The organism is Alkalihalobacillus pseudalcaliphilus, from assembly GCF_028610675.1.
GTDB lineage: Bacteria > Bacillota > Bacilli > Bacillales > Bacillaceae_D > Alkalihalobacillus > Alkalihalobacillus pseudalcaliphilus.
The window spans coordinates 108,908-166,578 of the sequence record NZ_JAQQWS010000005.1 but is presented as its reverse complement, the minus strand read 5'-3'; the positions used below and the strand labels follow the sequence as shown (position 1 = coordinate 166,578).

Annotated in this window: 52 protein-coding genes and 1 tRNA gene (1 of these 53 cut by a window edge); 13 read left to right on the top strand and 40 right to left on the bottom strand. The window is 37.2% G+C overall.

All coding sequences use genetic code 11. The annotated features are described in order from the left end of the window. Positions 1-316, bottom strand: the 5' end (the start) of a protein-coding gene (locus tag PQ479_RS12635; RefSeq protein ID WP_047987727.1) for a polysaccharide deacetylase family protein. 533 nt of this gene lie to the left of the window's left edge; only the first 316 of its 849 coding nucleotides appear in the window; it begins with the start codon at positions 314-316; the stop codon falls past the left edge of the window. Between the two features lie 257 nt (positions 317-573). Between PQ479_RS12635 and PQ479_RS12630 the strand changes: the two genes are divergently transcribed. Beyond that, the gene (locus tag PQ479_RS12630) at positions 574-978 is read left to right on the top strand and encodes a thioredoxin domain-containing protein (RefSeq protein ID WP_047987726.1); all 405 of its coding nucleotides are present in this window, start codon (positions 574-576) and stop codon (positions 976-978) included. A 48-nt stretch (positions 979-1,026) separates the two neighbouring features. Here PQ479_RS12630 and lpdA read toward each other — a convergent pair whose 3' ends face one another. The 5 genes from lpdA to PQ479_RS12605 all read right to left on the bottom strand — a co-directional run bounded on the left by lpdA (position 1,027) and on the right by PQ479_RS12605 (position 7,057). After that, the gene (lpdA, locus tag PQ479_RS12625) at positions 1,027-2,436 is read right to left on the bottom strand and encodes a dihydrolipoyl dehydrogenase (protein WP_047987725.1); all 1,410 of its coding nucleotides are present in this window, start codon (positions 2,434-2,436) and stop codon (positions 1,027-1,029) included. Between the two features lie 3 nt (positions 2,437-2,439). Continuing rightward, complete coding sequence (locus tag PQ479_RS12620; RefSeq protein WP_047987724.1) at positions 2,440-3,714, bottom strand: dihydrolipoamide acetyltransferase family protein; 1,275 nt, start codon at positions 3,712-3,714, stop codon at positions 2,440-2,442. A gap of 83 nt (positions 3,715-3,797) precedes the next feature. Next, positions 3,798-4,775: an alpha-ketoacid dehydrogenase subunit beta gene (locus PQ479_RS12615; RefSeq protein ID WP_047987723.1), complete on the bottom strand. Its 978-nt coding sequence runs from the start codon at positions 4,773-4,775 to the stop codon at positions 3,798-3,800. A gap of 3 nt (positions 4,776-4,778) precedes the next feature. Continuing rightward, positions 4,779-5,864: a pyruvate dehydrogenase (acetyl-transferring) E1 component subunit alpha gene (gene pdhA / locus PQ479_RS12610; protein ID WP_047987722.1), complete on the bottom strand. Its 1,086-nt coding sequence runs from the start codon at positions 5,862-5,864 to the stop codon at positions 4,779-4,781. Positions 5,865-6,385: 521 nt separating this feature from the next. Next, a complete protein-coding gene (locus PQ479_RS12605; protein ID WP_053070320.1) occupies positions 6,386-7,057 on the bottom strand; it encodes a YkyA family protein in 672 nt (223 codons plus the stop codon). Between the two features lie 257 nt (positions 7,058-7,314). On the opposite strand from PQ479_RS12605, the gene PQ479_RS12600 reads away from it, so the two are divergent. The 8 genes from PQ479_RS12600 to PQ479_RS12565 all read left to right on the top strand — a co-directional run bounded on the left by PQ479_RS12600 (position 7,315) and on the right by PQ479_RS12565 (position 15,518). Then, positions 7,315-7,506 carry a YjcZ family sporulation protein gene (locus PQ479_RS12600; protein WP_047987721.1) on the top strand — a complete coding sequence of 64 codons (192 nt, stop codon included), beginning with the start codon at positions 7,315-7,317 and terminating at the stop codon, positions 7,504-7,506. Positions 7,507-7,665: 159 nt separating this feature from the next. Further along, the gene (gene def / locus PQ479_RS12595) at positions 7,666-8,202 is read left to right on the top strand and encodes a peptide deformylase (RefSeq protein WP_047987720.1); all 537 of its coding nucleotides are present in this window, start codon (positions 7,666-7,668) and stop codon (positions 8,200-8,202) included. 816 nt (positions 8,203-9,018) lie between these two features. After that, entirely contained in the window at positions 9,019-9,228 is a 210-nt protein-coding gene (locus tag PQ479_RS12590; RefSeq protein ID WP_047987719.1) for a DNA-dependent RNA polymerase subunit epsilon, read from the top strand. Beyond that, positions 9,228-10,895: a ribonuclease J1 gene (gene rnjA, locus PQ479_RS12585; protein WP_047987718.1), complete on the top strand. Its 1,668-nt coding sequence runs from the start codon at positions 9,228-9,230 to the stop codon at positions 10,893-10,895. The genes PQ479_RS12590 and rnjA overlap by 1 nt, the downstream gene beginning before the upstream one ends. A gap of 540 nt (positions 10,896-11,435) precedes the next feature. Next, on the top strand, positions 11,436-12,476 hold the full coding sequence (locus PQ479_RS12580) for a LacI family DNA-binding transcriptional regulator (RefSeq protein ID WP_047987717.1): 1,041 nt from the start codon (positions 11,436-11,438) through the stop codon (positions 12,474-12,476). Then, positions 12,476-13,636, top strand: coding sequence for a Gfo/Idh/MocA family protein (locus tag PQ479_RS12575; RefSeq protein ID WP_273717020.1), 1,161 nt, complete (start codon positions 12,476-12,478; stop codon positions 13,634-13,636). Before PQ479_RS12580 ends, PQ479_RS12575 begins: the two co-directional genes overlap by 1 nt. A gap of 32 nt (positions 13,637-13,668) precedes the next feature. After that, positions 13,669-14,394 (top strand): ThuA domain-containing protein, encoded by a 726-nt coding sequence (locus PQ479_RS12570; RefSeq protein WP_047987715.1) that lies wholly within the window; start codon positions 13,669-13,671, stop codon positions 14,392-14,394. 14 nt (positions 14,395-14,408) lie between these two features. Then, positions 14,409-15,518 carry a Gfo/Idh/MocA family protein gene (locus tag PQ479_RS12565; RefSeq protein WP_047987714.1) on the top strand — a complete coding sequence of 370 codons (1,110 nt, stop codon included), beginning with the start codon at positions 14,409-14,411 and terminating at the stop codon, positions 15,516-15,518. Between the two features lie 111 nt (positions 15,519-15,629). Here PQ479_RS12565 and PQ479_RS12560 read toward each other — a convergent pair whose 3' ends face one another. From PQ479_RS12560 to PQ479_RS12455, 22 genes are all read right to left on the bottom strand, one after another. Further along, positions 15,630-16,013 (bottom strand): VOC family protein, encoded by a 384-nt coding sequence (locus PQ479_RS12560; protein WP_047987713.1) that lies wholly within the window; start codon positions 16,011-16,013, stop codon positions 15,630-15,632. An 83-nt stretch (positions 16,014-16,096) separates the two neighbouring features. Further along, positions 16,097-16,978 carry a carbohydrate ABC transporter permease gene (locus tag PQ479_RS12555; RefSeq protein ID WP_047987712.1) on the bottom strand — a complete coding sequence of 294 codons (882 nt, stop codon included), beginning with the start codon at positions 16,976-16,978 and terminating at the stop codon, positions 16,097-16,099. Between the two features lie 12 nt (positions 16,979-16,990). Further along, the gene (locus tag PQ479_RS12550) at positions 16,991-17,944 is read right to left on the bottom strand and encodes an ABC transporter permease (RefSeq protein WP_047987711.1); all 954 of its coding nucleotides are present in this window, start codon (positions 17,942-17,944) and stop codon (positions 16,991-16,993) included. A 100-nt stretch (positions 17,945-18,044) separates the two neighbouring features. After that, complete coding sequence (locus PQ479_RS12545; protein WP_047987710.1) at positions 18,045-19,682, bottom strand: extracellular solute-binding protein; 1,638 nt, start codon at positions 19,680-19,682, stop codon at positions 18,045-18,047. 320 nt (positions 19,683-20,002) lie between these two features. Further along, complete coding sequence (locus PQ479_RS12540; protein ID WP_069187710.1) at positions 20,003-21,046, bottom strand: AraC family transcriptional regulator; 1,044 nt, start codon at positions 21,044-21,046, stop codon at positions 20,003-20,005. Positions 21,047-21,115: 69 nt separating this feature from the next. Next, positions 21,116-23,176 (bottom strand): alpha-glucuronidase family glycosyl hydrolase, encoded by a 2,061-nt coding sequence (locus tag PQ479_RS12535; RefSeq protein WP_047987709.1) that lies wholly within the window; start codon positions 23,174-23,176, stop codon positions 21,116-21,118. A 355-nt stretch (positions 23,177-23,531) separates the two neighbouring features. Continuing rightward, complete coding sequence (locus PQ479_RS12530; protein ID WP_047987708.1) at positions 23,532-23,975, bottom strand: TlpA disulfide reductase family protein; 444 nt, start codon at positions 23,973-23,975, stop codon at positions 23,532-23,534. A gap of 72 nt (positions 23,976-24,047) precedes the next feature. After that, a complete protein-coding gene (locus tag PQ479_RS12525) occupies positions 24,048-24,599 on the bottom strand; it encodes a peroxiredoxin (RefSeq protein ID WP_047987707.1) in 552 nt (183 codons plus the stop codon). A 311-nt stretch (positions 24,600-24,910) separates the two neighbouring features. Beyond that, positions 24,911-25,156, bottom strand: a complete 246-nt coding sequence (locus PQ479_RS12520) for a YkuS family protein (protein ID WP_047987706.1) — start codon at positions 25,154-25,156, stop codon at positions 24,911-24,913. 86 nt (positions 25,157-25,242) lie between these two features. After that, the gene (locus PQ479_RS12515) at positions 25,243-26,367 is read right to left on the bottom strand and encodes an N-acetyldiaminopimelate deacetylase (RefSeq protein ID WP_047987705.1); all 1,125 of its coding nucleotides are present in this window, start codon (positions 26,365-26,367) and stop codon (positions 25,243-25,245) included. An 11-nt stretch (positions 26,368-26,378) separates the two neighbouring features. Further along, positions 26,379-27,578 (bottom strand): aspartate aminotransferase family protein, encoded by a 1,200-nt coding sequence (locus PQ479_RS12510; RefSeq protein ID WP_047987704.1) that lies wholly within the window; start codon positions 27,576-27,578, stop codon positions 26,379-26,381. Positions 27,579-27,661: 83 nt separating this feature from the next. Continuing rightward, complete coding sequence (gene dapD / locus PQ479_RS12505) at positions 27,662-28,384, bottom strand: 2,3,4,5-tetrahydropyridine-2,6-dicarboxylate N-acetyltransferase (RefSeq protein ID WP_047987703.1); 723 nt, start codon at positions 28,382-28,384, stop codon at positions 27,662-27,664. 93 nt (positions 28,385-28,477) lie between these two features. Next, on the bottom strand, positions 28,478-29,374 hold the full coding sequence (locus PQ479_RS12500; protein ID WP_047987702.1) for an AEC family transporter: 897 nt from the start codon (positions 29,372-29,374) through the stop codon (positions 28,478-28,480). 153 nt (positions 29,375-29,527) lie between these two features. Continuing rightward, positions 29,528-30,715, bottom strand: a complete 1,188-nt coding sequence (locus PQ479_RS12495; RefSeq protein ID WP_069187709.1) for a mechanosensitive ion channel family protein — start codon at positions 30,713-30,715, stop codon at positions 29,528-29,530. Between the two features lie 127 nt (positions 30,716-30,842). After that, a complete protein-coding gene (locus PQ479_RS12490; protein ID WP_047987701.1) occupies positions 30,843-31,157 on the bottom strand; it encodes a hypothetical protein in 315 nt (104 codons plus the stop codon). Positions 31,158-31,650: 493 nt separating this feature from the next. Then, positions 31,651-34,305, bottom strand: coding sequence for a pyruvate, phosphate dikinase (ppdK, locus tag PQ479_RS12485; protein ID WP_047988002.1), 2,655 nt, complete (start codon positions 34,303-34,305; stop codon positions 31,651-31,653). 3 nt (positions 34,306-34,308) lie between these two features. Further along, positions 34,309-35,121, bottom strand: coding sequence for a pyruvate, water dikinase regulatory protein (locus PQ479_RS12480; protein ID WP_047987700.1), 813 nt, complete (start codon positions 35,119-35,121; stop codon positions 34,309-34,311). Between the two features lie 75 nt (positions 35,122-35,196). Beyond that, complete coding sequence (locus PQ479_RS12475) at positions 35,197-36,000, bottom strand: pyruvate, water dikinase regulatory protein (RefSeq protein ID WP_047987699.1); 804 nt, start codon at positions 35,998-36,000, stop codon at positions 35,197-35,199. A 26-nt stretch (positions 36,001-36,026) separates the two neighbouring features. Next, positions 36,027-36,668 carry a helix-turn-helix transcriptional regulator gene (locus tag PQ479_RS12470; RefSeq protein ID WP_047987698.1) on the bottom strand — a complete coding sequence of 214 codons (642 nt, stop codon included), beginning with the start codon at positions 36,666-36,668 and terminating at the stop codon, positions 36,027-36,029. Positions 36,669-36,780: 112 nt separating this feature from the next. Next, positions 36,781-36,951 carry a GapA-binding peptide SR1P gene (locus PQ479_RS12465; RefSeq protein ID WP_273717019.1) on the bottom strand — a complete coding sequence of 57 codons (171 nt, stop codon included), beginning with the start codon at positions 36,949-36,951 and terminating at the stop codon, positions 36,781-36,783. Then, positions 36,926-37,960: a type I glyceraldehyde-3-phosphate dehydrogenase gene (gene gap, locus PQ479_RS12460; protein ID WP_047987697.1), complete on the bottom strand. Its 1,035-nt coding sequence runs from the start codon at positions 37,958-37,960 to the stop codon at positions 36,926-36,928. Before gap ends, PQ479_RS12465 begins: the two co-directional genes overlap by 26 nt. Before the next feature lie 454 nt (positions 37,961-38,414). After that, entirely contained in the window at positions 38,415-38,888 is a 474-nt protein-coding gene (locus tag PQ479_RS12455; RefSeq protein ID WP_047987696.1) for a hypothetical protein, read from the bottom strand. Between the two features lie 199 nt (positions 38,889-39,087). Between PQ479_RS12455 and PQ479_RS12450 the strand changes: the two genes are divergently transcribed. Continuing rightward, positions 39,088-39,708 (top strand): hypothetical protein, encoded by a 621-nt coding sequence (locus PQ479_RS12450; protein ID WP_047987695.1) that lies wholly within the window; start codon positions 39,088-39,090, stop codon positions 39,706-39,708. Positions 39,709-39,846: 138 nt separating this feature from the next. Here PQ479_RS12450 and PQ479_RS12445 read toward each other — a convergent pair whose 3' ends face one another. From PQ479_RS12445 to PQ479_RS12415, 7 genes are all read right to left on the bottom strand, one after another. Then, the gene (locus tag PQ479_RS12445) at positions 39,847-40,884 is read right to left on the bottom strand and encodes a lactonase family protein (protein ID WP_047987694.1); all 1,038 of its coding nucleotides are present in this window, start codon (positions 40,882-40,884) and stop codon (positions 39,847-39,849) included. Positions 40,885-40,903: 19 nt separating this feature from the next. Further along, positions 40,904-41,788: a carbohydrate ABC transporter permease gene (locus tag PQ479_RS12440; RefSeq protein WP_273717017.1), complete on the bottom strand. Its 885-nt coding sequence runs from the start codon at positions 41,786-41,788 to the stop codon at positions 40,904-40,906. 19 nt (positions 41,789-41,807) lie between these two features. Beyond that, positions 41,808-42,671: a carbohydrate ABC transporter permease gene (locus tag PQ479_RS12435; RefSeq protein WP_047987693.1), complete on the bottom strand. Its 864-nt coding sequence runs from the start codon at positions 42,669-42,671 to the stop codon at positions 41,808-41,810. A gap of 80 nt (positions 42,672-42,751) precedes the next feature. Beyond that, on the bottom strand, positions 42,752-44,041 hold the full coding sequence (locus PQ479_RS12430) for an ABC transporter substrate-binding protein (protein ID WP_047987692.1): 1,290 nt from the start codon (positions 44,039-44,041) through the stop codon (positions 42,752-42,754). A gap of 402 nt (positions 44,042-44,443) precedes the next feature. Then, positions 44,444-46,057 carry a gamma-glutamyltransferase family protein gene (locus tag PQ479_RS12425; RefSeq protein WP_047987691.1) on the bottom strand — a complete coding sequence of 538 codons (1,614 nt, stop codon included), beginning with the start codon at positions 46,055-46,057 and terminating at the stop codon, positions 44,444-44,446. 541 nt (positions 46,058-46,598) lie between these two features. Beyond that, positions 46,599-47,285 (bottom strand): hypothetical protein, encoded by a 687-nt coding sequence (locus PQ479_RS12420; RefSeq protein ID WP_047987689.1) that lies wholly within the window; start codon positions 47,283-47,285, stop codon positions 46,599-46,601. Positions 47,286-48,005: 720 nt separating this feature from the next. Continuing rightward, positions 48,006-50,384: a penicillin acylase family protein gene (locus tag PQ479_RS12415; RefSeq protein ID WP_047987688.1), complete on the bottom strand. Its 2,379-nt coding sequence runs from the start codon at positions 50,382-50,384 to the stop codon at positions 48,006-48,008. A gap of 597 nt (positions 50,385-50,981) precedes the next feature. Here PQ479_RS12415 and spoIIP point away from each other — a divergent pair. From spoIIP to PQ479_RS12400, 3 genes are all read left to right on the top strand, one after another. After that, on the top strand, positions 50,982-52,112 hold the full coding sequence (gene spoIIP, locus PQ479_RS12410; protein WP_047987687.1) for a stage II sporulation protein P: 1,131 nt from the start codon (positions 50,982-50,984) through the stop codon (positions 52,110-52,112). 116 nt (positions 52,113-52,228) lie between these two features. Beyond that, positions 52,229-52,301 (top strand) — tRNA-Val (locus PQ479_RS12405). A gap of 536 nt (positions 52,302-52,837) precedes the next feature. Next, on the top strand, positions 52,838-53,512 hold the full coding sequence (locus PQ479_RS12400; protein WP_047987686.1) for a hypothetical protein: 675 nt from the start codon (positions 52,838-52,840) through the stop codon (positions 53,510-53,512). A 455-nt stretch (positions 53,513-53,967) separates the two neighbouring features. On the opposite strand, the gene PQ479_RS12395 is transcribed toward PQ479_RS12400, so the two are convergent. The 5 genes from PQ479_RS12395 to PQ479_RS12375 all read right to left on the bottom strand — a co-directional run bounded on the left by PQ479_RS12395 (position 53,968) and on the right by PQ479_RS12375 (position 57,141). Beyond that, positions 53,968-54,306 carry a hypothetical protein gene (locus PQ479_RS12395; RefSeq protein ID WP_047987685.1) on the bottom strand — a complete coding sequence of 113 codons (339 nt, stop codon included), beginning with the start codon at positions 54,304-54,306 and terminating at the stop codon, positions 53,968-53,970. A gap of 22 nt (positions 54,307-54,328) precedes the next feature. Next, positions 54,329-54,946 carry an HAD family hydrolase gene (locus tag PQ479_RS12390; protein WP_047987684.1) on the bottom strand — a complete coding sequence of 206 codons (618 nt, stop codon included), beginning with the start codon at positions 54,944-54,946 and terminating at the stop codon, positions 54,329-54,331. A 98-nt stretch (positions 54,947-55,044) separates the two neighbouring features. Beyond that, positions 55,045-55,503, bottom strand: a complete 459-nt coding sequence (locus tag PQ479_RS12385) for an NUDIX hydrolase (RefSeq protein WP_047987683.1) — start codon at positions 55,501-55,503, stop codon at positions 55,045-55,047. Between the two features lie 285 nt (positions 55,504-55,788). Then, a complete protein-coding gene (locus PQ479_RS12380) occupies positions 55,789-56,394 on the bottom strand; it encodes a nucleotidyltransferase family protein (protein ID WP_047987682.1) in 606 nt (201 codons plus the stop codon). 93 nt (positions 56,395-56,487) lie between these two features. Then, on the bottom strand, positions 56,488-57,141 hold the full coding sequence (locus tag PQ479_RS12375; RefSeq protein WP_047987681.1) for an adenine nucleotide alpha hydrolase family protein: 654 nt from the start codon (positions 57,139-57,141) through the stop codon (positions 56,488-56,490). Between the last annotated feature and the right edge of the window lie 530 nt (positions 57,142-57,671).

Below are 57,671 nucleotides of genomic sequence, written 5' to 3'. Positions count from 1 at the left end.
GGGCATCATCAATTGTTAACAAAACAACTTGTTCCTCTACGTCCTCACCTTCAATTGGTTCGACAGCCCAATTCGCTGTATTAATTTCATATACTTGCTCAATCTCTTCCTCTTCATTAGTCATTTCATCTTCCGGATCCGTGCCCTCTATTTCGTCATCTTGTTTAGATAAATGGGAATCCCCTTCTTCGCCTTCATCTACTTCTAATTCCACTTCCTCATCCTCCTTTTCAACTGCATCTGATTGTTCATTTTCAGTTTGGTCGGCGCATGCAATTAACAATAAAGCCATCCCCATAATCCAAAACCTTTTCATATGTCCGCTCCTTTCTCTTTTGCTAGCGACAATCACACTTTCTCTTATACTATACCCTATCAGCTATGCCCTAAATCATAACACAACTTTGTCCAACATTCGGTTCTTATTAAATACTTTACTACTATTTCTCACACTCTACCTTTAGATTTCGATTGCATTACATTTTGATTACTAGAACCAAAAAGTTGTTTGAAACGTGCTAGAATAGGAAACAAATTAGTAAATAAATTTGTTACATATAGGGTGTGAGGTGCTTGAAGAAAGTTTTATTACTATTATTTTTGTCCAGTAAGATTATTCTATTATCTGGATGCTCATTAGCTTTTCTTTATACAACGTCACCCATTGACAACGAAGAAGGAAAAAATATGACCGTTTTATTTTCCGATACAGCTAATATTATGAAAGAAGATAACTATTACGACGCTATCTTAGAGATGCAATCCAAGTTTCCAGATGAACATCAATCATTTATTATAATAGACTCGAATGAAAAAGAAATTGTCCGTCATTATGGTATCACTACTTTTCCCACCATGCTTGTTTTATATGGCGAGAGCGAACAACTTAGAATGGTAGGGCCTCAATCAAAAGAAAATATTATAACAACCCTTGAAAATGCCATACAACTTACAAGTCAAAATGAGCCAGTTAGTTAGTTTATATAAAAAAAGAGCAGCTTAGGAAGCTGCTCTTTTTTTGGTTATTTATTTTACAATATGAATAGGTGTTCCAATAGCTACTTCTGCAGCTTCCATTGTAATTTCACCTAATGAAGGGTGTGCATGGATAGTTAAAGCAATATCTTCTGCAGTCATGCCCGCTTCAATTGCTAATCCAACTTCTGCGATCATATCAGAAGCGTTAGGTCCAGCAATTTGAGCTCCAAGAACTAAACCATCTTCTTTACGAGTGATTAGTTTCATGAAACCATCAGAATCGTTAAGAGATAAGGCACGACCGTTTGCTGCAAATGGGAACTTCGCAACATTTACGTCATAGCCAGCTTCTTTAGCTTCAGCATCCGTATAACCAACAGTCGCTAACTCAGGATCTGAGAATACTACAGCTGGAATCGCTAAATAATCGACCTCTGATTTTTCACCAGCAATCGCTTCTGAAGCGATTTTACCTTCGTACGATGCTTTATGAGCTAAAGCAGGTCCTTCAACAACATCACCAATTGCATAAATATTACTTACATTTGTACGACATTGCTTGTCTACTTTGATTAAACCACGGTCTGTCATTTCAACACCAATTTGCTCAAGACCTAATTCATCCGTGTTTGGTGTACGACCAACTGTTACAAGAACATAATCAGCCTCAAATACTTCTTCCTTACCTTTAACTTCTGCTTTAACTTTAACGCCATCTTTCGTTTCTTCAACACCTTGTGCTAATGCTTCAGTGTGGAAGGAAACGCCATTTTTCTTAAGACGCTTTTCAACTAATTTAGCCATTTGTTTTTCAAAACCAGGTAGGATTTGTTTCCCACCTTCTAATACAACAACTTCAGCACCTAAATTAGAGAACGCACCCGTTAATTCGATACCGATGTAACCTCCACCGATAACGACTAACTTTTTAGGTACTTCTTTAAGAGCAAGAGCACCAGTTGAGTTAATAACTCGGTCTGTGTATTTAAATGATTTTAATTCGATTGGGCGAGAACCAGTCGCAATAATACAATTCTTGAAATTGTATGTTTGTGAGCTTTTTTCGTCCATTACTTTAACAGAGTTTTCAGAAGCAAAGTAAGCTTCACCTTGTACAAGCTCTACTTTATTCCCTTTTAATAAACCTTTAACTCCGCCCGTTAATTTATCAACAACGCTTGCTTTCCATTCTTGAACTTTCTCAAAGTTAACCGATACGTTTTCTGCAACGATACCGATATCTTCAGAATGTTTAGCATCATGATATTTATGTCCAGCGTTAATTAATGCTTTTGAAGGAATACAACCAACGTTTAAACAAACGCCTCCAACCGTACCTTTTTCTACAACTGTTACGGATTGGCCAAGTTGAGCTGCACGAATTGCTGCTACATATCCTCCAGGACCTGATCCAATGACAAGTGTGTCTATCTCTTTTGCGAAATCACCTACAACCATTTCTTACCCCTCCATTAATAATAATTGTGGATCGTTTAACAGACGTTTTACATGGTTTAATGCATTTTGTGCTGTTACGCCATCAATCAAACGGTGGTCATAGCTGATTGAAAGTGCAAGAACTGGGGCCGCTACGATTTCGCCATTTTTAACGATAGCTTTTTCTTCAATACGACCAATTCCTAAAATCGCTACTTCCGGATGATTAATAACAGGAGTGAACCATAAACCACGTGCTGAACCAACGTTAGAAATTGTGGCACTTCCGCCCTTCATTTCTGCACTGCTTAACTTAGCGTCACGTGCTTTACCAGCTAAATCGATGATTTCATCTGCTAATTGGAAAATAGACTTACGATCTGCATCTTTGATAACTGGAACAAATAATCCGTGTTCAGTGTCTGCTGCAATACCGATATTAAAGTATTTTTTGTAAACGATCTCTTCGTTTGCATCATCAATTGAAGCATTTAATACAGGGTATTTACGTAGAGCAGCAGTTAATGCTTTAACTACATATGGTAAGTACGTTAGTTTCGTACCTTGCTCTGCCGCTATTTCCTTGTATTGTTTTCTGTGAGCTACAAGAGCTGAAACTTCCACTTCATCCATATGTGTAACGTGTGGAGCCGTGTGCTTAGAATTAACCATTGCTTTAGCAATCGCCTTACGAATGCCTTTGAAAGGAACCCGCTCTTCTAATTCTCCGACTGGAATAGAAACTGGCTCAGATTTTTTCGTTTCAGCTGAAGCTGCAGGTGCTTCTGATGATGTTTCTTCAGATGCTGATCCAGTGTCGCCACTTAAGAATTTCTCAATATCTTCTTTTACTACGCGACCATTTTTACCAGAACCTGAAACTTCTTTAATGTTGACACCTTTTTCACGAGCATACTTACGTACTGATGGCATCGCAATAATACGTGAGCCGTCATCTTCTGAAGCTGATTCTTCTTGAGAGCTTTGAGTTGCTTCTTGCTTCTCTTCCTTTGGCTCTTCCGTTTTCTCTTCTTCAGCTGGCACTTCTTCTTCCTCATAACCTTCAGCATCAATAGTTAAAAGAACATCTCCTACGATACTTACTGTTCCTTCATCCACCTTTAACTCAAGAACCTTTCCATCTACCGGAGAAGGAATTTCAACAACAGCCTTATCATTTTGCACTTCTAGAAGAATATCATCTTCTTTTACTTCATCACCAGCTTTGACGAACCACTTTACGATTTCACCTTCATGGATACCTTCACCAATATCCGGCAACTTAAATTTATATGCCACAATGAGTGCCTCCCTTATCATACATTATAATTTGGTGCAGAGGAAAGCAAAAATCGACTTTCCTCTGCAAAAAGATCAGTTTATTAGAAATTTACAACTTTATTAACTGCTTCAACGATATCTTTGTGATCTGGCAACCAAGCATCTTCCATTGCAGCGAATGGATACACAGTATCTGGTGCCGTAACACGTAATACAGGCGCTTCAAGACTTAAAATAGCACGCTCTGTGATTTCAGCTACAACATTGGCTGCAATCCCAGCTTGCTTTTGAGCTTCTTGAACAACAATTGCACGATTTGTCTTTTCAACAGACGCGATGATCGTATCAATATCTAATGGACTCACCGTCATTAAATCAATAACTTCAACATCTACACCATCTTTTTCTAACTCTTCTGCTGCTTTTAATGAAGCATGTACCATCGCACCATAAGTAACAATCGTAACATCTTTACCTTCGCGTTTAATATCGGCTTTTCCTAATTCAATTGTATACTCTTCCTCAGGAACTTCCGCACGGAAAGAACGGTATAATTTCATGTGCTCAAGGAAAACAACTGGATCGTTATCACGAATCGCAGAAATTAATAGACCTTTTGCATCGTATGGAGTTGATGGAATAACAACCTTTAACCCTGGAGTTTGAGCCATTAATCCTTCTAAGCTATCTGCGTGCATTTCAGGTGTTTTTACGCCACCACCAAATGGTGAACGGATCGTAATTGGCGTAGTTTGTGAACCACCTGAACGGTAGCGCCAGCGGCTCATTTGACCTGCTACAGAATCCATTACTTCAAATAAGAATCCGAAGAATTGAATTTCCATAACTGGACGGAAGCCTGTAATTCCAAGTCCGATCGCAAGACCACCGATACCAGACTCAGCTAAAGGTGTATCAAATACACGGTCTTCACCAAATTCTTTTTGTAAACCTTCAGTCGCACGGAATACACCACCGTTTTGACCAACATCTTCACCAAAGATTAATACATCTTCATTTGTCTTAAGCTCATTACGCATTGCATCCGTAATCGCTTGAATCATTGTCATTTGCGCCATTGGTTATTTCGACTCCTTTGCTGTGTATTCTTCCATTTGCTCACGAAGATTCACTGGAAGTTCTTCAAACATAACTCCGATAATATCAGTAACTTTTTGTTTAGGAGCATTATCAGCTTCTTTAATCGCAGCTTTAATATCTTCTTTCGCTTTTTCTACAACTTCGTTCTCTTGCTCTTCACTCCATAATTTCTTTCCTTCAAGGAACTTACGGAAACGGATTAGTGGATCTTTTTTCGTCCACTCGTCATCTAAATCAGATGTACGGTAACGTGTTGGATCATCACCAGCCATTGTATGTGGACCATAACGATATGTCATTGTCTCAATTAATGTAGGGCCTTCACCATTTAATGCACGATCACGAGCTTGTTTAGTTACAGCGTAAACAGCTAATACGTCCATACCATCAACTTGAATACCTTCAATACCAGCAGCTGTTGCTTTTTGAGCAATTGTTTTAGCAGCAGATTGCTTTTCAACTGGAACAGAAATAGCAAAGCGGTTATTTTGAACGATAAAGATCGCAGGTACGTTATAAGCACCAGCAAAGTTCATTCCTTCATAGAAATCACCTTGTGATGAACCACCGTCACCCGTATAAGTAATAGCTACATTGTTTTTAGCCTTACGTTTTAATCCTAACGCCACACCAGCCGTTTGGATAATTTGAGCACCAATAATAATTTGAGGGACAACAATGTTTAATCCTTCTGGGAATTGTCCTCCACCCATATGTCCACGTGACCATAAGAATGCTTGATGTAGCGGTAAACCATGAAATACGATTTGTGGAATATCACGGTATCCTGGTAAGATCCAGTCTTCTTTATCTAAAGCGAATTGTGAACCTAACATCGAAGCTTCTTGACCTGCTACAGGTGCATAGAAACCTAAACGACCTTGACGGTTTAATGAAATGGCACGTTGATCCCAAATACGTGTATATACCATTCTTTTCATTAATTCTTGCAATTGTTCATCACTTAATTCAGGCATAGCTGCTTCATTAACAACCTCGCCCTCTTCATTCAAAATTTGAAAAGTCTCAAATTTTTCTTCTACAGACTCTAAAGTTCTTGTAGTCATTACTTTCACCTACCCTTTCTTTTTCGGAAAATATTCATCACTTTTCTGTTCTATGTCTTGTATGCTTGTCATTGTAACCATAGTCAGAAATCACCTTTAGGATAACCTAATGTAAGCCTAAACATTACTTCATAATAAAGAATGTTAAAAATATCCTTCTTAACACTCTTATAAACTGTATTAGTAAACACACAGAAAAAGTAATACAATACACCTTATGAAAAATAGTCTACATCAACTGATCGAAATCCGTCAATCCTTTTGTTTTATCTAGCATTTACAAAATATAACTACTGTAACTTTTACAAGACATTTTTAGACCTGTGTTATAGATCACCCAAACCTAAAATGAAACAGAAAGTTATACAAGCTTTCAAAAGCTCCTGGATTTACACATACTCATTCATATTCCTTTTACTATGTAATTTAAAACTTAATTTTGTTAGACCTCCATTAATTACCACAACAAAAAAGAAGAATCTTATATGAAGATCCTTCTTTATTCTAATTTGATTGATGATTTATTCATTTTCTTCTGCTAATTCCCACGATAAATTAGATTCGGAATAGTAGCTTTGTTTGTCATTATTATATTGGGCTGTGTATTCATTAAATATATCTCTGGCTTCATTAATGACTTGATAAGAAGCATTCACATCCTCAATAAGCTGTTGTAATTCGACAAGGTCAAACTCTTCTTCTTGTTGCAGCAGCTCAAATAAAGCACGATCTAGCTCTAATGAATCCACGTAAGCATTATGTAAGTCTTGATAGCTGTTATACCTAGCATGCATATTTTCAACTAACCCTTGAAAAGGTGGCAATCCTTCATCATCTTTTATTTCACTTTCTAATTCTTCGACTTTTAGAAACTCCTGATAGCCCGCTTCAATACTTTCCTTCTCTACAGCAACTGCTTCTTCCCTTGTTTCAATCGATGCAAGTGCCTCTTCCGTTAGCGATAGAATCTTTTCAAACTCTTCCATACTTAAATCGATAACTTCATCATATAGTTCTTGTTCGTTTTCTTCAGCCTGACTAATTAATTCTTGCTGCTCAGTAAATGGTGCTTCTAATTCCACTGCTTTCTCTAAGTGTTCAAAAACCTTATCTGCAACATCGTTACCACATCCAGTTAGTAAGAATAATGTCATCACGATTAGTAAGTATGACCTACCCTTTTTTCCAAGCACGTAAGTTCCCCCTATTCTAAGTACAAAAATCATTCCTATTAAAAACAGTAAAGGAAAGGATAAAAAATCGCAACATAAAACCATCTACTTTTATATATGAAAAGACAAAACTAGATATGCGCTTGTCCACATATTCACTAAACAAATAACTATTTTTTTTTGAAAAAATGGGCATACATCCAATCGCCATCGAGACAAATGCATATTGTAACTAGTGAGTCGCACCAAGTGTGATGTACCTAAAAGGAGGAATTCAAATGTACGGATACGGTTCAGATTGTTGTAGCGATCCTTGTGGTTACGGTTATGGAGCACCTGTTGCAGGTTATGGCGGTGGCTATGGTGGAGGCGGTAGAGGCTTTGCTTTAATCGTTGTATTATTTATTTTATTAGTTATCGTTGGGGCAGCTTGCTTTAACGGTGGTCCGGGACCTGATTGCAAAAAATAAGTGATGAACATCGGGAGCTAACAAAGGCTTTTTAAGTAACTTTTGTTAGCTTCTTTCCTTTGTTAGTTGGTTTTGATTATTTTTCAACTTGCCATTTACCTATTATGTTCGATAAAGTATAAAAGAAACTGTTAGTTGCTCATAAAAGGAGAGGTACATATGATCACAATGAAAGATATTATCCGTGAAGGCCATCCTGTTTTACGTCAAGTTGCAAAAGAAGTTCAACTTCCTGCATCAATTGAGGACAAAGAAACATTAACCAATATGCTGCAATTTGTCATAAATAGCCAAGACCCCGAAATCGCAGAAAAACACCAACTAAGACCTGGTGTTGGCATTGCCGCTCCCCAAATTGGTATTTCTAAAAGAATGTTTGCCGTTCATGCCTACGATGAAAATGATACCTTATATAGCTATGGTCTATTCAACCCTAAGGTTATTAGTCATTCTGTAGAGGAAAATCATCTTGATGGTGGCGAAGGCTGCTTATCTGTCGATCGCGAAGTCCAAGGGATTGTTCCAAGACACGCTCGAATTACCGTAAAAGGTACAACTATTGAAGGTGAAGAAGTAAAATTAAAGTTGAAAGGGTATATCGCCATCGTATTCCAACATGAACTAGACCATTTAGATGGCATTATGTTTTACGACCGCATCGAAGGTTTCCAAGATCCACTGAAAAAAACACTTTAACAAATAAAAGAGCTAACTTACGTCATCCGTCAAGTTAGCTCTTTTTCAATTCATTTCTATTTTCCACACATTGCCAATCAACAAACACTTCCACTTACACATACTATAAAAAACAAACGAAAACCAAGTATGCTCATTGTTCACGCACTAACAGGGAGCAATGTCCTAATTTAGGTCACCGAACGCAAAGGGATGACCAGCTAACTTCAAAGAGCATCCCTAAGTATTTTCATACAAAACTTTCCTGAAGACTTACCGCAGCAACTCATCAACAATCACGAAAGTGGCGTTTGAATTTAACTAATGGCTTTTTGTTCAACTTGGTTTTGATCTTATTCATTTTAATAATTTTTTGTAAGAATGATTTTGAACTAGAGAGTTAGCAATAATCCAGCGGACGAAAATATGCGGAGACTCCCGTGGGAAATAGTGGCGGGCTGAGATCCAATGGTGGTAGCCAGTAAGCTCAACACCACCCCGCAGGACGCGGAGCATAATTTTCGGTAGCGGCAAGTAGAACACCGCATTCCAGCGTTAGCAACTTTCATAAAAAAGGAGTGAATTCATATGCTAAAGAAGCTAAGAAAAAAACTTTTGGAAGGCTGCAAAAACCTGCTACCTAAAAAAAGATTAATGGAAGTATAGAAACTGTAAAACTGATTAAACTAAACAATTAGTCATCTAAAAAAGTGAAAAATACTGCCATATTATAAGGCAAATACCCCATTTTCAAACGAATAAAAGAAAAAACATGAAAAAGATGGTTATTTGCTTTATAATGAATTTATCATTATCGTTTAAGGAGAGGTATTTTTTATGTTATTTAAAGTGTTTTATCAAAAAAATGCAAGACAAGTTCCTGTTCGTGAACTTACGGATTCAATATATGTGGAAGCTGAGAGTATCTCAGAAGTAAGAAGTAAATTAGCTGACCGCAATTATAATATCGAATTTATTACATCTATCTCTGGTGCGCACCTCGAATATGAACAATCTCGAGAAGACTTTAAGGTGGAATCTATTTAATGAAACAAGTAAAAAACAATCAAACAGCCGTATTTGCTCTTGGTGGACTTGGTGAAATCGGAAAAAATATGTACGCTGTTCAGTTTCAGGATGAAATTATTATAATTGACGCCGGAATTATGTTTCCAGAGGACGAGCTTCTAGGTATTGATTATGTAATCCCTGATTTTACGTATCTAAGTAAAAATATCGATAAGATAAAAGGTTTATTTATCACACATGGTCACGAAGACCATATTGGTGGAATCCCTTATTTCCTAAGAGAAATTAATGTACCTATTTATGGTGGTAAACTTGCCCTAGGTTTGCTAAAAGGAAAACTTGAAGAACACGGTCTATTAAGAAAAGCACAATTTAATGAGATTCATGAAGATCAAGTCATTAAATTTACAAAGACTTCTGTTTCTTTTTTCAGAACAACACATAGTATTCCAGATTCTTACGGTATTGTCGTAAAGACACCTCCAGGAAATGTCGTACATACAGGGGATTTCAAATTTGATTTCACACCGGTTGGAGAGCCTGCAAACTTAACAAAAATGGCAAAAATCGGCGAAGAAGGTGTACTCTGCTTATTATCAGATAGTACAAATAGTGAAATTCCTGAATTTACGATGTCAGAACGTAAGGTTGGAGAAAGTATTGATGCGATTTTTAGAAAAGTGGACGGAAGAATTATTTTCGCTACATTTGCATCTAATATTCATCGCTTACAACAAGTAGTAGAAGCAGCAGTTATCCACGGGCGTAAAGTAGCTGTTTTTGGTAGAAGTATGGAATCAGCGTTAACCATTGGTCAAGAACTTGGTTATATAAAAGCACCTAAAGAAACATTTATTGAACCAAATCAATTAAACAAATTACCTGATAACCAAGTAACGATTCTTTGTACTGGTAGCCAAGGTGAGCCTATGGCTGCACTGTCAAGAATTGCTTATGGTACACACCGTCAGATTCAGATTATTCCTGGCGATACAGTTGTTTTTTCTTCTTCACCTATCCCTGGTAATACAGTAAGTGTCGGAAAAACAATTAACCAATTATATCGTGCCGGTGCTAATGTCATTCACGGTCCACTGAACGATATTCATACTTCTGGACATGGTGGACAAGAAGAACAAAAGCTTATGTTACGTTTAATGAAACCACAATATTTCTTACCTATTCACGGCGAATATCGTATGTTAAAAATGCATATCAAACATGCAATGGATTGTGGTGTTCCAGAAGAAAATTGTTTCATTATGGATAATGGTGATGTGTTAGCCCTTCATCCAGATGAAGCAGGCGTAGTAGGTAAAATCCCTTCCGGTTCCGTATATGTAGATGGAAATGGTATTGGAGATATTGGTAATATTGTCCTTCGCGATCGCCGTATTCTATCGGAGGAAGGCTTAGTCGTTGTTGTGGTGAGCCTTGATATGAAGGAATTTAAAGTGACTGCTGGTCCTGACATTATATCTAGAGGTTTTGTTTATATGCGTGAATCGAGCGATCTGATTCACGAAGCACAAAAATTGCTCGCTAAGCATTTAGATGATGTGATGGAAAAGAAAACGTCACAGTGGTCAGAAATTAAGAATGAGATCTCTGATTTATTAGGTCCATTTTTATATGAGAAAACAAAACGTAAACCGATGATTTTACCAATTATTATGGAAGTATAAACAATATTAATTTGAGAAGTCGTAAGCATATAAATGTTTGCGGCTTTTTTATATAAAAGTTAGTGCGAACATGTAACGTTGCTCATCGCTACCGAAAATTATGCTCCGCTGGGTTACTACTAATTCTTAAGTTCAAAAAAAACAATCCAACACTATTCTTTTAAAATGAAAATGAACAAAACCAAACTGAATGAATGAAAAGCCAACAGTTTGAACAGTCGCCACTACTTTCATCTTTGTTGGTGGTGAAGTGTTTCTCGTATACTCGGGCTCGCTCTCTGTTTACCAACTCTCAACCCTATGTTTCATCACCTCCTCCTCGAAACTAAGTGAGTCAGTACTTGCAAAATCTCATAACCCAGCGATTCAAGCTTCCACTCTGAATGTCCTCTCTTTTCCCCACTACAACAACTTTTTCAAAACCATACAGTTCGTTTGCTTCCTATACTAATTAATTATCTGAATCTCGCTATTGAAATTTTCTGACATATCATATAAAATGAACACGCGTACATTTATATAAATTCGGAGGTGATTTGAATCGCAACAAGGAAAGATGTAGCAAAGTTAGCAGGTGTTTCTGAAGCAACCGTCTCACGAGTGTTTAATAATATCCTACCGCTAAAACAAGAAACCAAAGAAAAAGTCCTTCAAGCTGCTAAGCAATTACATTATTACCCTAACACCTTAGCTCAAAACTTAGCTACCAGTAAAAGCCATACAATTGGAGTTATTGTCCCTTACCTACCTAAAGTACGGCATTTGCTTTCAACCTATTATTTCTCAGAGATTATTAGTGGCATTGGTGACCAATTAGCTTCTGCCAACTATGGATTACAATTAATCTTTCAACCTCAAGATCAGTTTAGAAATTACACACAATTTTTTTCCTCAAAAAAAATAGATGGATGCATTATTTTAGGCTCCCATGATGTTGACGGTGAAAAGTTTGCTATAGAGGAATTGCACCGGCTCGACTTACCATACTGTCTTATCAACCAGACATTTCAAACGAGTCACTTTCATTACATCGATGCCAAACACCAAGAAGGCAGTTATCAAGCTGTATCACACTTATTAGAACAAGGATTTGAACGAATCATTTTCTTAAATGGTCCTAAAACCTATTCCAATAGTTTAGACCGTCTTGTTGGTTATCAAGATGCCTTACATTCAAGAGATTTAAAAATGAATGAACATTCATTATTTTATGGGAACTACAGCCGTAAAAGTGGGGTTGAAAAAGCAAAGGAGATTGCTCCTATAATCAAAGAGTTTGATGCTATCTTTGCAGCGAATGACCGTATGGCTGTCGGGCTTATTCAAGGTCTTTATGATCAAGGCATCTATGTAGGAAAGGATTACGCTATCGTTGGTTATGATGATTCAGATATCGCAAGCATCATCCATCCCACCTTAACTTCCGTTCGTGTTCCTTTCTTTAAAATGGGTGAACTGGCCGCTGAGCATGTCTTAAATAAAGTAAACAGCAAAGTAACTGAAACGATGCAGCTTAAATTGCCGGTAGAACTTATTGTAAGGGCTTCCAGCAATAATCAGATTGAAAGGAGTTTTAAATGATGAAAGAGATTAATATTGGAATGGTTGGTTACAAATTCATGGGGAAAGCACATAGCCATGCCTATAAGGATTTACCTTTATTCTTTCCCGATCATATTCGTCCAATTATGAAAGTAATTGCAGGACGTAACCATGAGGCCGTATCTCAAGCTGCTAATCAATATCAATGGGAATCTTATACGACAAACTGGCAAGATTTAATTGATAATGATGACATTGACCTCATTGATATTAATGCACCAAGCGATGTACATAAAGACATCGCCATTGAAGCTGCAAAAGCCGGTAAACATATTTACTGTGAAAAGCCGTTGGCACTTACTTTAGCAGATTCTAGAGAAATGCTCGAGGCAGCCGAACAAGCCGGTATTAAGCATATGGTTGGTTATAATTATCGTTTTGCTCCTGCTGTGATGCTTGCCAAAAAGTTAATAGACGAAGGTCGTTTAGGAAAAATCTATCACTTCAGAGCATGGTTTCTACAAGATTGGATTATCGATCCTAACTTCCCGCTCGTTTGGCGCTTACAAAAAGATGTTGCTGGCTCAGGTGCTCTCGGTGACCTTGGTGCACATTTAATCGATTTAGCCCATTACCTTGTTGGAGATATCAGTGAGGTAATCGGAATGAGTGATACTTTTATAAAAGAGCGTCCCTTGCCTACTGATATGGCAGGATTAACAGCAACAGCTCAGTCTGGAATGGAAACAGGACCTGTTACCGTCGATGATGCAACACTGTTTTTAGCGAAGTTTACTAATGGTACACTCGGAAGCTTTGAGGCTACCCGATTTGCAACGGGACACCGAAGCACCAACTCCTTTGAGATTAACGGAAGTAAAGGAAGTGTCATTTTTGACTTTGAAAGAATGAACGAGTTACAAGTCTACTTTGTTGATGATAGTAAAGATGTACAGGGATATAGAAGGGTATATGTGACAGATGAACCACACGCTTTTTCAAGTCACTGGTGGCCAACCGGACACCCAATTGGTTATGAACATACATTTATTCATGCCTTTGTTGAATTTATGAAAGCCATTCGTGAAAACCGATTACCTAACCCAAATTTTTATGATGGCGTGAAAAGTCAACAAGTATTAGAAGCTGTGGAGAAATCGATCTCACAAAAATCATGGGTGCAGGTTTCCACACTCTAAAAATAATAATATATATAGGAGAGGAAGGTTTTATGAAGAAAAAAGCATTAATCGTTTGGGGTGGCTGGGATGGGCATGAACCAGAACAAGTTGCCAATATTTTTAATGATATATTAATAGAAGAAGGATTTGAGGTTGAGGTTTCAAATTCTCTTGAATCCTATGCCGATCCCGAAAAGTTGCAATCACTGGATTTGATTGTCCCTCATTGGACGATGGGAGAGATTGAGAAAAAGTATGTACAAAATATATCAGCGGCCGTAATCAGTGGTGTTGGTTTGGCTGGTTGTCACGGAGGCATGTGTGACTCTTTTCGAAATAATGTAGATTGGCAGTTTATGACGGGGGGTAACTGGGTAGCTCACCCCGGTAATGATGGTGTGGAATATACAGTCGAAATCAAGCATTCTTCTAGCCCGTTGTTAGATGGCCTCTCTGATTTCAAAGTAAAAAGTGAACAATATTATTTACATGTCGATCCTGCAAATGAAATTTTGGCAACGACACGTTTTCCAGTCATTGAAGGACCACATACAAAAAATACAGCCGTTGATATGCCTGTAGTATGGACAAAGCGTTGGGGTGTGGGGCGTGTCTTTTATAACTCTTTAGGACATGTTTCCAATATTATCGCTATGCCTGAGGTATCTACGATTATGCGGAGAGGTTTTCTTTGGGCAGCAGAAGGTAAAAAGTTATATTCGGTCAAAGATGAAGGAACCAAGCCAATATATACAGGTATGGGAGACAGTCAATAACCCAGGAGGTAACTATGGAAAAAATGAAAGTAGGCTTAATTGGTTGTGGCAATATAAGTTCTATATACTTTGAGAATTGCACGACATTTGAGCATTTTGAACTTGTAGGCTGTGCAGATTTAGATTTTAAACGGACAAAAGCACAAGCTGAACGATTCAATGTAAAAGCCTATACGATAGAAGAAATACTTGAAGATAAAGAAATTGAAGTGATCGTAAATCTTACGATTCCAAAAGCCCATGCACAAGTATGTATGCAAGTATTGCAAGCCAATAAGCATGTTTTCACCGAAAAACCACTTACAGTAACTCGTGAAGAAGGTATTCAATTAATAAAGCTAGCTGAAGAGAAGAACTTACGGATAGGAAGTGCCCCTGACACTTTTTTAGGTGGAGGTATTCAGACGGCTATTCACCTGATCAATCAAAATGAAATCGGAACTCCAATAGGTGTAACAGCCAGTATGATGAGTCGTGGACATGAGCATTGGCATCCGAACCCTGATTTCTATTATGAGAACGGTGGCGGTCCGATGTTTGATATGGGGCCCTATTATTTAACGGCACTCGTTTCCATGTTAGGACCAATAAAAAGAATTGCTTCATCTGCTAGAATCAGTTTTCCCAAACGCACCATTACTGCTGGTCAAAACCCAAGAACACTTACCGTTCACACACCAACACATATATCCGGTATTATTGATTTCGAATCTGGTGTAATGGGTAACATGACAACAAGCTTTGATATTTTTGGTGGTTCTACGCTCCCAAAAATCGAGGTGTATGGTGAAAAAGGGACAATGCTCGTACCAGACCCTAATACCTTTGATGGACCTGTTTTAATAAGAAAACGGGATGATCATCAGTTTAATCAAGTGCCTTTAACCCATAGATATACGAAAAATAGTCGTGGGATTGGTTTAGCGGATATGATTGAAGCCATTCAACAAAAACGCAACCATCGAGCCAATGAAACATTAGCTTATCATGTTCTCGATGCAATGCATGGATTTCTAGATGCTTCAAGAGAAGGAGCCTACTATCATCTAAATAGTACATGCGAAAAACCAGAGGCCTTTCCGTTACACTATCAATTTCCGACCAAAAAGGAAAAGATGCTCTAACCTTATAAACCCAAAACAAAAAAGTTCCCGAAAAAAACCGGTGATTTTTATCAATCATCGGTTTTTCCGTTATTGTAGCCTTCTTTTTTCGACACTCATTCTTCATACTCCTCAGTGACCCTGCTCCACATTAAACTCTATGATATTCCTATCTGGATCCATACAAAAAATCTGTGCAAAGCCACTCATACTCAACGGCTTTTCTACGACCTCTATTCCTTTACTTTTTAATTCGTATAACGTCTTGTCATAACTTTTCACACGAATAGCAAAATGCCCTTCATTCGAATCGATTGTACCTGTCCGTAATGTCTCAGATTTTGGCTGCACAATTAAATGAAGCTGTTGTTCCCCCACTTGATACCATGCTCCTGGAAAAGAAAAATTAGGTCGTTTTATTTCAGGAAACCCTAACAACTTCCCGTAAAAATATTTAGCCTGTTCGATATCTGTAACTGCCAAACTCACATGATGAATCGACAAGGATTCGATCAATGTACTCACCTCTTTTAATTCTCAATCATAATCACTGAATATCAGTTTCTAGTTCATGCTCGACTTGTGGGTTGGATAGACATTTACTCTTTCTCCGCTCCTAATACAATTCCTTTTACAAAATACTTTTGAATAAACGGATAGACGAGTAACATCGGTAAAGCAGCGATAAAAATCTGAGCAGATTGAACAGTTCTTTGCGATAAATTTCGTAACGTCTCTGCGTCTGTGATTTGACTAAAATCTTGTTGCACGATAATCGTCTGTAAAAATGTTTGCAACGGATAATTCCTAGCATCATTATTATAAATCATTCCATCAAACCAAGAATTCCAATGAAAAACCATCGTAAAAAGTGAAACGGTAGCAATCGCAGGTATCGCAATGGGTAAATATATTTTTATGAAAATTTGAATATGGTTAGCACCATCAATTAATGCTGATTCCTCTAAAGATTTGGGTACCGATGTTCTAAAAAAGTTTAATAGTAATATTAAATTAAAAGCATTAATAGCGGTTGGTAAAACTAACGCCCAAATCGTATTTGTTAAACCTAAGCCTGTCACAACCATGTAGGTTGGTACTAATCCACCATTAAACAACATCGTCAAAATAAAAAACCAGACATATAATTTTCGACCTTTAAACTCATGATCGTATTTAGATAAAGAATAAGCGGCACATAATAAGGCAACCATAGATATGACTGTACCTAAAATAACTCGAACGAGAGAAATGATAAACGAGCGGATAAAGTTCTCATTAGCAATCGTCCGTTCATAAGCATCTAATGTAAAATCAACTGGCCAAAAAGATACGATATTAGCCGCAGCAGCCCCACTCCCACTTAATGATACGGCAAAAATATGGATAAGTGGAAGTATGCATAGTACAGCCAAGATAATTAAAAAGCTATAATTAAAAATCGTAAAAATTGTATAGCTTTTCGTTTTATACATACGCATAGGTTATCCCTCCTAAAAAATTCTCCAATTAGCATATTTGTAGGCCAAACGATAACCGATAATAATTAGAAATAGGCTAATCACTGATTTAAACAAACCTACAGCTGTACCATAACTAAAGTCTCCACTGACTAACGAAACACGATAAACATAAGTATCAATAATATCACCTGTTTGATACACAAGTGGATTGTATAGGTTAAAAATTTGATCAAATCCGGCATTTAGTACGTTTCCTAAAGATAACGTTCCAACAACAATAATGATTGGTAACATCGCCGGTAATGTAATATAAAGAGTCTGTTTCCAACGATTTGCCCCATCCACTACCGCGGCTTCGTATAAACTAGGATTAACCGCCGTAATAGCAGCTAAAAATACTATCGTATTAAAACCAGTTTCCTTCCACAAATCACTGATTATCACCGTTGTTCGGAACCAATCATTACTTCCTAAGAAAAAGATCGGATCAACACCAAACCACGCTAGACCTTGATTAACAAGTCCCCCATCGGGTGAAAGTAAATCTAGCAAAATTCCACCTAAAATAACCCAGGAGAGAAAATAAGGTAAATAAATAATCGTTTGAACTGTTCTCTTGACGACTATTTTGTACATTTCATTTAAAAGTAACGCAACCGTAATCGGTACAATGAGACCAAAAATCATTTTTAATAAAGAAATGATTAACGTATTCCAAATGACTTGTCTCGCATAATCGTATTCCAACATCGTTCGGAAGTGTTCAAAACCGACCCATTGGGAATCAAAAAAACCTAACCAAGGCTTATAATCCTGAAACGCCATGATAATGCCAAACATGGGACCATATTGAAATATAAGTCCAAGAATCAGGGCTGGAATTAATAAAACATGTAATTGCCATGTTCGTTTAAAGTTCCATTTCTGCTTTTTCTTTTGATTTTTTTTATGTAATTCTTTCTTAACAACTGATTGGCTCTGCACATAATCTCCTCCTTGTACCAAAAGAAGTATTAACCTAATAAAAATGGTGTGAACAATTCCAATTTCTTTAAAATCGTTCACACCATGAACAGACTACCTATTAATCACGTACAGAATCATACCATTCATTGACCTCTATCGTGATTTGATCACCACCTGCACGTTTCCATTCATCTACAAAATCATCAAAAGCCTCTAACGGTTTATTGCCTAAGATAATATCGGCAAATAACTCGTCTTCCATTCTTTCTAGATGCTCCGTTCTACTCACCATCGTTTCCGTAGGTGGTCCTGTAAATTCCTGAACAATACGTATATCATTTTGTTTATTTACAATCGCAGCAGCTTCAATATAATCCGGATCTCTACCTGCTAACCCCGCTTCATACCCGTTAGTAGGCTCTCTACCTGTGTCATGAAACTCTTCTAAGAGACTATACATTTCAAACGGAATCGTAGGAACATTCGTTGGTAAAAAATATCTACCTGGATCGACATGTTTTTCTCCTGTAATTTCTTCAAATTCATCGATATTATATACGGGATCACCATTTTGCAAAACATAGTCATACCCTTCAAATAACCCATATTCAAAGTAATCGGATTCTCCAAGTGTGTAACCGATAATGGCATCCCAATATTCAAAAAACTTATCGAGATGCTCGAATTCACTATTAAATAAAAACGAGCCCACAATGAGGCCTTCCCCTCTTCTACCAGCTTGCCCATTTGGTCCCGTTACATGTTCAAATGGTTTTACCACTGCATCTGGAACAACTTGAGCAATTTCCCCAATAGGATAACCATGTGCCCATGGTGGAGCCGCCATTATACCAGACCTTCCCGAGATAAAACTTTCCTGTGCATCACCTGCACTTAAGATTGCAAAATCTGTTGCTAGATAACCATTTCCATACCATTCTCTTAATTTGGCTAAGCCTTCTTTTATGCTGGGTTGAATGGAACCGTAAACTAAGGAACCATCTGTAGCTTGGCTCCAAGCACCAGGCACATAATCGCCATAAGCTCCAAAAACCCAACTCGCATCTGCAATATTACCGCCTCTAAACCCATTATCCCCCGCTGCCAAAGTAAGTCCGATCGTATCATTCCTACCCGAATTATTTGGATCTTCATTCACAAATACTTCCATCACTTCTTCTAATTCTTCTATCGTTTGCGGTGCTTCTAGATTAAATTGATCCAACCAATCCTGTCTTAACCAAAGTAATGTATCCGAGCCATTTCCACCAGAATACCTTGGGATACCATATCTATCACCATCGTTTGTTGAAGGATAGAAAGCTTCTGGAAATCTTTCAAATAATTCTTTAAGTCTCGGTGTTGCATGCTGCTCAATCGCTTGATCAATTGTCATGACTTGTCCTGATTCAAGTAAATCGGCCTTTATATTATTGTTTGACACTAAAAATACATCAGGTAACTTCTCTCTTGAAGACATCATTAAGCGCAATTGGGTATTAAATTGTTCATCATTAGGCTGCGTCCATTCTGTTACAAATTGAATACCTAATTCCTCTTCTGCCCATCTTGTAACGACATTATCATGCACATTTTCTCCATCTTTAAATACCGTGCCATCATCTAACACACGTGCTGTTGTAATTGTGACCGTACCATTTTCATCAACAGAATCTTGTCCTGATTCAGTATCAGAGCATGCCATTAATAATATACTTAAAGTTAAAGCCAACAAAAGAAGATAACTTCTACCCATTACATTTCCCCCTCAAAGATTTCTTCTACCAATCAATCAGTTAGAGCTCCAAAGAAAGCGTTATCATTTTTGCAAAAAATACGTCGATTCCTCCTCCTTACTATAAAAGATGATAAGGCTATTCTTTCATATCATGATATTTCATTAAAAAAGCAACTTGCATGGTAGTATACCACTCAAGCTGCTTTTATTTTAACAATGCAAATTTTCTGAATCCATGTACATTCCAATATGATTAATTACCCAAATCTCTCTTATCTGTTCCCCTTTTGTATGAACGTGTACCTAGAGGTGATGGGTTGTGCCTTGAAGTTAATTGGTCATCCATCTTGCGATAGATGACTTAATGAGACATTGCTCCCTTTTTGTGTGCGTGCTCTTCCTAGTGGTAATGGAGTTGTATGAAGTGAGTCCGGCTTCGCCACGTGGGTTTCGTATGAACATTTCACATTTGATAAGCGATATTGACTTGGTGTAATGCCTGACCATCTCTTGAACTGCCTACTAAAATGAGCACTGTCATGGTAGCCGAGGATATAGGCAATTTGTTCAACTGTATAAGTAGAATCAATTAATAATGCTTTAGCCTCTGATAATTTCATATAAGACAAGTATTGACGCGGTGACATCTGATATACTTTTTTAAAAAGCTTATGGCAATAGGAATTACTAATATTTAGTTCCTTCGCAATTTCTTTTATTCCTGTCTTATCTTTATTATCCGAGCGATGAACTTCAGTCCGTTTAACCAGCTTCTCAATTTTCTCTGCAATTTGGTAGGCGACCTGTCTATATTTTTCTTTCTCTGGCTGTATGTCTTTTTCGTAGTTTAGCCCTTTAATTAGCGCACCTAATAACTCAAACAACTGTGTGTGTATATGAATATAATGAGTTAAGCTCATATGATGTTCTTTACAAAATTGAACCATACGTTTTATATAAGGGCTGATGAACATACTCAACTTTGATTCCGCAGAAAAGAAAACATCATCCGATTCATGCAAATAAGGAAGGAATAACTTATCATCCATATCAAAATGCAAACAAAAATAAGTAAAACCATTCTCTTTACCACATTGACTTGAGTGACTATCTCCTGGTCGTACAAAGACCATGTCACCGGCAAACAGATGATATGTGTTACCTTTTACTTGAAAGACTTGATGACCTTCCAGTAGGAAGTTAATTTCATACTTAGAGTGCTCATGCCGAGGATAAACCCATGAGTCTTTAACCGAGCGTACATGCATACCGAGCAATTCAAAGCCCATTTTTATATCTGGATACATGTACTCCTCCAAACTATGTGGAGTTGTTATCTTATGTTGATCAAAATTTGGCGTATCTAGAAAAGTAAGTTTCACACCTTCTCCTCCAGTCTATGAAGTAATTGATCGTATTGATTGATAAACTCCTTTTAGTAAAGACTTTGCTCAGTAAATTTTCCTGTTTTTCTCGTCACCTATGCCTGACTTTCTATAAAAATACGTATTAATCATATCACGCCATTGCCTTGCATTTTCAATTTGTCTATCGAGGCGATTCATAACATTCTCATATTTTTCTTCCTCTATTTTTCCTTTTAAACGATACCAGCGGTCTTTTAACTGGATAGCCTGTTCAACGCCTTCAAAATGAGTATCATATATATGTTGGATCACTGTCACACCAGACTTTAATTCATGTGTGTATGGGACATGATGGAAAAATAGTAACAATTCATCTGGGCACGTTTCAATAGATTCATACATTTTCTGATTTTCCTCAAAGTATTGAGCCGTATAACCTGTACCACTTTTAACTGTTCGATCAACCCCAATTCCTTGATGATCAGCAAAATGATACGTGCCCCATACCGAATATTCATATCCATCAACATTAGGACCATAATGATGATGGGGGTTCACCATCCAACCTACACCAAGTGGTGACGTATAGTTTTCATATATCGACCAAGATTGGAGAAGCATCCAGGTGATTTCTTCAATCACTTCAGGCTGATCACCAAATGTCAGCCGAACCCACTCATCCGTTATTTCTTCAACTGTTAAGTTAGGATCCCAAACAATCCGTCCATAGGCATATAAATTGGCTTGGGCTAGTTGGTGTCCTGTCCAATTATCATTATTACCAATATTAACTACAGCTGTAATTCCACTTTTGGCATAGGCAAATGTACTTCCATCGACAATATGTTTAATCGGCGTGCCTTCCCCATTAGCGAATGTATCGAATTCAAGGATCTCTTTCCACTGAGGAAGCAAATAACATAAATCAATCTGTTGTCCAGTATATTCTTGTGTCACTTGAAACTCCAACATTTGATTGGTCGATTTCATGGCCCCAAACAAAGGTGAATTCGCTTCTCTTACCTGGAAATCCATCGGTCCGTTTTTAATTTGTAAAATAACATTTTCTTTAAACTGACCATCCAATGGTTTGAAATGATCATAAGCGGCTTTTGCCCGATCTGTTTGACGATCACGCCAATCCTGCAAACAATTGTATACAAAAGTTCTCCAAATCACATGGCCATTATGTGGCTCCAACGCCTCCGCCAGCATATTTGCACCATCAACATGGTTTCTACCATAAGTGAAAGGACCTGGTCTGTGTTCAGAGTCAGCCTTAACGACAAAGCCACCGAAATCAGGAATATGTTGGTAAAGCTCATTCACCTTTTGCTGCCACCACTCCCGTACATCTTGTTCAAATGGATCCGCTGTTGACAGCTCACCTAATTCAATCGGACTGGCGAAATTTATACTTAAGTAAAGTTGTACTCCATAATCTCTAAATATCTCAGCAACGACAATTAAATCCTCCATAAAATGCGCTGTTAATAATCTAGTTTCAATAGAATGAACATTCACATTATTAATCGAGACGGCATTGATACCGACTGAAGAGATTAACCTCGCATAATCTTTAATTCTAGTAAGATTTTTCGTAAATTGATTGTTTTCAAAAAAGATGGATTGGCCTGCATAACCTCGTTCAATGCTACCATCCATGTTGTCCCAATGATTTAACATTCTTAATTCATTTTTTGTATTATTCTTACTATTTAACTCAGATAAAGAAACACCCATTTGAATGATTCTTAAAAAGTGAAAGCTGCCATATAATAGGCCCCGTTCTGTATTTGCCCCAATAAGAATCTTAGGCTCATCAAAATCATTCAATGTTTTAATGATATATCCATCTTCTTCTAAGCCGTCAAACAAATGCTTGTCAACTGACACTAATTGCTCTTGACTATTTACAAGCCACAACTGATAAGGACTCTCTGCATCCTCCACTTTCGGTTCTGATCCCGTCAATGCGGTTAATGCATGTTTAAGTTCGGCTATTGCTGATTGTCTAATTTTTGATTCTTGCAAAGACATCACACTTTTTAGCCACTTTTCATTTTCATCTAACCAAGCCTGATCCGTGATTTTCTCATACCTTAACCATGCCCGATAAGCTTCTGAACGACATTCATTTATCATAAGATCCCTCCAAAATAAGAATAAAATTCATCTAACTTTATCCATCGAACAAACTAAGTCTACATGATTAACTATCATTTTGTAAACCCTTACATACTACCTTACTCAAATTACCTCATCCGCAGTCACTTCGCCACCAACAAAGATGAAAGTAGTGGCGACTATTAAAACAGTTGGTCCGTTTACAACTCCATCACCATGAGGAGTCGCACGCACAAAAAGGGAGCAGTATCCAGTTAAGGTCATCTAGCACAAGATGGATGACCCACTAACTTCAAGACACTAGCCATCGTCCCTAGCTACACTTTCATATAAAAAACTACCAACTCATATAGAAATTGGTAGCAAAAAAACTTTATTTAATTCCTAATACACGATTCACACGTTTCGTCAGCATCTTCATTCCGCCGCCACCTGCTTGAAAATGGCGTAATTGACCTTCTTCGTCAAAAACATAGTACGCTGGTACATACTCATTTTCAAAAGCATCTGTGAGCTTATGCTGATTGTCAACGAATATAGGTTGAGTAATACCATGCTCCTGTGCTACCTTTTCAATCTCCTCTAAGTTCAGGTCCTTTTCGGAACGTGGCATATGCACAGCAATTACATCTAATTGGTCTTTATACTCATCACGAAACTCGTTAACATTAGGCATTGCCTCTTTACATAAACCACAACTAATTGACCAAAAGTGAACAAGCAAAGGCTTCTTAATATCCTCTGTTTTTACTTCACCGTTTAACCAAGTCGTCGCTCCTTCTAATGAAGGCATTGGTGATCTTAATTTTAGAGCCATCGTTTTTCCTCCTTAATCACAAATAATAGCATACAAGAGGCCTAACTAAGGTTAGACCTCTTAATCATATCATTAAACGTTTAATGTTTCTTGTCCTGGCTTCCAATTAGCTGGGCAAAGGCCACCAGTTTGTAACGCTTGAAGAACACGTAACGTCTCTTCTACATCTCTTCCGATGTTATTGTGGTTAACAACTGAGTACATTAACTCACCTTCTGGGCTAATGATAAATAAACCACGAAGTGCGATACCTTCTTCTTCAATTAAAACACCATAGTCACGAGCTACTGCGTGATTCGTGTCAGCCGCTAATGGATACGCTAAATCGCCTAATCCGTTATCATCTCTTGATGTATTGATCCATGCTTTGTGCGTGTGAATCGTATCTGTAGATACACCAATTACTTCAGCATCCAAATCTTCGAACTCATCAAAACGGTCACTTAAAGACGTGATTTCTGTCGGGCATACGAATGTGAAATCCATTGGGTAGAAAAATAAGACTGTCCATTTATCTTCTTTCATGTTCTCTTCTAAGCTAACCTTACCAAATTCTTTATTTGGTAAAACGGCATCCATTTCGAATCTTGGAGCTTGTTTACCAACCATACGTTTATCTGTCATTACTAATTCCTCCTTAGAATCTATATGCTGACCCTATTTAGATACAGCATCTTTTGATACGTTACCTATTATAACTAAATTCTACTTGTAATGAGAAGTGAAAACCTAGTTATTTTCACTGGATTGTCATATTTATAGAATAAATGTAAAAAATATCTCTTTCTCTATGCACTAGTATTGACAATTTATTTAATAGGCAATCACACTTATCGAAATTCTTTCACTTTCCCCCGTTTGTTAAGATGACAAAAACCATAAAAAGAGTATGGCAGACCTTAAGCCTTCCATACTCTTTTGTTCTTCCACATTTATTAGTGACCTACTTTATTGGCTACTTGCTGACAAACTTCTTCTGCCGTCATTCCATCTGCATTAATGACAGACCCTTGCGTTACCACATTTTGAATACCCATTACATTTTGATCCTGCCCAGAAATCACGCAGCAATCACATCCTTGTGCATCTTGCTCATTCTTTAATGTGACTGTTTCGTAGCCTTTTGATTGTAACTCTTGTGCGACATCACTTAATGTTTGTTCAACACCAATTCTTGCCATACTCTTATACCTCCATGTTTTTAGGGACTTGTTGCATTTGTTAGAATATCCCTATACGGAGAAATTATGCATGTTCTTTACTCGGCTCATAACCGTTGGGAGAAAAAGTCTGTAAATAACTCAATCGCAACAGTTATAGCTTCTTCATTCGGCTCAATTCTTGCATCATGTAAACCGTAAGGACTATCCACCCCTAACCAAACCATAAAACCAGGGATATCTTCTAAAAAATAACCAAAGTCCTCACCCGTCATGGCTTCCTTACATTGAATATATTGAATGGCAGGTTTCTTCGCTAAAAATTGCTCTAGTTCATTGATTAGCAACTCATCATTGTATACTTGACAATAATTTGAACCATAATCAATTGTAGCATCACACTCAAATCCTACTTCAATTCCTTTCAATAAAGCTTTGATTCTCTTTTTAATAGAATGCATGGATTCGATCGATAACGAGCGAATGGTCCCTTCAATTCGGGCTGAATCAGCAATTATGTTTTGCTTCGTCCCACCTTTTATAACCCCAATCGTTACGACACCCGAATCAAGGGGATCGATATTTCTTGCAATAATGGTTTGAAGCTGTGTAACTAAATGACTTGCCGCAACAACCATGTCATTGGCTGTATGTGGGTAAGCCGCATGACCGCCTTTTCCTTTTAAGTCAATAAAAAGCTCGGAAGTATTAGCAAATAATAATCCTGGCTTAGACGCAACTTCTCCAACCTTATAGTCAGGGGCAATATGCAAAGCAAAAATCTCATCGGGCTTCCATTGACGAAACTCAGCTGATTGTAATAATGGCATTGCCCCACCTGGACCTTCTTCTGCAGGCTGAAAGATAAATAAAAGATTCTGTACGGGTTGACTTTCAGCAACTTGAGTTAATATACCTAGGGCAATTGCCATATGGAGGTCATGTCCACAAGCATGCATATAATCAGTGTGTTGGGAGCGAAATGATTGATACGTTGTTTGTTCAGCTATCGGCAACCCATCCATATCAGCTCTATACCCAAATGTCCTATTACCTACGGAGCCTTTAACGAAAATAAGTATACCCGTCTTCCACGTTTTGATTTGAAGCAAATCCTGCGGTAAGGTTTGAATGTATCGCAAAAGATATGCTTGTGTTTTATATTCAGCAAAACCTGGTTCAGGAATTTGATGGAGCTCTCTTCTAATCTCAATTGGCGTTGGTCTATTCATCTTAACACCTCTCATTGGCTTAGCTCGTCTAAATGCCCTTGAATAGCAGTTATTAAACGTTCTATTTCTGCAATAGATATCGTTAACGGAGGTAATAAACGAATAATCGTTTGCTGTGTGACATCTACCATATATCCATCGTGGAGTAACTGCTTTTGTATAACCTTCACCTGTTTAGCATCAAGAGTTAAAGCGATCCCTACCATCATTCCCTTTCCACGGATACTTTCAATATAGTGAGGGAATTTACCCTGTAAACCTTCTAAATCGGTCCAAAGCTTCTCCGCAACCTCTACACTTTTCTTCATCAAACCGTCCTCAAGTAAAACCTCTAAAACGGTATTTCCTAAAGCAGCACTTAATGGTGAGGGTGCAAAGGTAGTTCCGTGATCCCCTGGTTGAAAAAGTTTTACGTATGGATCAGCAACGATAATTCCCCCTAAAGGTAACCCCCCTCCTACACCTTTTGCAAATAAAATCACATCAGGCTCGATACCTGCTTGCTGATAAGCAAAAAAGGTTCCCGTTCGACCGATTCCAGTTTGGATTTCATCCATACAAAGTAAAACTCCATATTGTCTACAAAGGGCTTGAACCTCTTTCAGATAATTTTTAGATAGTGGGACAATGCCCCCTGACCCTAAAATTGGCTCCATGAGAAGTGCCGCAGGTTGATGTTCTTTAAAAATGAGCTCAAGTTCTTCAATATCCTCAGGCTTTGTTTCATAGACAGGAATATTTGTCGTTGGGAAATCTTGGTACACTCCTGGCTGACGTGTTAATTTGATCGCTCCTAAAGTACGACCGTGAAAGCTTTTTTCTAAAACAACAATACCTTTTTGATGTTGCCCTGCCTGGACAGAATGTTTGTGGATCAGCTTAATTGCCGCTTCTGTAGCTTCCGCACCTGAATTGGTAAAAAAGACTTTTCCGTCTATGGAAAGTTCCACTAACCTCTCTGCTAGCATGATTGCTGGTTGATTAATGAAAACATTAGAAATATGGAGGAATTTCTCCCCTTGTTCTTTTAATGTTTGGACAATTTTAGGGTGAGAATGTCCTAATATATTTACCGCCAATCCTGTAAAGAAATCTAAATACTTTTTACCTTCAACATCTATTAAATAACTACCTTCCCCCTTGGCAATCGTAACAGGTAAGCGGTTATATGTAGACATAATGGCTTTTTGATCACGTTTTATCCAATCCAACTCTCTCTCTCCTTTTGCTTTATGTAAGGAAAGAGCCTTGCTGACGAGAGTTCCCGTACAACAAAGCTACTTTCAAATGTTCCTTAAATATCTTCATTTAAACGACGTAATTCTTTCTTGATCTCCGTCTTACCTTTTGTTTTTTCATCGATTTCTTTAATAACACGAGCCGGAATACCAGCAACAACCGTATTTGGTGGTACATCTTCGGTTACAACCGCACCAGCAGCTAATACAGCACCTTTTCCAACGCGAACTCCTTCTAATACAACAACATTTGCCCCCACTACTACTTCGTCCTCAATAATGACTGGTTGAGCAGAAGGTGGTTCAATGACCCCTGCTAATACCGAACCAGCACCGATATGGCAATTCTTTCCTACAGTAGCTCGTCCACCTAAGACAGCGTTCATATCAATCATTGTACCTTCACCAATTACTGCACCAATATTAATGCTTGCTCCCATCATAATGACAGCATTATCACCAATTTCAACTTGGTCACGAATGATAGCACCTGGCTCAATACGAGCATTAATCCCTTTTAGGTCAAGCATAGGAACTGCCGAGTTACGACGGTCATTTTCAACCACATAGTCCTCGATTTTTGCACTGTTTTCTTCTAAAACAGCTTCAATTTCTGTCCAATCTCCAAAAAGAACACCTGTATTTCCTGTTATAAATGTTTTCGTATCATTTCCAAAGTCTATTCCTGCAATATCACCTTTAATATGAACTTTCACAGGTGTTTTTTTCTTACTTGTTGAGATAAATTGAATAATTTCATTTGCATCCATCATTTTCATGGTTATGTATCCTCCTAAACATATTCTAATCTTCTCTTATGATAGAGATTTCTTCTAAAAAAAGCAAACAAATTATCATAGATAAAAAAGAAGTTAATCTAGAATTATAAGCAGACCCGTTATTGTAAAAATACTTAGTATCGTCGTAACCAAAGTTACTGTTGATACATATTGAGGCTTTGAATTAAATTGTACGGCAAACATGACAATCATCGCAGCTGTTGGCATTGCTGCAGTAACAATCAGTACCTTTTGTAAGAGTGGATCAATGGGTAACATCAAAGTAATCAAAAATGCAATAAAAGGTGATAAAAATAACCGGGTCACGACAGAGAACGATAATAAAGACCAGTCAATTTGTGTAAATCTAATTGTCGCTAACTGCATCCCTAATATAATCATGGCAACAGGAATGGATGCTTCCGCTAATAAGTGTATTGGCATTTGTATGGCTCCTGATAAGTTTACATCAAAAATATTCACAACCAAGGCTATCAACATCGCATAAGTGGTGGGCATCGTGAAGATCGTTTTTAAAGCAACACTTATTCCTAATGAACCTCTTGCCGCATAATAAACACCAACTGAATTATTAATCATTGACTGTAACACCATGTACATAACAGCAAAAGCGAATCCAGCCTCACCATACGCAAATAATATGATCGGTGCCCCGTAATTCCCTGCATTTTTAAATGACGTTGATAGGATTAAACTACTTTCTGTTTGCGAATCTAATTTTTTTATCTTAACAAACACCTTATTTATGATAATCAAAGATACTAGTAATAATAAAGAAAATACGAGCATATAAAAATAGTTGATGTTTAAAGGTGAACTGGTGAAAGTTCGAAAAACGAGTGCCGGAGTTAGCACGTAAATCGCTAATGTGGATATCGGTTTAATATCTACTTTCCGCCAAGATTGAATTAAATAACCGACTAGAAAAATCATACAGACTGGGAGAACCACTTCCAAAAACATACTCATACTGATCGCCTCTTTTATTCTTACATCATTAAATGAGATTAGTATAGCATATCTTACGTAAAGCCAATTCGTGTTCTATAAAATAAGCAAAGCCGGTGACATTTTGGCTAAATGTCACCGGCTCATTGTAGAAGAAACAATCCTCTTGCCTATTTATTCACTTGAATCAGGATTTTCTAATTGCCTTGCTTTTACTTCTAGCTCTTTAACCTTTAACTCCAGTTCTTCTTCTTTTTCTGGGTCGGTTACGATTAAATTCTGGCTAGGGATAGCTACATCCACTTGATCTTCCTTTAAGATTTTTAGAATCTCTAGATTAATATCCTCCTTTACATTCAAATACTCTGACCATACTGTCGTTTTAGTAAAGTAATAAATAAAAATACCTAGACGTGACTCCCTAATTTCTGTGAAATTAACCAAAATCAAATCTTGGTGTACATCCTTATGGTTTCGTAATAGCTCATCAATATCTTGAACAGCTTCTTTCACACGCTCAATTGGCGTATCGATCATGACACCTAACTCAAAGTCTACACGACGCTTGCTCATTTTAGACCAGTTCGTGATTGGACTATTAGCTAGCGTGGAGTTTGGAATCGTAACGAGTGTATCTGAGAAAGTTCGGACAAGCGTACTTCTAAATGATATATCCTCAACCGTTCCTTCTACCGCCGGTGTTTCAATCCAGTCTCCTTTTGAGAAAGGCTTCTCCGTCACAATTACAACACCACCTAAGAAGTTGCTAATCGTATCTTGGGCAGCTAATGATACCGCTAAACCAGCAACACCCATACCAGCAACAAACGCCCCAATTTCAATACCATGACCACTAATGATGATGACAAAAGTCAAGACAACAATGGCTGTCCGAATAAATTTTGACAAGAATGGAATCAGCATTGAATCGTCTTCTAAATTCGTTTTCTCAGCGAGTTTGGTAAAAAGCGTTGAGTGCTGGGAAAAATAATTAAAAAAGCCCCAACCAACTAAAGCAATGATAAACGACTGGTATAAATCATCTAAAAAATTGCCTGTCGTGTATGGCAAATACTTTAAGGCTAAGTATGAACCAATGACCACCCAAAACCATCTAAAGGGCTGTTCAAATGAGGCTAATATGTTAGAAATCGTTTCAGCGGGGGTTTTTCTTGCAACAGCTAGAATAAATTTGTATACATATTTTGTAAAAACCTTACGAAGCATAAGGAAAATTAAAAATATGATAATCGCAATCCCGATATCTTCCCAATGTAAATTTAGAAATCTATCCCACCATTGTTCCCAAACGGCTCGTTGATTTTCAATTTGCTCTTGCGTATCTTGAATAAGTTCGTCCATTTATTAATCCCACCTTTTTAATTCGACCTTATTTTACCACATCTATGAGTAGATGAAAGTAAAAAGGTACGTGAGATTAACGCATAAATATCAAAAATATAAGAATTCATACTATACCAATCATAGACTATCTCTTTTTCCAATCTTCCTTATCTAATACAGTCTGAATAAGTTTGCCAACATCTACTGAGTCCGTTTTATCCTTTTTGTTTTCTCCTGTATTTCCTATTAAGTCTTCTGCCCATTCTTCACCTAGCTCGAGTAAGTGCTGTGATAATTTAGGTGCCTTCTCCGTTAGCTTCTCTCTTTGCTTTTGATACATCGTTTTAACTTTAGCTTGGGTTCCAGGCTGCATCAAAAGTGCTCCCGCTACACCACAAAGTCCCCCAAAGATAGAACCTAGCATATACGAACGAACATAGTTTTTTTTACGTTTGAACATGGTTTTTTCTCCTTTTGTATGAAAGTGTAACTAAAGAACGATGGTTTTCCCCTTCGAATATCGCTACGGGAATGGGTTGGTGCAGGCTTCTTGGTTCGTACACTTGAATTAATTACTAGTTTATAATGGCGGTAAATACAAGCTATTTTTCGATATCAAATGAGCACTCTTTTTCATTTACGCCGTATTAAAGGTTCTTTTTCCGACTTCAATGCGGCGTATTTTGATTTGCTCCGCATTGGTGCCCAGTTTTCTCGCTTCATTGCTGCAAAGACCAACTTTCATGTTTGTTGGTGATGAGTAGCTGTGTCATGTTCTGCTTGTAGTTTGGTCTTATTTTGATACTTACTATGTTTTTTATTCATTTAATTTCACTTTGTTAAGATTCCCTCCATATACCTTCCTAACAAAACCGACATGGCGCATCAGCACTTACTTTCATACCAAAAACCCTACAAGGCATCATACCTATGTAGGGTCATTTTTTTATTTATTATTTAGCGATAACACCTTCATTACGAATCGTTGCTTGTGCTGCGGCAAGACGAGCTAATGGTACTCGATATGGAGAACAACTCACATAATCTAAACCAGTTTTTAAACAAAACTCAATAGAATTCTCTTCGCCACCATGCTCACCACAAATGCCTGTTTTCAAAGAAGGCTTAACCGCTCTTCCTTTCTTAACACCCATTTCTACCAACTGGCCTACCCCTTCATTATCTAACACTCGGAATGGATTCTCTGGTAAAACCTTATCTTCTAAATAAGATTGTAGGAATTTACCTTCCGCATCATCACGACTAAATCCAAAAGTAGTTTGAGTTAAATCATTTGTACCAAATGAGAAGAAATCAGCTTCATAAGCAATCTGGTCAGCCGTTAAGGCTGCACGTGGTACTTCAATCATTGTACCAACCGTGTATTTAACTTTTATGTTTGCTGCACCCAATACTTTATCAGCCGTATCAATTACTAATTGTCGCATTACCTTTAGTTCATTCGAATGACCCACTAACGGAATCATAATTTCAGGCTTCACGTGAATACCTTTTTTATGCATCGTAATGGCCGCATTAAAAATAGCTTCTGCTTGCATAGCGTAAATCTCTGGATGAATGAGTCCTAAACGGCAACCACGGTGACCTAACATTGGATTCATTTCAGATAACTCTTGAACTTTCTTTAATAACTCTTCTTTTTCTTTCAGTTCAGATGACTCTGGCTCTGTAAGACGTAAAGTAGTTACTTCTACAATTAATTCTTCTTTATCTGGCAAGAACTCATGTAATGGTGGGTCAAGTAAACGAACCGTAACCGGTAAATCTTGCATGATAGTAAAGATACCTTCAAAATCCTCTTGTTGAATTGGTAATAATTGTTGAAGTGCTACATTCCTATCTGCTAATGTAGACGATAAAATCATTTCTTTTACTAGTTTTTGACGGTCAGGCTGCATAAACATATGCTCCGTACGACATAGGCCAATACCTTTTGCTCCTAGTTCAAGCGCTTTAGCAGAGTCCTCAGGATTATCAGCATTTGCACGAACCTCAATTGCTTTTACTTCATCCGCCCATTGAAGAAGTTCGTTAAATTGCTCTGAAATCTTTGGTTCAATCATTGGCACTTCTCCGAGCATAATTGATCCTGTCCCACCATCAATCGTAATCGTGTCAAGATGTTTAACTTCTATTTCACCAACTTTAAAGCGTTTGGCAGCTGTATCAATTTTGAGTGATTCGACTCCACAAATACAAGGTTTTCCCATACCACGAGCTACAACAGCCGCATGAGAAGTCATTCCACCACGTGAAGTGACAACAGCCTCAGCTGCAATAATCCCTTGAATATCATCCGGTGTAGTTTCTGGACGAATTAATATGACCTTTTCACCTTTAGACTTATATTCCTCTGCTTCCTCTGAGTCGAATACAACTTTACCTGTTGCAGCACCTGGAGAAGCTGGTAAGCCTTTTGTTAGTTGATTGACATGAGCTTTATCATCAATACGACGATGTAATAATTGGTTTAATTGCTCCGGTTGCACACGGAGTAAGGCTTCTTCTTTTGTTAATATATGGTCGTTAACCATCTCTACAGCGACACGAACTGCTGATGCTGCTGTTCTTTTTCCGTTACGTGTTTGTAAAATATATAATTTACCTTGTTCAACGGTGAATTCAATATCTTGCATGTCACGATAATGTTTCTCTAATAACAATGAAACATCGACAAATTGTTTGAAAACTTCAGGCATAACCTCATTTAGTTGTGCAATTGGTTGTGGTGTACGAATACCCGCAACAACATCCTCACCTTGAGCATTTAATAAAAACTCTCCGTATAAAAGGTTCTCACCCGTAGAAGGATTACGTGTGAAGGCTACACCTGTCCCTGAATCATCACCCGTGTTTCCAAATACCATACTTTGGACATTTACTGCTGTGCCATAAGAGTCAGGAATTTTATTTAATTGACGATAGATGATTGCACGTTTATTGTTCCATGAGTCAAATACAGCGTTCACAGCTAGCATTAACTGCTCGATTGGATTTTCTGGGAAAGGTTGATTTGTATGCTTTTCAACAATGCCTTTATAGGATACAACGATTTCCTTCCAATCCTCTTCACGCATTTCAGGGTCATTCACATAACCTTTTGTTTCTTTCACTTCATCTAAATGGCTTTCAAAGAAATACATATCAACACCTAGAACGACATTTGAAAACATTTGAATAAATCTACGATAAGAATCATAAGCAAAACGACCATTTCCAGTTAATTCTTTTTGTGCTTCTACCGTAATATCATTCATTCCTAAATTAAGAACTGTGTCCATCATTCCTGGCATTGAAACGACAGAGCCTGAGCGTACTGATACAAATAGTGGAGCTTCTTTATCGCCTAACTTTTTATTTGTGCTTTCTTCTAACTTTTTTAATGACTCAATGATTTCATCTTTAATCGTTTCACTTAATGCCTTACCGTCATTATAATAATCATGGCACGCATCTGTGCTAATAGTGAATCCGTAAGGGACCGGTAAACCTATTTGTGTCATTTCTGCTAAATTAGCACCCTTACCTCCTAGACGATTCTTCATATCCTTATGGCCTTCATCAAACATATACACACGTTTTTGCATCACTTATATCCTCCGTTCTATATTTAAAACTTTCATAATGTAATCTGCTGTTTCTTCTACGGCTTTATTAGAGACATCAATGATGGGACAACCAATTCTTTTCATAATCTTCTCGGCATATTCGAGTTCATCAAATATTCTTTCTAAATTGACGTAAGAAGTATCCGTTGTAATTCCTAAAGATTTCAAGCGCTCTTTACGAATTTCATTTAATGTATCGGGACGAATAATTAAGCCTACACATCTTTTCTTTGATACTTTATTTAATTGCTCAGGAATAGGTACTTCTGGAATAAGTGGAATATTGGCCACTTTATAACCTTTATTCGCTAAATACATAGAAAGTGGTGTTTTCGATGTTCTGGATACTCCAATCAAAACTAAATCAGCATGTAGGATTCCTTCAGCATCCTTAGCATCATCATATTTGACAGCAAATTCAATCGCTTCAACTCGCCTAAAATATTGACTATCTAGCTTCCTCATTAACATCGGTTCATTTATCGGTTCTTCTGACGTCTTCTTTTTAAAAACAGACATTAATGGTCCCAATAAATCAACCGCTGCTACATCATTTGCTTTTGCCCTAGGATCAATGGCTTCTTTTAATCCAGGAATGACTAACGTATAGGCGATTATGGCATCATGATTTTTAGCTTGTTTTATCGCCCTATCAATGTCTTCCTTAGATTTAATATAAGGAAATCTTTTAATTTCAAATGGACTAGTGAATTGTGTAGCCACTGCTTTAATTACATACTCTGCTGTTTCTCCAACTGAATCTGATAGTAAATAAACCAGAGTCGGTTTATGCATAAAAACACCCACTTATTCAGAATATTCAATCTTTTGTTTGTGCAAGGAGATTGAGTTCTCCTTTGATTTCACTATTTATTTTTCATTTAAAAGACCTAAAATTTCTACAGCCGCTTCTTCAATCGACTTGTTCGAAACATTTATAATCGGGCACATTAATTGTTCCATAATGCGATTGCCATAATTAATCTCATTTTTAACCTGTTCAAAATCGGTATAAATCGTTGATTGCGGTAATCCAATAACCTTGAGTCGTTCCGTTCGAACCTTTAACAAGTGATTGGTATCCATTGTTAAACCGACAATTAGCGTTTTTTGTAATGTGAATAATTCGCTGGGAGGTGATATTCCAGGAATTAATGGTAAATTTGCTGCTTTGATTCCTTTATGAGCCAAATAAATACTTAACGGTGTTTTGGATGTTCGTGATACACCGACTAATACGATGTCAGCTTGAGATAAGCCCCCAATATTTTTACCATCATCATATTTCACGGCGAAATCAACTGCTTCAATTCTCTTATAATATTTTTCATCAAGCTCATATTGTAATTTAGGTGTCATTTTCGGTTTATCTTGAAACGTATCGATATATGCCTGCATCAGAGGTCCAATAATATCAATAGCTTGGACATCCATTTCAATTGACAAATCCTTCATCACTTTCCGTAAGTTTGGTTCAACTAATGTATAAGCGATTATTCCACCATGTTCTTTTACTTCTTGAATAATATCTACAATCTCTTCTTCTGATTGAATGAGGTGATGTCTTTTCATTTCAATGTCTTGAATGGCGAATTGCTGCATGGTTGCTTTTACAACCGTTTCTGCCGTATCACCTAAAGCATCAGAACACAAATAAAATGTTGGCTGTTTCATGTTCACAATCCTACCCTCTCTTTCTGCTATTCACCATTTTCTAAATCAAGTAGCATACGTGTCATATTGGTTTTGGTGATTCGACCGATAACTTTCTTTTTATCGCTCTCCTCACTCAAAACTTCCTCGATAACTGGTAAGCTATCTACTTGAAAGTGAATCATCTTTCTTGCTGCTTCAACCACAGCATCATCCGGGAGGATTGTTACAATATTTGGATGTCTTGTCATAACCAAATTAACCGGCATAGTAGTCGCATTAGAATTCCCTAAAGTAACCTTCAATAAATCTTTACGTGAAACGATCCCCTCTAGAAAACCCTCTTCATCCACAACCATAATTGAACCTACATTCTCTAAAAATAGTTTAATAACAACCTCTTGAACCGTAGCTTTTCCGTCAACCACAATGGGTACACTTTGGATATCTTTGACCTTTAGTTGTTGCAGGTAACCAGCTTGTGCTTGATTACTATGAAAAGTTTTCCCAATAAAATAACCAACTTTAGGTTTAGATTCAAGAGCATTTGTCATCACTAACACAGCCAAATCCGAACGCAATGCAGCTTTACTGACCCCCACTAACTCCGCAATTTGCTCAGCTGTAATAGGCTCACTCTTTTTGACAATTTCTATAATATTTCTCTGTCTATGTGTGAATTCAATCATATTATCCCTCCTCCCAACAATTACTCCCAATCGAATCATACCCTTAAACACAGTATTCGATCAATTATTTTTGTAATTTAAGATAGATATATTGTTGGAAGAAGTATATTCATTAAGAAGCTACACTTAATGATTTTTGTTTACATGCACATTTTTGAGAAACTGTGTGAAACGTTTGTACTTTTTCACAATCAAATGTATCAATGACAGATTGACAATCTTGACAAATCAATGTCCCTAATTGATTTTGCTTTTGATTAGACAAGCACTGTACTGTTTTCATTTTTCTCCATCCCTCTTTGTACTAAGATTGCAAGCTCACAAACTCTTGATGCATAAGCCCACTCATTGTCATACCAAGCCATAACTTTTAATTGATCACCCATGACCATAATCGAATCTAAATCTACGACAGCTGAATACTCACTTCCGACAAAATCAATTGAAACTAATGGCTCATCATTTGTCCCAACAACTTTGGAAAGGTTTTCATCTTTAATATGAAGAAAAGCTTCCTTCACTTCATCAACCGTCATATCTTGCTTTAATTGAACCGTTAAATCGATAAGTGATACATCTTGAGTTGGAACTCTTAATGCAGTCCCTTGCATTACTGGTGCCAAATGTGGAATCACTTCTTTAAGTGCTTTTCCTACTCCAGTTGAAGTTGGAACAATCGATGAAGTGGCACTTCTTGCTCTTCTTAAATCTTTATGTGGATTATCAAGTAATTTCTGGTCAGATGTAAAAGCATGCACAGTCGTTAACCAGCCTTGTTTAATACCAAAAGCATCATCTAATACTTTTAAAACGGGTGCTGTACAATTTGTTGTACATGATGCTGCAGAAATTAATTTATGCTCATTTAAATTTAATTGGTCTTGGTTAACCCCCATAACAATGGTTGCATCCATTTCTTTTCCTGGTGCTGTAATGATAACTGATTCTGCACCTGCTGCTAAGTGGCGTTTTGAACCTACATGGTCATTAAACTTTCCGGTTGCATCTAATACCAACGTGACTCCGTTTTCTTTCCAAGGAATCTCTTCTGGATTTCTTGTGCAGCCCATAATAATTTTTTGACCATCGATGATAAGTGCATTTTCTACTATTTCTATCTTCACATTCCATTTGCCGTGAACTGAATCATATTTTAATAGATGTGCAACGGTTTCAGCTGGATACGTGCTATTAATAACTTTTAAAGAACCTTTCATCGTATCATTAGACATCATTTTCCTAATTAATAAACGTCCAATTCTTCCTGTACCGCTAATTCCAATTCCTGTCATCTATAATCCCATCCTTTAAATCATTTATTTCATGCATTTAATATAACACATTAAATATTAAATGTACACTATATTATATTTATATATGATTAATCCAATAAAGTGTACACTTTTACTAAAGTTCTTCTTATTTTCTTTGTATCATGTGTAATTATTCAAGGGAATCAAAGCCAGCAGCTTGACAACACTTATACGAATTGAATGAAAAGCCACCAATTAAAAGCAAAACCACACTTTCATCTTTTTTCGTGGCGAAGTGAATGGGGCTTCGCTTTGTGCGTTTTGTATGCACTCAATCAACATCTTGATTTTACGATTCTAGACTTTTAGTTCATATGCTTATTCATTATGTTTGTTCTTAAAAAGCTCAAATAAAAGCCGTTGACATAATTTGTAATGTCACGGCTTTTATTTGATAAATACGTATATCATATATTCGCTGATTAAATAATACTTATACGCATTGGAATGAAGCAATTCTATTCGTATCAATACCGAAATACGTCCAGCGGAATCCATTCCAACGGAAACCAGCTACTGAAGTACGTCCTACAAAAATTGGGTAAAACCAAAACGATTGACCGTTATTTAGATGAATGAAAGTAAATCGATACATACAACCTGATATTGCACCTGGATCAACAGCAAACGGTGTCACACCGGCACTTTGCAAAACACTCATATCAGGTGGAGGTGTTGAAGGTGGCTGAGCTTGATTGCCTCCACCAAACGGCGGATTAAAGGGACCTTGACCAAAAGGCGGCCCAGCTGGCGGATTGAATGGAGGTCCTCCACTCCCCGGCCCAAGTGGGAAATTAGGTGGAAAAAAACCTCCTAAAAATGAACGGTCTCCATTTATATATTGTCCGTTCGTTGTATTGCTTGGATAAGAATGCGTATATGATTGTGGATAATTAGGGTACATCATTAATCTCCTTTCATAACAAATCATTTATATACGATATGCATTTGCCTAAAAGGAGGTGATTTCAAAATATAAAGGACAAGTAACCACGAAAACATATAGCCACTAAATTAGCTGTTTAGTATAATAAAGAAGCACCATTAGTCGATATGATGGTTTCATTATCTGCTAAAAATTCGACTTATTATAAGGAGCTTTTCTTATGAATTTTAAAACTCTTGCTAGTAAATGGGAACATTTTATTTACCATTATAAGTTTCACGCACTGATAACGGCGATTGCCCTTTTATTAATTGGTTATTTATTCTTTGTTTTTTTTCAAGAGAAAGATTCAAACCCTTCCCCTTCACAAATTGATGCACCTCTTCACATCATCATTTTTGGTGATTTTAACGAAGATAATTTACATACTTTTCAAACAAAACTTGATTTACTTTTCCCTAGCTGGGATTCGATTCATCTTGATTTTCTTTATGCCAATGAATCGGTTGATAATTATCAGGGTTTAGCTCAGTTTTATCAAAATCAAGTTGTGATTCAGGATACGACCCCTGATTTATATATCTTTGATGAATTACATTACTTAAAATTTTTTGAGAGTGGTCCATTTACTAACTTACAGTTAACCCCTTTTAATATTCCGTTGGATCGTTTTATAGAAATTGAATTGAACGCTGTTAAGACACCTTCTTTCAAAGGTATTCAACTTTTTGATATTCATCCCTTTCAATGGTTAGACGGCTACAATCCAATGCTAGTGGTGCATGAAAATTCTGCCAATGATGACCATGTAATACAGTTCATTCAGCAATTCATTCAATGAGTAAAAGCTAGATTTTTTAATTGAAATTTAGTGGGAACATAGAGCGCTACTCGTCGCTACCAAAAATTATACCTCGCGTCCTGCGGGGTCGTGCTGAGCTAATAAAAAACCACGATTTCTCGTGGTTTTTTATTTTGGTTAACGTATTTGCAGACAGACTGGCTTATGTATATGATTGATAACACTCACTTCTTTTAGATCAGCCAATCCTGTTATTTTAAACTGGTGCACAGAATTAGTATGTTCATTAGCCACGTATAAAAACTGGTTTTTAGCATCTAAATGAAAGTTTCTCGGCCACTCACCTGCTAACATCGTGTAGTCGAGCATATGTAAATCCCCTTTTTCATTTAATTTATACGCTGTAATACTATGATGGCCCCTATTTGATGTATACAAAACCCTATTATGCTGATCTAAATGAATATCTGCACCATAATTTTTCAAATGAAACTCTTTCGGAATTGTCGCGATTTCTTGTTTATGAGTTAACTTCTGCTCAGTTATATTAAAATCATACGCACTGACCGTCCATACATGTTCATTGATTACATAAACGGAATTTGAGTTTTCATCAAATTCACAATGCCTCGGACCAGCACCGGCCTTCGCTTCTTGCTCGAAACAAAAATGGAACTTCTTACTCTTAGTATCCCATTGATAAATAAATAGCCGATTTAAAGCTAAATCCGTTATAAGGTAGTAATTTTGAGTCAGTCTTTTTATTTGGTGTGGATGACTCTGTTGTCCAAAGTTTGTAAAGTCTAACTGTTGTCTTACCTGATTATATCGTCCATCTTCATCTAATAAGAGAACCGTAACTGTGCCTGCCCCATAATTGGTAACAAAAATAGCATCTTCTTCTTCGCTTAAAGTAATAAAACATGGGGAATGTTGCTGAATGTCAATTCTATTAAGTTCATTTAAAAGAATTGAATGGTCTTTCCTAACCACCTCATAACAAACAACAGCTCCTTCCTTAACCTCACTAACTGCATAGAGTCGATCACCATTTTGATTTAAGGTCACATATGATGGATTACTAATCCCATTTGTACGACCAACTTGTTGCCATGAATAGTCAGACTGCTGCTCGTAGACGAGTATAGCGTCTTCTTGTTTTGTATGATAAGTTCCAATAAACATTAGCTTTCCGTTATATCGTTTTACTCCCATCGTGTCCTCCTTCAAATGGTCATCCTTTAACCGCTCCAGATGTTGCCCCTTTTTCAAATGTTTTTTGAGCAAATAAATAAAAGATAATTATCGGAATAACAGTTAGCATAATCGCTGCCGTCATCAAGCCGTAATCAGTCCCATATTGCGAACTAATATTAGACAATAATACAACAATCGGCGCTACCTTTTCTTGTGGAACGAGTACTAATGAAGTAAATAAATCATTATAGGACCACAAAAAGACAAAGGTACCTACTGTACCAAAGGCCGGTAGTGATATCGGCAGGAAAATGCGCGTAAACATGGTCCAACGATTACAACCATCCATTACCGCTGCTTCTTCTAATTCCTTTGGTATTGTCGCCATATATCCACTAATGACAAGTATCGCAAATGGAATATTAGCTGCTGTAATTGGAATGATAAAGGCTAAATGAGTGTTAACTAAATCCATACTAATCATCATTCGATATACAGGTACGATTGTCGCAAAAGCGGGTATTAATAAGCTTGCCACTAGTGCAGTTTGAATAAATCCACGTAAACGAAATTTCATCCTCGACATCGCAAATGCAGCTAATCCACCTAACATTAATGCAAACAATACAACAGAGCCACTCATAATAAAACTATTCAAATAACTCCGTCCAATATTCACCGTTTCAAAGGCATTTAAATAGTTGGCAAACGTTGGATCGGAGGGAAAAGCAAATGTATCCGTAATAATTTCTCTTGAATTTTTAAAGGAATTTAAGAGCACCCATACTAACGGAAAAATGGTGGTCACTGCCCAAAGAGACAAACAAATATAAACAAACAAACGACCAAATTTTGACTTATGAAAATATTGATCTTGTAACCTCTCCCAAAAAGTCAGTTTATTTCTTTCTATTTCAGCCATCGAGAAACACCACTTTCCATTAATAAGTTACTTCTTCGCGTTTTAATAATTTATTTGTAACAAATGCTAAAGTTAACCCAATTACAACCATAAGAATCGATAACGTAGCCCCATAACCCATCGCATTATCTACAATTGCTTTTTGATACATATAAGTCCCAAGAACTTCAGAGTTTCTAGCAGGCCCACCACGAGTTATGATATAAACAAGTTCAAATATTTTTAATGCACCGGTAATCGCTAAGATTAGACACGTTTTCATATCTGAGACAATTAATGGTAGTGTAATTTTCGTTAAACGTTTCCACCAGGTCACACCTTCAAGCTTCGCAGCCTCATAGAAATCTTGTGGAATTTTGGCAATTGCTGTCAAGATTATAATGAAATAGAAACCGACATAGTGCCAAATCGTTGGTATTGCTACCATATATAAAGCCGATGATTCTGTTAACCAGACCTGCCTCTCCAACCCAAAGCCAACAAGAATTTCATTTAACAAACCATTTCGATAGTTATAAATGAGGGAAAATAGAAGACCAATGGCTGCACCCGATATAACAATTGGAAAGAAAAATGTCGTTCTAAAAAAGCCAACACCACGCTTAATAGAATCAACCATAATCGCAAGTAATAAGGCGATTCCTACCTGGAAAATCGCAACATAAATCATCAGTTCCAACGTATTAAACATGGCATTTTTAGCCAAATCATCATTTAATAAGCGGATATAGTTGTCAAATCCTATAAAGGTCGAGTTAAAAAAACCATCGGTTCTATAAAAACTTAATTTAATGTTTTCAAAAAATGGATAATAAAGAAAGATACCGGCCATCAACATGGCTGGTGTCATGAACAAAAAGATATAAAGTCTATCGCCCTTCATAAAGAAGCTCCTTTATTTATAAGATCAGTTCCCTTGCTCTATTTCTAGAGCTAAGGGAACCCTAGCATTTTGTTATAGCTTTATTCCAAAGCTGCTGCTTCTTCAACAACCTGTGCACCTGTTTTAGAACCGTTTACAATTTCAGGTACACTTTGACGCATATGAGTAAATGACTCTTCATAAATTCGGTCGTTAATTGGTAACTCTATCGCAGGTGCATCTGCAACTAACTTATGACCACCAGCAATATGTTCTGCTAAATCAGTTAGCTCTCCTTTTGCTGGAGGCTGTCCTGTCGGCTGCACAAGGCGAAGTAATGTCTCTTCTGCCGTTACATAATTAAAGAAATCTACAACAGCATCACGTTTTGACTCGTCTTCATAAGATTCTGTGCTAATAAACCAGCCAGAGGACGAACCACCTACAAGCTCTCCATACTCAAACCCATCTGCATAACCAGGCATTGGTAATACTGATACTTGCTCTGCAATTCCCGCTTCAGTTAATTGACCCCAGAACCAAGAACCTTCAAAAATCATCGCTGCCTGCTCTTGTTTAAATAAATCCGCAGCAAAAGATAAATCTAAAGTAGCTGCATCTGGAGGAAACGCTCCCATTTCAGCGTGTTCTTTAATTTTATCCAAACCTTCAGCCCATGCTGGGTGTTGGTCAGCCAATGATGCTCGATAAGCATCTATTCCACCTGCCGCTAAGATATAGTGCTCTACAACATAATAAGAAGCTTCAGTTGATGCCGCAATTGGAATAATGTCTGTTTTTGAAAACTCTTCAATCGCTTTTTCATATAACTCCCATGACGTAGGTAACTCTATCCCATGTTCTTCGAATAACTTCTCATTGACAAAAATTGCTTCATAAAACCCAGATTGTGGGGCAGCATAGATGCCTCCATCTTCATTACGCTGTTGCTCCAACATCGAATTAAATCCAGATAAATCTAAGCCCTCGATATCTTCAAGGTTCATAACTTTCCCTTCATTAATGATGCCTGTTGCTGCATTTGTATTAAAGAAAAACATTAAATCGGGTTCGTTGCCTGAGGAATACTCCGTTTGAACCTTTGTACGAATCATCTCTGCATCTGCGGATTGTGAATCATTAACAATCGTAATATGCGGATTTTCTGATTGATAATCAGCTAACACTTCTTCAAATGCTTTTCCAGAAGGGTCTGTTCCAGCCATCATTGTAACAACTCGTAATTCAACCTCTTCTTCGGTTCCAACATCTGAGGCAGTGCCTCCATTACCACCATTAGCATCGCCATCGCTACTATCACCACAAGCAGCTAACATTAATAAAGAAAAAATGAGTAAACATGATAGAAAACCAAATCTTTTCATTTGCATAATAACTCCCCTTTATTTAATGATTTTTTATGATAAAACAACTAAACTATTATAATGTTCAGTTGTCTATACCTAATTAAAAGATCGGCTCAATAATCTCACATAAAAGATAGTAACATTATAATAATAGTAATGATTGATAACACTATTTTATTAACATGAAAAATCTATATTCTATCAAAAATTCATATAATGGCTAAAATACCCATCTGATTCGTTTGATAATTCGCAACATTATAATGATAATTGTAACACAATTAATAAAATTTGGTATAACAATTTCAGAACTTTCTTTCGACAAATTTAGATAGTGTTCTTCACTACCTTCATTTAATATAGTAGACTATACCAATTTCAATCAATTAAAAGAAAGAGAACCATTTTGGGCTCTCTTTCTCTTCGTTACCAAGCTGCAATTGCACCATCCGTTCTAAACTCCGTGCCACCTTGAAGTACACCGGTTTCTGCATCTCGCCAAATAATTTGACCTCTACCAAACGGTGTTGAATCAAGCGTAAAGGATACATGATGACCTTTACGTTGTAGAGCTTGGGCAAAATGAGGAGGAAAGTGAGGTTCAACAATAATCTTTTTCCCCTCCATCCATTGCCATCTCGGTGCATCTAGTGTTGATTGAGGATTCAAATGAGCATCAATTGTATTCATTATTACTTGAACATGACCTTGAGGCTGCATAAAACCACCCATGACACCAAATGGTCCAATCGCTTGATTTCCTTTTGTTAGGAAGCCTGGAATAATCGTATGAAACGTTCTTTTCTTCCCTTCTAAACAATTATCATGATGAGGATCGAATGAAAAGTTATGGCCGCGATTCTGCATTCCAATTCCAGTTCCAGGAATGACAATACCTGAGCCAAAGCCCATATAATTACTTTGAATAAAAGAGACCATATTACCTTCTGCATCAGCAGTAGCTAGATATACTGTTCCACCTTTTGGCGGAGTTCCTGCTTCAGGAAGTATAGCCTCTTCTTGAATTTGAGCTCTTCTTAAATCCGCATACTCATCAGATAATAATTCTTCTACTTTTACAGACATTTTTTCTTGCTCAGTAATATATGTTTGTCCATCAGCAAATGCTAATTTTATCGCTTCAATTTGTTTATGATATTTATCTACGCTATCTTCCTGATGAAACGTATAACCTTTTAATGTATTTAACGCTAATAATGCAATTAATCCTTGTCCATTTGGTGGGATTTCCCAAACTTCATAACCGCGATAATTAACATGAATCGGCTTTACCCATGTTGGCTTATAATTTGCTAGATCATCTTTGGTCATATAGCCTCCATGACGGTTGGAGTGCTCGACAATTTGTTCAGCAATTTCTCCTCGATAAAATGCCGCGCCTCGTGTCTCGGCAATCTTTTCTAACGTTTCAGCATGACCTGCGGAAAACCAAACTTCACCGATTTTAGGAGCACGGCCGTTAGGGGCAAAGGTTTCAAACCATGCTTTAAACTCTTCACCATTTAAGGAGCTTTGATAATGTTGATAAGCCCTTTCCCACATCTTGCCTAACACAGGGGATATCGGATATCCTTCTTTGGCATAATCGATAGCTGGCTGTAACACTTCTGCTAAAGGCAACTGACCAAATCGTTCAGACAGCTCTACCCATGCCGCCGGGGCACCAGGAACTGTGACAGGAATCCAGCCATACTTTGGAATTTCATCAAAACCACGATCTTTTAACTTTTCGATAGAAATGCCAGCAGGAGAATAACCACTTGCATTTAATCCATGCAATTCTCCTTTGGTCCAAACTAGAGCAAAGGCATCGCCACCAATACCATTAGAAGTAGGTTCAACGACTGTTAGACACGCGGCTGTTGCAATCGCTGCATCGATCGCATTTCCACCCTTTTTCATAATATCAAGCCCTGCCTGTGCCGCTAATGGTTGTGAAGTGGCGACCATTCCTTTTTTGGCAAAGGTAGTCATTCTTTGTGATGGATATGGATAATAATTCGCATCAATCTTGTTCATGTATGTATCACTCCTATTTCATCACCCACATATGGTGTCTCTTACTTATACTTTAAGCTTCTCTTCTTCGTTAAAAGGAAAATGATTACTTTTTTCAAAAATGATTAAATGAGCAGTCGGGATAAGATCGGCGATTTCTATACCATGTTTCGCTGGGCATTGAGAATCAAAGCGACCGACGTAAATATAACTTGGTACTTGAATATCTTTTAAGAAAGGACGGTAATCCATCGTTGGGTAAATATGTTGATTAACATAAATTAATCGCTTTCCGACATTTTTACCACCGAACTATTTAATAGATTCATAATCTCATTAATTCGCTCATTATTTAGGTTCTTATAATTATAAATACTAGCTCGATCACGCCTATACTCATTGCTCGCCGCTGCACCACCACAGATGATTTTGGTTAATCCACCTCCTATATCCTTTTTTATGATTGTTCCAAATAAAGAAACCTTACAGAATATTATAACAAAATAACCCCATATAAAAAAGCAGATAGGTAATGGTATATATCACTTATCTGCTTTAACTTTTATAAAATACCTTCCCGAATAACCGCAAATAAATACCACTGCTCCTCGACTCTTTCAAATAAAAAACGAATCATTTGCTGTTTTTCAGGTTGTTCGAATGATTCGGCTAAATAATCAACAAATACCGCTTGAGGATGTGCGTCAAATAATAACTGACTTCTCTCATCCGTTTCAATTTTTTGATGGAAAATCACTTCATTATAATGAATATCAAACTCTCCTTTATCTTTTAAAAGATATTCAGATACGAACTCTCCACCAGTTAATTGAATTTCATCACCGTCATTTTCTACTCCCCATAAAAAAGATTGCTGTTCATCAAGACTAGTTAATTGTTCTTGGGTAAACGTCCTTTCATAAATAGCTTTGATTTCTGATTGCGGAAAAAGAGCAAAGGTTAGGTTTTTATCTGGATGAACGTTTGTAGCTAACGATGGGAAGTCGTGTCTTTTAATTTTCTGAAAAACATCTTCAGCTAATCCAAGGATCCATTGTGAATCCTCGATACTTAATGTCTGTTCAAGTGTTTCTTTCTCTTTCTCTTTTTGAAGGATACGAGAGGTTTCATGGTTGGTTACATAATCGTTTTTTTGCGACTCTTGAACATTAGTACTGTCTGTTGATTGGCATGCGATTAAACTCCCTAAAGACAACATCAAAATCGAACCCAGTAAGATTTTTCTCACAGTCATTCCCCTTTGCATAGTGGTTTGTCTTACGAGATTTTATGTGATTTTATCTTTAATTAGACAGAGAATGTTCAAATCCTTTTAAATGTATAAAAACGGTAATATAGGTCTGGTTCTTCTTTGTATGAAAGTTACATAGGGGTGATAGTTTGTGCCGTGAAGTTAGCTCGACATCCATCTCGCGATCAATGACCTTAGTAGGACAGTGCTGCCTGCTTGTTCAGGCCGACTGCTGATGGTGATCGAGTTGTAAACGTGCCAACAGTTTGAACAGTCGCCACTACTTTCAACTTTGTTGGTGGCGAAGTGAACCGTCTTCTCCATGAGCGTTTTATATGAAAGTTCAATGGGTGGTGCTCATTTCTCAAGTTAACATACCTTTCGACCTTTGTTTTTGGTCCGTTTTTGAAAATCGAAAGCGAGCTTGGCTAACGGACCAAAAACACTTGGATGTTGGATATTAATCCCGATGAGTTTTTTTGGTGGTGACTGTTTGTGCGGTGCGCTGAATTTTTTTGGGCACGCTCTTCGAGTTAACTTCCAAAAAGTGGCGGGGTTACGGCAAAATGTGAGAATCCTCAAAACCGTTATTGCTAGGGCTTTCTACTCTTTTTTTCAGCTCGCAACCCCGTGGATTCTTCTTCAAAGTGATTGAAGGTTAGAATTCTTAAGTTGTTACCTTATTCCGTATCATTCTTGCTACTATCTTTATTTCATCTACTGTTTTGGAATAAGCTTTAATAACTCTCCTTCCTCTTGTTGAAGGTATGTTTGATGGTAATGACCATCGATCCACGATTGGAACTGGTCATCGTACCATTGACTTTTCAGGTGCTCGGATTGTCCTGGCCCTACGATGTGATAGGATTCATTTGGATAACCCATATCAATGACAAACCTCCACGAGGCTCCATGATTTACCACTCCATCATCACGAAAGGCGGCGGCTTGTACGGTCACTTGACTACCTGGGGTCGCTACTCCTCCCTTTGGATTAAATAGCAAATGAAGCGGTGAAACACTTGATAATGGGTGCCTAAAATGAACTTGGTGGAAATCACCCCACTGCCATTGCTCGACTTTATCCCCTTCTCTCTCTTCAATAAAATCTAATGTCCTTTGAAGTGAGACAAGCAAGACGTGTTCCAGCCCTCCTGCCTCTTTGATCCATGGACCTTCTTCATTCACAAATGCATTTCTTAGCATTTGGTCAACGGTCCCCCTCTCTCCATGAAATAAATCACGCATATCTTTGGGAATTTGTTCCTCAAATAAAACGTCACCAATTTCCCTCATCCAGAGGTTAAAGATGTATGGTGCCGCATCCTTGACTCGATCCATGTAGTCCCACTCTTCCAAAATAGCAAGAGCTTCCTTCTCCTTCCCTTTCCCTTGTTCCAATGAACCTTCAAGTAGTGAAAGAAACAACGGGAGAAATTCTTCTGCATGGAGGTTTTTAATGTCCATTTGTAAGTCCATCATATCTTCAGCTGTAAATATTTGATTTTGCTCTAATACCTCTACAATCCTCATTTGTCTATATGGCTGAGCCCAATGGTGGCTGATATGATAAGGATAATCTTCCTCTGTTACTTTATAATTAGCGGTTGCAATAAAGTCGTTTTCTGGATTTTCAATTCGCGGAAGCTCATCAAAGGGTATATAACCATCCCAGCCATATTCATCTGTCCAACCTGGTACTGGTAACAAACCATCTCCCTTTTTCCGGATAGGAATTTTCCCATTTGCCTTAAAGGCAATATTACCCTCTGTATCTGCAATAACAAAGTTTTGAGTCGGTGTATGGAAATCCAACAATCCCTCTTCAAACTCTTCCCAATTTTGGGCTTTATTCATATTTAAAATAGCCTCAAGTTCAGCAGACGGTTCTAGTGCCGTCCATTGTAACGAAAGAACTGTAGTCCGATTTGATTCACCTGCAAACTCCGAAATTAATGGGCCGTGACGTGTTTCAATAACTTCATAATCTAGCGTTTCTTGTCCCTTTACATGTATCGGTTCTGGATGAACGATTGCCTTTTCCCATTCGTCGTTGTATAGAAATAAATAGCGGTCTTCCTCATGTCTTTTTTCAATATAAAGGTCTTGGACATCTGGTCCCGTATTCGTAACCCCCCATGCTACATGCTCGTTATGGCCTAGTATAATTCCAGGAATACCTGCAAAAATCACTCCACTTACCTGAACCGTTGGTGAGTCTAACTTCATTTGATACCAGATGGACGGCGTTGCTAATCCTAGATGCGGATCATCAGCGAGTAGTGGCTGTCCACTTTCCGTTTTATCACCACTGATAACCCAGTTATTGCTGCCATTAAATTTATGTGGCACTATCGCATTGGCAAAAGCTTCTTTTAAATCAAGTTCATCTTTTCCAATAATATAAGGTGTTTCAGCAGGATAGCTCGGAAATAAATCAAAGGCTTTTTCTTCTTCAAATTCTTGTAATAAGTATTGTCTAAATGCCTGACTTTCCCAATGACCACCTAAATCGTAGGCCATATACTTCCCAATTGTTAACGAGTCTATGGGCGTCCACTCATTGGGCTCATAGCCTAAAATTGTAAATTCTATCGGCCATTTACCACTAAGACGTAATTCATCTATATAGGCGTTAACACCATTTGCAAAAGCCTCTAGTACTTGCCTACCATAATCAGAGTACATATGTAACGAATCTTCTGCTGCCCTTCTTAAACCGAGTGTTCTAAAATACTTATCGTTGTCTATTGGTGCTTCTCCAATCACTTCACTTAAAGTGCCTGATGCTTGCCTTCTACTCATATCCATTTGAAATAAACGATCTTGTGCTTGGATGTAACCTTGAGCAACAAAGAGGTCCATTTCATTCTCTGCACTTATATGTGGCACTCCTTGCTCATCACGTAAAACGGTTACAGCTTCTTCTAAATGTGGCAAGGTGATTTCTCCAGAAATTTGTGGAAGTGAACGGTTTAAATACCAATTCGCACCTACTACAGCAATCATTATGAGCACCATGATGATTCCCAGTGTCCATAAGCTAACTTTCTTCCATCTTTTCATTGGACGTCTTTTCTCTAAACTAGTCTCCATTTTTATCCCCCCGATATGTCTATATCATTACTGTTTCTCTTTTGACTCCTAATTTCCTCCAAAACAATCAAAGCACTTTATATTTTATATGAAAGTTACCTAGGGACGATCGTTTGTGCCGTGAAGTTAGCTGGTTCTTTATTCCCTTCGCACCTTTTCGTGCAGATACTCCATGGTTGGCCTCAGTATCTTCACATTAACTGCCTCTTTGTGTAGTTACTCCATGGTTTCGCGTCTCTATCTGCACAAACCTTTATTAATCGTAAAATTGGCGATAGCTAACTTTCATAACAAATGAATGAAAAGCCAACAAATAAAAAGCAAATACTAATTGAATAAAGTTCCACCAGTTAAAGAGTGAAACCCTACTTATATGTTCGGAGAAGACTAGTTGTAAACGTATCCACAGGTTAAGAAGTCGTCAGTACATATGAAAGCACGTACCCGCAGGAGAGAGCTGACTTTAGTAATGGCTATTCACGGACTCCTACTTGAGTATTCATGAATCTACTAAATAAGTCCTTTTTTTTGATCAATTAATAATAATCAGAGGTTTACTAGAATAGACTCTAGTAAAGCAGGAAAAGGAGTGATTCTTTGCGACATTTCTATAAAAAGTTCACGATTATCAAAACCGCTACAGCGTATTTTGCTGTTGTTATGATAAGTATTTGTATTCTATTAACTAGTCTTGTAACCATATCAGACTTTCAATCTAGGAACTTACACCGAAGTATGGAGGGAATTAACGGTCAGTTTTTATTGCATGTGATGAGTATGGAGAATCATTTTTTGGGACAAGTATTACCTGATGGATATTCTACTAAATCACTAACAAGCTTTACATTCGAACTGGCCACTAACATTGAACTCGGCGACTTCCGCTCATTACTTGGACGCGAAATCCCTGGACTTAATAGTCGTGATGTACGTATTATTGTTGCTGGTGAAGGTACTGACATTACGAATTTACCGTATGAATCACCACCTCCATTAGAGACGATTTTAGAAGACAGAGAAGCTGTTAAAGATTGGGCAGAGGATGAAGAGCAGAACCAAGAGGAGAAACCACCAACCATTAGTGAGGGTGATGATCCGGTTGTGCTCTTATATCATAGTCATAGTTGGGAGTCGTTTTTGCCTCACTTACCTGGTGAAGCAAACCCTAATAGTGCTGCTAGCAACGAAGTAAATATTATTGATGTAGGGCATCATTTAAAAGAAGCACTAGAAAAACAAGGGATAAAAACAGTCATTGATACCACCAATATGACGAAAAAATTAAACGAGTTAGGAAAAGGGACAGGTTACTCTTACACCGCTTCAAGGGGAATCGTTCAAAGTTATTTGGATCAATATGAATCGATAGACTACGTGATTGACTTACATCGAGATTCTGCCCGCTACGATATTACCCATACAGAGTTAGATGGTGAAGATTTTGCAAGACTTATGTTTGTAGTTGGTGAATCACATTCTAATTACGAAATCAACGAAAAGCTAGCAACTGAAATGCATAAACGTTTAGGTGATCAATTATCACGCGGTGTCTTTGGAAAAGACAAAACCCAGGGAAATGGAATATATAATCAGGACTTAAGTAAAGGAGCATTACTTGTTGAATTCGGTGGTGTCGATAACCATATGAATGAATTACATCGTTCTGCCGAAAAATTTGCAGAAATTTTTAGTGAATATTACTTTGAACAACTTGAAAAAGACAACTAATAGCCTAGACAAAGAAGAGGGCAATAACCAACTGCTCTCTTCTTGTTTATAAAAAAATATTGACAAAACTCTATTAAAATTATATATTTATATTTGTCCGATACATATCCCAGTACGATCCGTTAGCTCAGCTGGGAGAGCGCCACCTTGACAGGGTGGAGGTCACTGGTTCGAGCCCAGTACGGGTCATCGTTTAGAACTCTTGTATATCAAGGGTTCTTTTTATTTCCTCATTCTTAAAACAAGTAATGTCGGTATAAAACAGGCAGTCAAACAGACATTTCACAGGCGAAAACTTCATTCTTATGCCTACTTAACTTTCTTTAACTTAAAATTCCTTTTAACCAATCGCCACCAATACCCACAATTATTTGCATAAACATGGGCACGAGTTGCACAAGGCAGCTATATCACCAGCTAATGTAGTTAAGCCTACTTTTAATTGGTGAGTAGCTGTTTTTTTATTAATTTTTTTGAGTGATACTTTAATACTTGGAGGCTCATAGGTCATTACCATTCTCTATCCCGTTCATAAGTGCATGTGTAATGCCTATTTTTTTGCTATGATTTTTTGTTCAGATCAGCACACTCGTCAAGAATTAATTTTAGTTTTGTATTTATATTTTTCACCTTTAAGAATATTTAACCATATATAACATATTTTTCTTTATTTTTTAATTGTAGTTCAGTATAATTAGTTTGAATTTATATAGGGGGAATTTACTATGAAAAAATATCTATTAGGTACGGCTATTTTAGTCGGAGGATTGACTTTGGCTGCATGTGGAGATGGTAATTCATCGACTGATCCTGTAGAAACAGAACCAGAATCTACAGAAACAGAAGGCACAGGTACAGTTGATTCAAGTGAAGATGATGCAGGTGAAGATGTTACAGAAGATGAAACAATTGATGAGGATGGATGGGAAACTAAAGTTGGCGAAACTGTCGAGAACGAAGGTGGGACTTTTACTTTAATTGCTCGTCAAGATGAAGTCGAGACAATTGAAACAGGTCCTATGGTACTAACTATACCGCAAGTTAATGCATCAAGTGCTGAATTAAAAGGCGATTTGAAAGCATTTTTAGAAGCTGATTCCATTGAATACATTCAAATTGATATGGAAGTTGAGAATACTTCTGGAGACACAATTTCATTTTATCCTGCTCAAGCTACGATAACTACAAATACTGGTGAACAACTAGAATCAGATTTGTGGTTGTCCGATCATATTGATGGTGATTTTATCGGGCAAGTTAGTAAAGAAGGTTCTCAATTCTTCATTTTAGAAAAATCAAAAGCTGAAGAAATTGAATGGGTTCGCATTCTTATCAACTCTCCTCATGATGATGATTGGAATGATGTTGGTGAAGATGTTGATATTACAGTAGAGTTTTAAACAAAGGTTGTTGATCTATTGTTAAATTAGAATTAAAAGTCAAGGGAGCTTAAAGCTCTCTTTTTCAACCTCGATAGCAGAACGTATGTTTTCATATAATATCTTAAAAGGCGATGATAATAGTGGATTTTATAATGGAGCAGAAAATACTTAGGATTATCTCACATAGGACTCAAAAAAAGAAATTGAAAAAAATAACCTGATCAAAAACGACCAGGACATACTTACGGGCAAATGGATAGATTTATTAAACAAATATCCGTTGGCGACATAGTGATGATACCCAGCAAGAACTCAACTCATTTTTCATTTGGCGTGATTGATTCTGATGTTTATATCAGGAAAATTAGCGAGACAGAGATTATCAAGAAGTGTGTACCTTTAACAATCTAATTGACATAGTTCCTGATATTCAAGAGCCTTTTAATGAGGTTCTCGACAACCTGAGCTTTGAATCAAGGCTTTTTATTTTTATGTAAAGTGCCTTGAAATTGCTGTGCAAAACTTGTAGCCAATTGCTCAGCCACTCTTATATTCCATTCTGCCTTGCGATTATTAGCCACTTCTAATGTCAAACTCCCATGCTTTGGCCAATACGTGATTTCTAAGACCCCTTTTTCACTTTCCCTTTTGAAATGCCAATGAAAAGAGCCCTTTTTGGTCACTAACGTTGTTTTTTGGGTAACTATTAATTTGTGCAGTCTCACCTGTTGCTCAATTTGCTCACAAATTAACTCTTGGTCGAATGATTTTATTTCACCTAGTTTTGTACTTGTAACCTCAAACAGAACCATAATTGCCTCCCCATGGTAACGCTCATTTCTTTAACGCTAATAGATCACTAAACCTCTTTAACTTATGTGTATAATCACCTACTTCTCCAAATCCATAAGCCGCGTAATAAAAAGGGATTCCCGCAAACTCTGAAGCAGCTTGATCTCCAGTCGTATCGCCGATATAAATAGGGGATACTAATTGATTTCTTTTCATGATTAGCTTAATATTCTCTCCCTTTGACAGCCCCGTTCTACCAGGATTTTCATAATCAATAAAGAAATGGTGAAGTTGATAATAATCTAAAAACGCTTCAATATAGCCATCTTGACAATTACTAACAATAAATAAGCGGTAATGTTGCTTTAGTTCTTTTAACACTTCCTCCACTTGTTCATACAAAATACCACCGTTTTTTTGAAGGTATTCATTTTCTGCTTGATTACATTGTTCTAAAATATCATGCCGCTTTTCTTTTGTTAGTTCAGGCAATAGGATTTCACCAATTTCTTCCACTTGTAAACCCATCGTTTTCGTAAAATCATCTAAAGTCGTTTTTTTATTAATGCCGTTTTCAGTTAGCACTTGATTCCACACTTTCACAACAGACTCTCGCGAATCCCATAACGTTCCATCTAAATCAAAAATAAGACTATCCATGCTGCACCTCTATTTTATCTTGATAATATACAATGATATTGGTAGTTTAACAAAAATGACACCATCATTCGAACAAAAGAGTCTCTTAAGACTTAATTTTAACGACAAACAGGGAAAACCCCGTTTATGTAATCGTGTAAACAATCTTGATGCTGTTGGTTCATGAGTTCAGGAATCGTGTCTAGGTCAAAAAAAGCTAATTCCATCGTCTCTTGTTTATCATATTGATTCGTATTATTAATTATTTCGCATTCAAAGAAAAAAAGTATCGTTTGTGCTCGGTCTCCATTTGCATATTTGTCTGTGTACTTAGTATAAATCCCAATTAAATCCGTGGTTTTTACTTGATAACCTGTTTCTTCTTGTATTTCTCTTAAGGCTGCTTCTTCTGCTGATTCACCTAACTCAATGGCCCCTCCAGGGAAACTCCATTTCTTATTATCTTTGCGCTTGTGCAACAAAATCTGACCTTTTTCATTTTTTACACATCCACCAGCAAAATTGAGAATAATTTGATCATGCCCTACTTTACTTCTTATCTTTTTAATGTAATCCATGTGTTCTCCTTTCTTTTATATGAAAGTTGATACTGATGCTCATGTGCGGAGCTTTGCTCACCGCTACCGAAAATCATGCTCCGCGACAATCGCGTGACGCTTTGAAGTTCGTTACTCCTTGGTCCCCATGAGTAACTGACACGTTCGGCTCTTTGTTCAGATACTCCATGATCCCGCTCCAGCATCTGCACAAACCTTATGGAGTGTTGAAGTGGCGATCAATGACTTTCATCTTTGTTAGTGTCGGAGCTGTTCTAGCTCCGACATGGGCGCTTTATATGAAAGTTACTTGTTGTATGCGGTGCGCGTATTATTCATATGGATTTTGCCAATAGAAGGGTGTTCTACTTCGATACGCGGCCATTTTTCTTGCCAATTTTTTTGCTTTACTCTTTTTAGATAAATTTCTAGTAGTTTAGTGTCTTTTTGAAAAGGGGGTGTTGGTCGGACCTTCATACTCATTAAGTCATCCAAACCATAAGGTGCCGCTGTTTGAATTTGACCATTTGGCTGCATCCTTATTCCTATCGCTGTAACCGTTTCAGGGAAATGAGCAATCCCTTCTTCCGTCGTGTGATATGGCTGTACTCCATTGATCATGTGCATGCGTGCTTGATTTTTCACGGACCAAGGGTACTCGGGTGCTTTCTGTTTTAAGGTACGTTCAAATTGCTTTTCTATCTTTTCGTCTACATATTCGCTGTCAAAATAGATGAGGTCAATATCAACAATAGGTGTACGCTCTTCATAACCATGTAAAGAGTCCCAAACGGTCGATCTTATAAAACCTGCACTTATATACCAATTAGGAAGATGAAGTTCTTTACTTATCGCTAATACATGATTCATTACTTCGCTTTGACTTATAATTGCGTAAAAATCAGAATTCATTTTAAACCCTCCTTTTAAAAGAACGTACGTTCCGAATGTGTGCTCATAAAAAGCTACATAGATATTCATACCTCTACCTATGTAGCTTATAAATTATGATTTGACTTCTTTATTTAAATCTAACTGAACTAATTCTGCTTTACTATCTTGAATACGAATAATAGCTTCTTTCCCCTTTAAATCACACTTAAAGACACCATTTGTAAATTCTGTTGCTACAGCTTGAAAATAAATCCCTTTTACAACATACTCCTCACAATGATCAAGGACGAGTTCATATTTATCATTTTCTTTCACTAAATAACCTGTAACACCACGTTGAAATTGTTCTTCTGCATCTTCATTTTGCTCCCTCTTCATAGAAACAATTTGCAAATCAACATCCTCTAAAATATGAAGAAGTTCATGTATGATCGAACCCTTGGTTAGAACCTCCCATTTAGTTAGCGGTGGCTGACCTATTACAACATGATTAATATTTTTTTCATCAACCGTTTTTGCAATAATATCTGATATTCTTTTACTTCCTTTGATTTTCCAAATGAAATCACATTGATATTTATTCGCTAATTGCTCAAAGAATTTCTTATGTTCAGCCATTGTAAAATCTTTAGAGTCGTACTCCTTATTTTCAATCGAAAGAACATAACAGCTTTGTTTATATAATTCAGCTATAAATTTTCCTTTTTTTATTAGAGCTTCTGCATTTTTCCCATAACTAACACAAACTAAAACCGCACCTTGCATGTAGAACACCCCTTCTTTTTACTAGATAGTTCATACAAAACTAAGAAATTTTGTTCATTTTACCATAGATAAAACCAAAAAGTTATGATAATTTCATTAATTTTTTATATTCTTATATGTAAGCTTTTCTTTATATACGTATAATCTTTTTAGATGGTTTCATTTTAGTTTTAAATGAAAGTTGCTTAGGGCGATAATTAGTGCCGTGAAGTTAGCTCGTCATCCATCTCGCGATAAATGACCTTAGCAGGACAGTGCTACCTGTTTGTTCAGGCCGACCCCACTCCTAATAGTGATCGAGTTGTAAACGTGCCAACTGTTTAAAAAGTAGCCACTATCCACGAAAAATGGTTTTGTGCAGATACTACTTGGTTTGACCTCCGTATCTGCACATTAACACTCTCTTTGTGCAGATACTACTTGGTTTGACCTCCGTATCTGCACATTAACACCCTCTTTGTGCAGATACTACTTGGTTTGACCTCCGTATCTGCACATTAACACCCTCTTTGTGCAGATACTACTTGGTT

Excerpts from the sequence above, each read along its gene's own strand:
- lpdA (WP_047987725.1), bottom strand. The coding sequence starts at position 2,436 with ATGGTTGTAGGTGATTTCGCAAAAGAGATAGACACACTTGTCATTGGA.
- PQ479_RS12615 (WP_047987723.1), bottom strand. The coding sequence starts at position 4,775 with ATGGCGCAAATGACAATGATTCAAGCGATTACGGATGCAATGCGTAAT.
- pdhA (WP_047987722.1), bottom strand. The coding sequence starts at position 5,864 with ATGACTACAAGAACTTTAGAGTCTGTAGAAGAAAAATTTGAGACTTTT.
- PQ479_RS12600 (WP_047987721.1), top strand. The coding sequence starts at position 7,315 with ATGTACGGATACGGTTCAGATTGTTGTAGCGATCCTTGTGGTTACGGT.
- def (WP_047987720.1), top strand. The coding sequence starts at position 7,666 with ATGATCACAATGAAAGATATTATCCGTGAAGGCCATCCTGTTTTACGT.
- PQ479_RS12590 (WP_047987719.1), top strand. The coding sequence starts at position 9,019 with ATGTTATTTAAAGTGTTTTATCAAAAAAATGCAAGACAAGTTCCTGTT.
- rnjA (WP_047987718.1), top strand. The coding sequence starts at position 9,228 with ATGAAACAAGTAAAAAACAATCAAACAGCCGTATTTGCTCTTGGTGGA.
- PQ479_RS12575 (WP_273717020.1), top strand. The coding sequence starts at position 12,476 with ATGAAAGAGATTAATATTGGAATGGTTGGTTACAAATTCATGGGGAAA.
- PQ479_RS12570 (WP_047987715.1), top strand. The coding sequence starts at position 13,669 with ATGAAGAAAAAAGCATTAATCGTTTGGGGTGGCTGGGATGGGCATGAA.
- PQ479_RS12565 (WP_047987714.1), top strand. The coding sequence starts at position 14,409 with ATGGAAAAAATGAAAGTAGGCTTAATTGGTTGTGGCAATATAAGTTCT.
- PQ479_RS12555 (WP_047987712.1), bottom strand. The coding sequence starts at position 16,978 with ATGCGTATGTATAAAACGAAAAGCTATACAATTTTTACGATTTTTAAT.
- PQ479_RS12545 (WP_047987710.1), bottom strand. The coding sequence starts at position 19,682 with ATGGGTAGAAGTTATCTTCTTTTGTTGGCTTTAACTTTAAGTATATTA.
- PQ479_RS12535 (WP_047987709.1), bottom strand. The coding sequence starts at position 23,176 with ATGATAAATGAATGTCGTTCAGAAGCTTATCGGGCATGGTTAAGGTAT.
- PQ479_RS12530 (WP_047987708.1), bottom strand. The coding sequence starts at position 23,975 with ATGGCTCTAAAATTAAGATCACCAATGCCTTCATTAGAAGGAGCGACG.
- PQ479_RS12525 (WP_047987707.1), bottom strand. The coding sequence starts at position 24,599 with ATGACAGATAAACGTATGGTTGGTAAACAAGCTCCAAGATTCGAAATG.
- PQ479_RS12520 (WP_047987706.1), bottom strand. The coding sequence starts at position 25,156 with ATGGCAAGAATTGGTGTTGAACAAACATTAAGTGATGTCGCACAAGAG.
- PQ479_RS12515 (WP_047987705.1), bottom strand. The coding sequence starts at position 26,367 with ATGAATAGACCAACGCCAATTGAGATTAGAAGAGAGCTCCATCAAATT.
- dapD (WP_047987703.1), bottom strand. The coding sequence starts at position 28,384 with ATGAAAATGATGGATGCAAATGAAATTATTCAATTTATCTCAACAAGT.
- PQ479_RS12500 (WP_047987702.1), bottom strand. The coding sequence starts at position 29,374 with ATGAGTATGTTTTTGGAAGTGGTTCTCCCAGTCTGTATGATTTTTCTA.
- PQ479_RS12495 (WP_069187709.1), bottom strand. The coding sequence starts at position 30,715 with ATGGACGAACTTATTCAAGATACGCAAGAGCAAATTGAAAATCAACGA.
- PQ479_RS12490 (WP_047987701.1), bottom strand. The coding sequence starts at position 31,157 with ATGTTCAAACGTAAAAAAAACTATGTTCGTTCGTATATGCTAGGTTCT.
- ppdK (WP_047988002.1), bottom strand. The coding sequence starts at position 34,305 with ATGCAAAAACGTGTGTATATGTTTGATGAAGGCCATAAGGATATGAAG.
- PQ479_RS12480 (WP_047987700.1), bottom strand. The coding sequence starts at position 35,121 with ATGCATAAACCGACTCTGGTTTATTTACTATCAGATTCAGTTGGAGAA.
- PQ479_RS12475 (WP_047987699.1), bottom strand. The coding sequence starts at position 36,000 with ATGAAACAGCCAACATTTTATTTGTGTTCTGATGCTTTAGGTGATACG.
- PQ479_RS12470 (WP_047987698.1), bottom strand. The coding sequence starts at position 36,668 with ATGATTGAATTCACACATAGACAGAGAAATATTATAGAAATTGTCAAA.
- PQ479_RS12465 (WP_273717019.1), bottom strand. The coding sequence starts at position 36,951 with ATGAAAACAGTACAGTGCTTGTCTAATCAAAAGCAAAATCAATTAGGG.
- gap (WP_047987697.1), bottom strand. The coding sequence starts at position 37,960 with ATGACAGGAATTGGAATTAGCGGTACAGGAAGAATTGGACGTTTATTA.
- PQ479_RS12455 (WP_047987696.1), bottom strand. The coding sequence starts at position 38,888 with ATGATGTACCCTAATTATCCACAATCATATACGCATTCTTATCCAAGC.
- PQ479_RS12450 (WP_047987695.1), top strand. The coding sequence starts at position 39,088 with ATGAATTTTAAAACTCTTGCTAGTAAATGGGAACATTTTATTTACCAT.
- PQ479_RS12445 (WP_047987694.1), bottom strand. The coding sequence starts at position 40,884 with ATGGGAGTAAAACGATATAACGGAAAGCTAATGTTTATTGGAACTTAT.
- PQ479_RS12440 (WP_273717017.1), bottom strand. The coding sequence starts at position 41,788 with ATGGCTGAAATAGAAAGAAATAAACTGACTTTTTGGGAGAGGTTACAA.
- PQ479_RS12435 (WP_047987693.1), bottom strand. The coding sequence starts at position 42,671 with ATGAAGGGCGATAGACTTTATATCTTTTTGTTCATGACACCAGCCATG.
- PQ479_RS12430 (WP_047987692.1), bottom strand. The coding sequence starts at position 44,041 with ATGCAAATGAAAAGATTTGGTTTTCTATCATGTTTACTCATTTTTTCT.
- PQ479_RS12425 (WP_047987691.1), bottom strand. The coding sequence starts at position 46,057 with ATGAACAAGATTGATGCGAATTATTATCCATATCCATCACAAAGAATG.
- PQ479_RS12415 (WP_047987688.1), bottom strand. The coding sequence starts at position 50,384 with ATGGAGACTAGTTTAGAGAAAAGACGTCCAATGAAAAGATGGAAGAAA.
- PQ479_RS12400 (WP_047987686.1), top strand. The coding sequence starts at position 52,838 with ATGAAAAAATATCTATTAGGTACGGCTATTTTAGTCGGAGGATTGACT.
- PQ479_RS12395 (WP_047987685.1), bottom strand. The coding sequence starts at position 54,306 with ATGGTTCTGTTTGAGGTTACAAGTACAAAACTAGGTGAAATAAAATCA.
- PQ479_RS12390 (WP_047987684.1), bottom strand. The coding sequence starts at position 54,946 with ATGGATAGTCTTATTTTTGATTTAGATGGAACGTTATGGGATTCGCGA.
- PQ479_RS12385 (WP_047987683.1), bottom strand. The coding sequence starts at position 55,503 with ATGGATTACATTAAAAAGATAAGAAGTAAAGTAGGGCATGATCAAATT.
- PQ479_RS12380 (WP_047987682.1), bottom strand. The coding sequence starts at position 56,394 with ATGAATTCTGATTTTTACGCAATTATAAGTCAAAGCGAAGTAATGAAT.
- PQ479_RS12375 (WP_047987681.1), bottom strand. The coding sequence starts at position 57,141 with ATGCAAGGTGCGGTTTTAGTTTGTGTTAGTTATGGGAAAAATGCAGAA.